The sequence below is a fragment of the Bacillus sp. UNC41MFS5 genome, assembly GCF_000686805.1.
The window spans coordinates 115,344-173,014 of sequence record NZ_JMLP01000012.1; the positions used below are offsets into that span (position 1 = coordinate 115,344).

At 39.0% G+C, this 57,671-nt stretch carries 59 protein-coding genes and 1 riboswitch (2 of these 60 cut by a window edge); of the genes, 14 read left to right on the forward strand and 45 right to left on the reverse strand.

Annotated features, from left to right (window positions below; translation table 11 throughout):
* Window positions 1-299, reverse strand: partial view of a YtxH domain-containing protein gene (locus BR30_RS0107285; RefSeq protein WP_026564440.1) — the 5' portion only. 73 nt of this gene lie to the left of the window's left edge; the window shows 299 of its 372 coding nt (coding positions 1-299); its start codon is at window positions 297-299; its stop codon lies beyond the left edge, outside the window.
* 175 nt (window positions 300-474) lie between these two features.
* On the opposite strand from BR30_RS0107285, the gene BR30_RS0107290 reads away from it, so the two are divergent.
* Window positions 475-699, forward strand: coding sequence for a DUF1128 domain-containing protein (locus tag BR30_RS0107290; RefSeq protein ID WP_026564441.1), 225 nt, complete (start codon window positions 475-477; stop codon window positions 697-699).
* A 39-nt stretch (window positions 700-738) separates the two neighbouring features.
* Here BR30_RS0107290 and map read toward each other — a convergent pair whose 3' ends face one another.
* Window positions 739-1,488 carry a type I methionyl aminopeptidase gene (map, locus tag BR30_RS0107295; protein WP_026564442.1) on the reverse strand — a complete coding sequence of 250 codons (750 nt, stop codon included), beginning with the start codon at window positions 1,486-1,488 and terminating at the stop codon, window positions 739-741.
* A gap of 275 nt (window positions 1,489-1,763) precedes the next feature.
* On the opposite strand from map, the gene BR30_RS0107300 reads away from it, so the two are divergent.
* Complete coding sequence (locus BR30_RS0107300; RefSeq protein ID WP_026564443.1) at window positions 1,764-2,090, forward strand: helix-turn-helix domain-containing protein; 327 nt, start codon at window positions 1,764-1,766, stop codon at window positions 2,088-2,090.
* Between the two features lie 99 nt (window positions 2,091-2,189).
* Here BR30_RS0107300 and BR30_RS35725 read toward each other — a convergent pair whose 3' ends face one another.
* A complete protein-coding gene (locus tag BR30_RS35725) occupies window positions 2,190-2,312 on the reverse strand; it encodes an anti-repressor SinI family protein (RefSeq protein WP_081825381.1) in 123 nt (40 codons plus the stop codon).
* A gap of 30 nt (window positions 2,313-2,342) precedes the next feature.
* Window positions 2,343-2,430, reverse strand: a riboswitch (cyclic di-GMP riboswitch).
* A gap of 636 nt (window positions 2,431-3,066) precedes the next feature.
* Between BR30_RS35725 and BR30_RS0107315 the strand changes: the two genes are divergently transcribed.
* A complete protein-coding gene (locus BR30_RS0107315) occupies window positions 3,067-3,270 on the forward strand; it encodes a hypothetical protein (RefSeq protein ID WP_026564444.1) in 204 nt (67 codons plus the stop codon).
* A 44-nt stretch (window positions 3,271-3,314) separates the two neighbouring features.
* On the opposite strand, the gene hutH is transcribed toward BR30_RS0107315, so the two are convergent.
* A complete protein-coding gene (gene hutH, locus BR30_RS0107320; protein WP_026564445.1) occupies window positions 3,315-4,841 on the reverse strand; it encodes a histidine ammonia-lyase in 1,527 nt (508 codons plus the stop codon).
* Between the two features lie 322 nt (window positions 4,842-5,163).
* On the opposite strand from hutH, the gene BR30_RS0107325 reads away from it, so the two are divergent.
* The 5 genes from BR30_RS0107325 to BR30_RS0107345 all read left to right on the forward strand — a co-directional run bounded on the left by BR30_RS0107325 (window position 5,164) and on the right by BR30_RS0107345 (window position 11,638).
* Window positions 5,164-7,254: a DNA topoisomerase III gene (locus BR30_RS0107325; RefSeq protein ID WP_026564446.1), complete on the forward strand. Its 2,091-nt coding sequence runs from the start codon at window positions 5,164-5,166 to the stop codon at window positions 7,252-7,254.
* 103 nt (window positions 7,255-7,357) lie between these two features.
* Window positions 7,358-8,626 carry an MDR family MFS transporter gene (locus BR30_RS0107330; protein ID WP_026564447.1) on the forward strand — a complete coding sequence of 423 codons (1,269 nt, stop codon included), beginning with the start codon at window positions 7,358-7,360 and terminating at the stop codon, window positions 8,624-8,626.
* Between the two features lie 334 nt (window positions 8,627-8,960).
* Entirely contained in the window at window positions 8,961-10,193 is a 1,233-nt protein-coding gene (locus BR30_RS0107335; RefSeq protein ID WP_026564448.1) for an aminopeptidase, read from the forward strand.
* Between the two features lie 370 nt (window positions 10,194-10,563).
* Complete coding sequence (gene mscL, locus BR30_RS0107340) at window positions 10,564-10,953, forward strand: large-conductance mechanosensitive channel protein MscL (RefSeq protein ID WP_026564449.1); 390 nt, start codon at window positions 10,564-10,566, stop codon at window positions 10,951-10,953.
* A gap of 49 nt (window positions 10,954-11,002) precedes the next feature.
* Window positions 11,003-11,638 (forward strand): Bax inhibitor-1/YccA family protein, encoded by a 636-nt coding sequence (locus tag BR30_RS0107345; RefSeq protein WP_026564450.1) that lies wholly within the window; start codon window positions 11,003-11,005, stop codon window positions 11,636-11,638.
* Window positions 11,639-11,831: 193 nt separating this feature from the next.
* On the opposite strand, the gene BR30_RS0107350 is transcribed toward BR30_RS0107345, so the two are convergent.
* The 12 genes from BR30_RS0107350 to safA all read right to left on the reverse strand — a co-directional run bounded on the left by BR30_RS0107350 (window position 11,832) and on the right by safA (window position 24,067).
* Window positions 11,832-13,574, reverse strand: coding sequence for an aromatic amino acid hydroxylase (locus tag BR30_RS0107350; RefSeq protein ID WP_026564451.1), 1,743 nt, complete (start codon window positions 13,572-13,574; stop codon window positions 11,832-11,834).
* A 38-nt stretch (window positions 13,575-13,612) separates the two neighbouring features.
* Window positions 13,613-14,131, reverse strand: coding sequence for an RNA polymerase sigma factor (locus BR30_RS0107355; RefSeq protein ID WP_026564452.1), 519 nt, complete (start codon window positions 14,129-14,131; stop codon window positions 13,613-13,615).
* Between the two features lie 95 nt (window positions 14,132-14,226).
* Entirely contained in the window at window positions 14,227-15,561 is a 1,335-nt protein-coding gene (locus BR30_RS0107360) for a polysaccharide biosynthesis protein (RefSeq protein ID WP_026564453.1), read from the reverse strand.
* 105 nt (window positions 15,562-15,666) lie between these two features.
* Window positions 15,667-17,421, reverse strand: a complete 1,755-nt coding sequence (locus tag BR30_RS0107365) for an FTR1 family iron permease (RefSeq protein WP_026564454.1) — start codon at window positions 17,419-17,421, stop codon at window positions 15,667-15,669.
* A 30-nt stretch (window positions 17,422-17,451) separates the two neighbouring features.
* A complete protein-coding gene (gene efeB, locus BR30_RS0107370) occupies window positions 17,452-18,744 on the reverse strand; it encodes an iron uptake transporter deferrochelatase/peroxidase subunit (protein WP_051633504.1) in 1,293 nt (430 codons plus the stop codon).
* On the reverse strand, window positions 18,745-19,596 hold the full coding sequence (gene efeO / locus BR30_RS0107375; protein WP_026564456.1) for an iron uptake system protein EfeO: 852 nt from the start codon (window positions 19,594-19,596) through the stop codon (window positions 18,745-18,747).
* Between the two features lie 142 nt (window positions 19,597-19,738).
* A complete protein-coding gene (locus BR30_RS0107380; RefSeq protein ID WP_026564457.1) occupies window positions 19,739-20,371 on the reverse strand; it encodes a response regulator transcription factor in 633 nt (210 codons plus the stop codon).
* Window positions 20,364-21,419 carry a sensor histidine kinase gene (locus BR30_RS0107385; RefSeq protein WP_026564458.1) on the reverse strand — a complete coding sequence of 352 codons (1,056 nt, stop codon included), beginning with the start codon at window positions 21,417-21,419 and terminating at the stop codon, window positions 20,364-20,366. The genes BR30_RS0107380 and BR30_RS0107385 overlap by 8 nt, the downstream gene beginning before the upstream one ends.
* Window positions 21,416-22,150: a cell wall-active antibiotics response protein LiaF gene (liaF, locus tag BR30_RS0107390; protein WP_026564459.1), complete on the reverse strand. Its 735-nt coding sequence runs from the start codon at window positions 22,148-22,150 to the stop codon at window positions 21,416-21,418. The genes BR30_RS0107385 and liaF overlap by 4 nt, the downstream gene beginning before the upstream one ends.
* A gap of 138 nt (window positions 22,151-22,288) precedes the next feature.
* On the reverse strand, window positions 22,289-22,933 hold the full coding sequence (locus BR30_RS0107395) for a PspA/IM30 family protein (RefSeq protein ID WP_026564460.1): 645 nt from the start codon (window positions 22,931-22,933) through the stop codon (window positions 22,289-22,291).
* A 21-nt stretch (window positions 22,934-22,954) separates the two neighbouring features.
* On the reverse strand, window positions 22,955-23,302 hold the full coding sequence (locus BR30_RS0107400) for a lmo0954 family membrane protein (RefSeq protein WP_026564461.1): 348 nt from the start codon (window positions 23,300-23,302) through the stop codon (window positions 22,955-22,957).
* Window positions 23,303-23,452: 150 nt separating this feature from the next.
* Window positions 23,453-24,067 carry a SafA/ExsA family spore coat assembly protein gene (gene safA / locus BR30_RS0107405; protein WP_026564462.1) on the reverse strand — a complete coding sequence of 205 codons (615 nt, stop codon included), beginning with the start codon at window positions 24,065-24,067 and terminating at the stop codon, window positions 23,453-23,455.
* Between the two features lie 118 nt (window positions 24,068-24,185).
* Here safA and BR30_RS0107410 point away from each other — a divergent pair, with 118 nt between their 5' ends.
* The 3 genes from BR30_RS0107410 (at window position 24,186) to BR30_RS0107420 (ending at window position 26,449) form a co-directional block, all read left to right on the forward strand.
* The gene (locus BR30_RS0107410) at window positions 24,186-24,560 is read left to right on the forward strand and encodes a DUF1360 domain-containing protein (RefSeq protein ID WP_026564463.1); all 375 of its coding nucleotides are present in this window, start codon (window positions 24,186-24,188) and stop codon (window positions 24,558-24,560) included.
* 94 nt (window positions 24,561-24,654) lie between these two features.
* Window positions 24,655-24,801, forward strand: a complete 147-nt coding sequence (locus tag BR30_RS37285; protein WP_197032304.1) for a hypothetical protein — start codon at window positions 24,655-24,657, stop codon at window positions 24,799-24,801.
* Window positions 24,802-24,919: 118 nt separating this feature from the next.
* Window positions 24,920-26,449 carry an FAD-dependent oxidoreductase gene (locus tag BR30_RS0107420; RefSeq protein ID WP_026564464.1) on the forward strand — a complete coding sequence of 510 codons (1,530 nt, stop codon included), beginning with the start codon at window positions 24,920-24,922 and terminating at the stop codon, window positions 26,447-26,449.
* A 236-nt stretch (window positions 26,450-26,685) separates the two neighbouring features.
* Here the strand turns inward: BR30_RS0107420 and BR30_RS38375 are convergent, their stop codons facing one another.
* The 5 genes from BR30_RS38375 to BR30_RS0107445 all read right to left on the reverse strand — a co-directional run bounded on the left by BR30_RS38375 (window position 26,686) and on the right by BR30_RS0107445 (window position 30,484).
* On the reverse strand, window positions 26,686-26,820 hold the full coding sequence (locus BR30_RS38375) for a hypothetical protein (RefSeq protein WP_269320601.1): 135 nt from the start codon (window positions 26,818-26,820) through the stop codon (window positions 26,686-26,688).
* A 56-nt stretch (window positions 26,821-26,876) separates the two neighbouring features.
* Window positions 26,877-28,346, reverse strand: coding sequence for an amidase family protein (locus tag BR30_RS0107430; RefSeq protein WP_026564465.1), 1,470 nt, complete (start codon window positions 28,344-28,346; stop codon window positions 26,877-26,879).
* A gap of 104 nt (window positions 28,347-28,450) precedes the next feature.
* Window positions 28,451-29,596 carry a DEAD/DEAH box helicase gene (locus BR30_RS0107435; RefSeq protein ID WP_026564466.1) on the reverse strand — a complete coding sequence of 382 codons (1,146 nt, stop codon included), beginning with the start codon at window positions 29,594-29,596 and terminating at the stop codon, window positions 28,451-28,453.
* Window positions 29,597-29,681: 85 nt separating this feature from the next.
* A complete protein-coding gene (locus BR30_RS0107440; protein ID WP_026564467.1) occupies window positions 29,682-30,002 on the reverse strand; it encodes a DUF5658 family protein in 321 nt (106 codons plus the stop codon).
* 272 nt (window positions 30,003-30,274) lie between these two features.
* Complete coding sequence (locus BR30_RS0107445) at window positions 30,275-30,484, reverse strand: heavy-metal-associated domain-containing protein (RefSeq protein ID WP_026564468.1); 210 nt, start codon at window positions 30,482-30,484, stop codon at window positions 30,275-30,277.
* A 170-nt stretch (window positions 30,485-30,654) separates the two neighbouring features.
* Between BR30_RS0107445 and BR30_RS0107450 the strand changes: the two genes are divergently transcribed.
* Window positions 30,655-31,350 (forward strand): Crp/Fnr family transcriptional regulator, encoded by a 696-nt coding sequence (locus BR30_RS0107450; RefSeq protein ID WP_026564469.1) that lies wholly within the window; start codon window positions 30,655-30,657, stop codon window positions 31,348-31,350.
* Here BR30_RS0107450 and BR30_RS0107455 read toward each other — a convergent pair.
* Window positions 31,343-31,594, reverse strand: coding sequence for a hypothetical protein (locus BR30_RS0107455; RefSeq protein ID WP_026564470.1), 252 nt, complete (start codon window positions 31,592-31,594; stop codon window positions 31,343-31,345). The genes BR30_RS0107450 and BR30_RS0107455 overlap by 8 nt on opposite strands.
* 281 nt (window positions 31,595-31,875) lie before the next feature.
* Between BR30_RS0107455 and BR30_RS0107460 the strand changes: the two genes are divergently transcribed.
* Complete coding sequence (locus BR30_RS0107460) at window positions 31,876-32,226, forward strand: hypothetical protein (RefSeq protein ID WP_026564471.1); 351 nt, start codon at window positions 31,876-31,878, stop codon at window positions 32,224-32,226.
* Window positions 32,227-32,298: 72 nt separating this feature from the next.
* On the opposite strand, the gene kynB is transcribed toward BR30_RS0107460, so the two are convergent.
* The 4 genes from kynB to BR30_RS0107480 all read right to left on the reverse strand — a co-directional run bounded on the left by kynB (window position 32,299) and on the right by BR30_RS0107480 (window position 37,353).
* Window positions 32,299-32,916, reverse strand: a complete 618-nt coding sequence (kynB, locus tag BR30_RS0107465) for an arylformamidase (protein ID WP_026564472.1) — start codon at window positions 32,914-32,916, stop codon at window positions 32,299-32,301.
* 110 nt (window positions 32,917-33,026) lie between these two features.
* Window positions 33,027-35,003, reverse strand: coding sequence for a WG repeat-containing protein (locus BR30_RS0107470; protein ID WP_051633505.1), 1,977 nt, complete (start codon window positions 35,001-35,003; stop codon window positions 33,027-33,029).
* 163 nt (window positions 35,004-35,166) lie between these two features.
* A complete protein-coding gene (locus BR30_RS0107475; RefSeq protein WP_026564474.1) occupies window positions 35,167-36,180 on the reverse strand; it encodes a 4Fe-4S binding protein in 1,014 nt (337 codons plus the stop codon).
* Between the two features lie 186 nt (window positions 36,181-36,366).
* Window positions 36,367-37,353 carry a Gfo/Idh/MocA family protein gene (locus BR30_RS0107480; protein WP_035445197.1) on the reverse strand — a complete coding sequence of 329 codons (987 nt, stop codon included), beginning with the start codon at window positions 37,351-37,353 and terminating at the stop codon, window positions 36,367-36,369.
* Between the two features lie 202 nt (window positions 37,354-37,555).
* Between BR30_RS0107480 and BR30_RS0107485 the strand changes: the two genes are divergently transcribed.
* Entirely contained in the window at window positions 37,556-39,211 is a 1,656-nt protein-coding gene (locus BR30_RS0107485; protein WP_026564476.1) for a glutamine--tRNA ligase/YqeY domain fusion protein, read from the forward strand.
* Window positions 39,212-39,249: 38 nt separating this feature from the next.
* Here BR30_RS0107485 and BR30_RS0107490 read toward each other — a convergent pair whose 3' ends face one another.
* From BR30_RS0107490 to BR30_RS0107575, 19 genes are all read right to left on the reverse strand, one after another.
* Window positions 39,250-40,311, reverse strand: coding sequence for a PAS domain-containing sensor histidine kinase (locus BR30_RS0107490; RefSeq protein ID WP_051633506.1), 1,062 nt, complete (start codon window positions 40,309-40,311; stop codon window positions 39,250-39,252).
* A gap of 19 nt (window positions 40,312-40,330) precedes the next feature.
* Window positions 40,331-40,780 (reverse strand): GAF domain-containing protein, encoded by a 450-nt coding sequence (locus tag BR30_RS0107495; RefSeq protein ID WP_026564478.1) that lies wholly within the window; start codon window positions 40,778-40,780, stop codon window positions 40,331-40,333.
* Between the two features lie 14 nt (window positions 40,781-40,794).
* Complete coding sequence (locus BR30_RS0107500; RefSeq protein ID WP_026564479.1) at window positions 40,795-41,448, reverse strand: response regulator; 654 nt, start codon at window positions 41,446-41,448, stop codon at window positions 40,795-40,797.
* A gap of 13 nt (window positions 41,449-41,461) precedes the next feature.
* Window positions 41,462-42,124: a sensor histidine kinase gene (locus BR30_RS0107505; RefSeq protein ID WP_026564480.1), complete on the reverse strand. Its 663-nt coding sequence runs from the start codon at window positions 42,122-42,124 to the stop codon at window positions 41,462-41,464.
* A gap of 25 nt (window positions 42,125-42,149) precedes the next feature.
* Window positions 42,150-42,338, reverse strand: a complete 189-nt coding sequence (locus tag BR30_RS37710; protein WP_155928472.1) for a hypothetical protein — start codon at window positions 42,336-42,338, stop codon at window positions 42,150-42,152.
* Between the two features lie 27 nt (window positions 42,339-42,365).
* Complete coding sequence (locus tag BR30_RS0107510) at window positions 42,366-42,647, reverse strand: hypothetical protein (RefSeq protein WP_026564481.1); 282 nt, start codon at window positions 42,645-42,647, stop codon at window positions 42,366-42,368.
* Window positions 42,634-42,945 (reverse strand): hypothetical protein, encoded by a 312-nt coding sequence (locus tag BR30_RS0107515; protein ID WP_026564482.1) that lies wholly within the window; start codon window positions 42,943-42,945, stop codon window positions 42,634-42,636. Before BR30_RS0107515 ends, BR30_RS0107510 begins: the two co-directional genes overlap by 14 nt.
* Window positions 42,938-43,129 (reverse strand): hypothetical protein, encoded by a 192-nt coding sequence (locus BR30_RS0107520; protein WP_026564483.1) that lies wholly within the window; start codon window positions 43,127-43,129, stop codon window positions 42,938-42,940. Before BR30_RS0107520 ends, BR30_RS0107515 begins: the two co-directional genes overlap by 8 nt.
* On the reverse strand, window positions 43,119-43,643 hold the full coding sequence (locus tag BR30_RS0107525) for a Rieske 2Fe-2S domain-containing protein (RefSeq protein ID WP_026564484.1): 525 nt from the start codon (window positions 43,641-43,643) through the stop codon (window positions 43,119-43,121). Before BR30_RS0107525 ends, BR30_RS0107520 begins: the two co-directional genes overlap by 11 nt.
* Before the next feature lie 11 nt (window positions 43,644-43,654).
* Window positions 43,655-44,215 carry a 4Fe-4S dicluster domain-containing protein gene (locus tag BR30_RS0107530; RefSeq protein WP_007086371.1) on the reverse strand — a complete coding sequence of 187 codons (561 nt, stop codon included), beginning with the start codon at window positions 44,213-44,215 and terminating at the stop codon, window positions 43,655-43,657.
* The gene (locus BR30_RS0107535; protein ID WP_026564485.1) at window positions 44,216-46,384 is read right to left on the reverse strand and encodes a molybdopterin oxidoreductase family protein; all 2,169 of its coding nucleotides are present in this window, start codon (window positions 46,382-46,384) and stop codon (window positions 44,216-44,218) included.
* The gene (locus BR30_RS0107540) at window positions 46,371-47,453 is read right to left on the reverse strand and encodes a membrane protein (protein ID WP_035445199.1); all 1,083 of its coding nucleotides are present in this window, start codon (window positions 47,451-47,453) and stop codon (window positions 46,371-46,373) included. Before BR30_RS0107540 ends, BR30_RS0107535 begins: the two co-directional genes overlap by 14 nt.
* A gap of 148 nt (window positions 47,454-47,601) precedes the next feature.
* The gene (locus BR30_RS0107545; RefSeq protein ID WP_026564487.1) at window positions 47,602-48,795 is read right to left on the reverse strand and encodes a hypothetical protein; all 1,194 of its coding nucleotides are present in this window, start codon (window positions 48,793-48,795) and stop codon (window positions 47,602-47,604) included.
* A 140-nt stretch (window positions 48,796-48,935) separates the two neighbouring features.
* Window positions 48,936-50,117: an HD-GYP domain-containing protein gene (locus BR30_RS0107550; protein ID WP_035445201.1), complete on the reverse strand. Its 1,182-nt coding sequence runs from the start codon at window positions 50,115-50,117 to the stop codon at window positions 48,936-48,938.
* Window positions 50,118-50,286: 169 nt separating this feature from the next.
* Entirely contained in the window at window positions 50,287-51,528 is a 1,242-nt protein-coding gene (locus tag BR30_RS0107555; protein ID WP_026564489.1) for an ATP-binding protein, read from the reverse strand.
* 181 nt (window positions 51,529-51,709) lie between these two features.
* Window positions 51,710-53,125, reverse strand: coding sequence for a branched-chain amino acid transporter BcaP (locus BR30_RS0107560; RefSeq protein ID WP_026564490.1), 1,416 nt, complete (start codon window positions 53,123-53,125; stop codon window positions 51,710-51,712).
* A gap of 317 nt (window positions 53,126-53,442) precedes the next feature.
* On the reverse strand, window positions 53,443-55,236 hold the full coding sequence (gene cstA / locus BR30_RS0107565) for a carbon starvation protein CstA (RefSeq protein WP_026564491.1): 1,794 nt from the start codon (window positions 55,234-55,236) through the stop codon (window positions 53,443-53,445).
* 138 nt (window positions 55,237-55,374) lie between these two features.
* Window positions 55,375-56,121, reverse strand: coding sequence for a LytR/AlgR family response regulator transcription factor (locus tag BR30_RS0107570; RefSeq protein WP_026564492.1), 747 nt, complete (start codon window positions 56,119-56,121; stop codon window positions 55,375-55,377).
* Window positions 56,122-56,126: 5 nt separating this feature from the next.
* Window positions 56,127-57,671 carry the 3' portion of a sensor histidine kinase gene (locus BR30_RS0107575; protein ID WP_026564493.1) on the reverse strand. Its footprint extends 207 nt past the window's final position, so only the last 1,545 of its 1,752 coding nucleotides appear in the window; the start codon falls outside the window, past its right edge; it ends in the stop codon at window positions 56,127-56,129.

Genomic DNA, 57,671 nt, shown 5'->3' on the forward strand with positions numbered 1-57,671 from the left:
TTTGTTTCTTTTATCATGTCAGTTACCTGAGGTGTTAATTCGCGTAATTCTTCTACCTTATCTGTGATAAAGGAGATATCTTCGTTAACCTGCTTTACGGTTGTCTTTACCTTTTCAGCTGTTTCCTTAACTTTCTCCGCAATTTCACCTGGATTTCTAAAAACATAGGTAACCCTTGATGTGGTTTTTTGTACGTTTCCTTTCATCACTTCACGTGTTTGTTTATCTAAAAGGCTGATGGCCCCGCCAGCAATAGCCCCAAGTATCATTCCGCGCCAAAATTGATTTTTCTGTGTCATGTTAACGTCTCCTTTAATCCTTGTTATTATCAATAGTACCCCATGTAAAAAATACCAAAACCTGCATATTTTTATTTTCCTTGATAGACGTATTCCATGCAAGTCCGATTTTTTTATTGACATATAATTTCTTACATGAAAAGATGAACTTAATAATTCGGAAAGGATGACCGAAATGAATTTATCTGAAAAGTCGATTGAAAATGTCGAATATATGATTGAACAAATAAAGGAAAAGTTAAAAGTCTTGAACCTTGGTGCGATTAAACCTTCACACTTTGATGAAGAAATGTACGAGGAATTGAAAGAGATTTATGATATGGTCCAAAGAAAGAATTCGTTTAGTCCTAATGAAATGCAAGCATTAGTAGAAGAGCTTGGAAGTCTTCGAAAGAAATAAAGTGAAAACCCGTTATGAACATAACGGGTTTGTTTGTTATTAATCTTGTTCAGTTAAGATGACGGTTCCCTCTTTGGTAACGGCAAGGGTATGTTCGTATTGCGCTGAATACTTTCCATCAATAGTTCTTGCCGTCCAGCCATTAAGATCCATTTTTGTTTGGTATCGTCCTACATTAACCATGGGCTCGATTGTAAAGACCATACCCTCCTTGATTCTTGCACCTTTCCCTGGCAGTCCATAATGGGGAACATCCGGTTTCTCATGAATTACTGCGCCAATTCCGTGGCCAATAAAATCACGAACAACGGAAAACCCTTCGCTTTCAACATATTTTTGAATAGCGTGCCCTATGTCTCCGATTCGATTACCGACAACCGCTTGTTCAATCCCTTTGTACAGTGCTTCCTTTGTGACTTTTAATAAACGCTCAGTTTCCTCTGATACGTCCCCAACTGCATATGACCAGGCAGAATCCGCTAGCGCACCGTTGTAATTAACAACCATGTCTACCGTCACAATATCCCCTTCTTTTAAAGGTTCTTTCCTTGGAAAGCCATGGCAAATTTCGTCATTTATACTCGCACATGTCGCATACTCATAGCCTTTATAGCCTTTTTGTTCTGGTGTCGCACCTTTTTTCTTAAGAAATTCTTCCACAAAGACATCAATTTCCCAAGTAGTAATACCTGGCTTAATCAATTTAGCTATTTCTTTATGACAGGCAGCAAGAATTTCCCCTGCTCTTTTCATTGCTTCTATTTCACGTTGAGATTTAAGGACAATCATTATTGTAGGGTCCCCTTCCTTTTTTATTTATTTTTATGTATGCAAATCAAAATCGTTATTCGACTAAAAACATACCATTAAAAAATTATACAACATGCCGTAATAGGCAACACTTTTAATATTAACTCTATCCTGGTATTTTTTCAAAAATACTTTAACTTAATTTTTTACTTAAAGTTCATATTTTTGCCTTATTTCTTTGTTCTTAATATGGTGCTTTTCTATTCTTTTTGATAGAATTAACGTAGAGTGAATAATAATTGGGTGTGAGACTAATGATTGGTGATCGCGTAAAAAAATTTCGCTTAGATAGAAAAATGTCGCTATCCGAACTTGCTGCTCAAGCAGGTGTGGCTAAATCTTATTTAAGTAACCTTGAAAATAATAAACAAGAGAATCCTTCTATAAAGTTCCTAGAAAAAATCGCTGTTGTTTTAAATATCCCTGTGGATCACTTGATACATGAAGAAATTAATAAAGAGGAATTAGATATTGATTGGATGAATCTAGTCAAGGACGCCATGAATTCTGGCGTTTCTAAAGAACAATTTCGAGATTTCCTTGAATTTAACAAATGGCGAATTAATCAAAACGATAAATAGAAATTGGAATAATCTTTTTGAAAAAGAAAAGCATTCTACAAAAAAGTTATTTTTTTGTAGAATGCTTTTTATTTATGTACTTTTATGATTTTCTTATCATCATTTTTCGCTGACCAAGAAATCACGAACTGCTTCTATGGATAACCCTAAGTCCTTTGCTTCTAATATGAGTGCTATCCATTCCTGATCGATTACTTCTACCTTACTTTCGGTAATAACCATTCTCTCCACCCCTAAAATACAAACTGTATTCCAGGTAACCCGGCCATCTTAGCAAGAAAACTGCCTTAGATCCTCGGCTTTGCGTCCCTGCTTTTCAACAGGTTTGCCTTTTTCTGACATTGATAAAACTTAAGTCACTGAATTAGCATTTCTTTTTAGTTTTGATAGGTCGATTTACTTAATCTTTATTGATATTATATCTAGTACTATTTCAGTAGGGTGTTGTAATTTGTCGTATTGATTAAATTTTCACACAACTTTTTCTAACAAATTATCCCATATATCTACAAAAACATCCTAATTTGGACTTACAATCTTCATACCCTCTGTCAAAAAGAGTGAATATTTGGAAAAAATCCCCTGCTGTTTACTCACTTCGTTAACCAAAAACAAAATATTTTCCCAACATATACGTTAAATATTTGTCTAAATTGTGACAATCGGCATATAATGAAAACAACATAAACGTTTTATGAATATTAATAATTTTCTAATATTGGTGGTGATGCAGTCCAATGACTCTTATCCATGTGTTGAACTTTTCCATTCCGATTGCATTTATTGTGTTTGCTGGCTATTTATTAGACCGCATATGCAAGCCAGATTCCACAAAACAAAAAGCTGGTGAAGATTGAATCTTTTTTATTGGATTCCTCTGTCATTCAGCTTTTTCTTTTTTGTGTAGGTAATTAAAAAGTAATTATTTCACTCCGTTTCGGGAATGATACTTGAGTAGACGAAAGGAGTGTTGTAATTGGCGCGCGGAGAACATTTTGAACATAAAAAGAAGGGCCATCCAGGAAACTTCCCGGAAGGCAGTTTAACAGAAAAACATGCGAAAGAAGCAGTTGGTGACGAAGAATTCCTAGTTGTACGTGAAGCGTTTAAAAATCGTGTGGAAAATGAAGAGGAGTATCGAGGAGATACTGCCCGCTTACTCAATGATCAGACAGAATAAAAGGCGTGAGCATCTCACGCCTTTTTCCTATTAAGAAATCATTTTTAGAATTGTCCCTTTTCGATCCTTAAATTTTTAATAAATGGTGAAAATTCGATTGACTTGAGCCACTCAGCAGCTTTTTCAATATCCTTTGAGAATACCCTATCTTGTTTAATGGATGCTACCTGTTCGCGGGCCTTGTCGTAAAACAACCTAGTATTTGTGGCCATTTTATCAATCCCGCGGATTTCCACCGCTTGCATCGCACAAATCAGTTCAATTGCCACAACTCTTCGTGCATTTTGGATAATTTGATAAGCATGCCTTGACGCAATTGTACCCATACTTACATGGTCCTCTTGATTAGCCGATGATGGAATGGAGTCGACACTGGCCGGATGGGCAAGTGTTTTATTTTCTGATACCAGTGCTGCTGCCGCATATTGCATGATCATTGCACCTGATTGTAAACCAGGTTGAGGACTAAGGAATGCCGGTAAATCATTCAACTGCGGATTAACCAATCTTTCAATCCGTCTTTCTGAAATATTTGCCAGTTCAGCCACGGCGATTTTCATAAAATCCATTGCAAAAGCAATCGGCTGTCCATGGAAATTTCCTCCTGAGATTACCTTTTCCCCATTATCAAAAATTAATGGATTATCTGTTGCTGCATTCATTTCAATTTCTAATTTTTCTTTCACATAATCCAGAGCCTGCCACGATGCACCATGAACCTGTGGAATGCAGCGGAGAGAATAAGCATCTTGAACCCGTAACTCGCCCTGCTGTGTAGTTAATAAACTATCACTTAAATAACCACGGATTCTTGCTGCTGTATCAATTTGCTGTTTATAACCTCTAGCTACATGAACTTCTTCCGCAAATGCATCGATAATTCCATTTAACCCTTCCATTGTCATGGCTGCAATTAGCTCACTTTCATGTGCCAGCTGCTCTGCCTCCAAATAGCCGATCACCCCCATAGCTGTCATCGCTTGTGTCCCATTAATAAGGGCTAAACCTTCTTTTGCCTCCAACGTTAACGGTAAAATCCCTTCTTGTTGGAGTGCTGTAAAAGCCTCCATTTGCTTACCTTTGTAAAATACCTCTCCTTCGCCAATTAAAACCAGCGCAAGATGAGAAAGCGGGGCTAAATCACCACTTGCCCCTAGGGAACCTTGTTGTGGAATCACAGGAATGATTTCCTGATTCACTAACTCTAATAACTTTTCAATGACTACAGGCCTGACTCCTGAGAAACCCTTGAGGAGTGCGTTAGCTCGTAACAGTACCATTGCTTTGGAAACTATTTCTGGAAAAGGTTCACCAACCCCGCAGGCATGGGAGCGAATTAAATTAAGCTGGAGGTCTTGAACATGATTTTTATCGATAAGGACGTCGCTGAATTTCCCAAATCCAGTCGTAATTCCATAAACTACTTTTGATTCTGAAACAATTCTTTCAACTGCTTCACGACTCTTCTTGACTGCTTCCATGCTCTCACTTGAGGCCATGACCTTTTGCTTCCGATATAAAACATCTTTCATCTGCTCTAATGTTAAACTTCCACCTGTCAGTATTACCATATCGTCTCTCTCCTCTACCACTGTAGTATAATAAAGAAAGAGGCTGGATTCCGAATCTAATTGATTGGGAGTCCAGCCTCTTTTATGATGAATTGATTGAATATTTTCAGATGCCTCATGGGTATCATTCCATTCTTTATCTACCTTAGTGATAATATTGTATGGTTTGATAAGCTTATTTGTCAATCTAATTTTCTGAATTTTAGAACGATAACGCTTTAGCAGGATAATAAATGAAAGGAAAATACTTAAGTTACAAAATATCTTGAGATTCCGTTATACTATATAAAGGTCAAAATGGATGTACCTGAAAGGAGTAACTATGAAATCTCTTGTACTTGCAGAAAAGCCAAGTGTTGCCCGGGAACTTGCCCGTGTTCTTGGCTGCAATCAAAAACATAAAAGCTATATGGAAGGAAATCAATACATTGTCACATGGGCACTCGGCCACTTAATCGAATTAAAAATGCCAGAGCATTATGATACGAAATATAAAACATGGAATTTAGAGGATTTACCGATTATTCCACAAAAAATGGGCTTGATGGTCATGAAGCAAACCAACCATCAATTCCGTGCAATCGAATCATTAGCAAAACGGAAAGACATTAACGAATGTATCATCGCCACTGATGCTGGTCGTGAAGGTGAATTAGTTGCGCGCTGGATTCTTGAAAAGATTCGGTGGAACAAGCCCTTAAAAAGATTATGGATTTCTTCGCAAACAGATAAAGCCATAAAAGACGGGTTCAAGCAATTAAAGCCAGGTAAACAATTTGAGGATCTCTACCATTCAGCCGTTTGCCGTGCAGAAGCTGATTGGTTAATCGGATTGAATGTAACAAGAGCACTAACAACGAAATATAAAGACCCACTTTCGGCAGGACGGGTTCAGACCCCTACTCTTGCCCTTGTTTTGGAACGAGAACAGCAGATTCAATCCTTTGTTCCAAAGGAATATTGGACGATTCGAGCCGATATTGGCCCACTTTCAACAGATTGGGAACGGGACAATGAAAAGCGCATCTTCGATAAGGCAAAGGCTGAAACCATCCAATCAAAAGTAAATGGTAAAAAGGCGGTGCTAGATAAAATAGACCGCAAGAAAAAATCCGAGCCACAACCGCTGCCTTATGACTTAACCGAACTACAGCGGGATGCAAACAAGCGATTTGGTTTCTCGGCGAAAAAGACATCATCTGTCTTACAGCGTCTTTATGAGCAATACAAATTGGTGACATATCCTAGAACTGATTCACGCTATTTAACCACCGATATGATGAACACAATGACAGACCGCTTGCATGGCATGGCATCCGGGTATAAAGAAGAAGTTCGTCCGCTTCTTGCAAACAAGGGGATTGTGCTCGCCAAACGCGTCTTTAACAATGAAAAGGTAACAGACCATCACGCAATCATCCCAACGGAACAAAGACTTAATCTAAGTGAACTTGATTCAGACGAAAGAAAACTTTATGACATCATTGCTAGACGTTTCTTAGCATTGTTTTTACCTGCTTATGAATTTGAAACCATACAGGCAACATTTAAAGTTGATGGCGAAACCTTTACCGCCAAAGAAACAAATGTAATTGAATTGGGCTTTAAAAAGGTATTAGGAAGAGAAGGATCGGAACAATTGACTACTGGACTGCAAAAATTAACTCAAGGTCAGTCCTTTTCGGTAAAAAATTGCTCAATCAATCAAAAATGGACTGAGCCGCCGCAGCGCTATTCCGAAGCTGATGTTCTGTCACAAATGGAGAAATTCGGACTAGGGACGCCAGCAACCAGAGCAGAAATTATTGAAAGACTCGTGGAAACGGAAGTCGTTGAACGACAGAATGGGCGATTCCACTCAACGAAAAAAGGCAAGCAGCTTATTGATCTTGTTAATGATGAATTAAAGTCACCGGAACTAACGGCCAAATGGGAGCAAGAACTTGAGAAGATTTCCAAAGGAAAGGCAGATCCGAAAGCCTTTTTACAAAAGATCCGCCGCCAAACGGAGCAGCTGGTTTCTGAAATTAAAAAAAGTGAAAAATCCTACCGTGCCCACAATTTAACCGGTTCGAGATGTCCGGAATGTAACGAATTCCTAAAGGAACGGAATACAAAGGAAGGCAAAATTCTCGTTTGCTCAAGTCCAGAGTGTTCCTTCCGAAAACGAAAGGATCCAAAGCTTTCCAACCGTCGTTGTCCGCAATGCCATAAAAAAATGGAGATTCATGATGGAAAAGCAGGCACGTACTTCCAATGCCGCCGCTGTAATGTCGTTGAAAAAGCAGAAGACAAGAAAAAAGCAGTCAATAAAAAGGAAGCACAAAAGCTCGTCCAGAAATATACACAAAAAGAAGATTTCGGAACCAGCTTAGGTGATTTACTAAAACAAGCCTTAAACAATCAGGAATAATTATAAATGGTAAGCACTCAGGATGTGCTTACCATTTATGTTGTAAGTTTTTCGATTCGGCTAGTATTATGGTTGGTCAAAATTTTAGAAACGAGGATAATCTATGAGGATTAGGGATTGGGATCCTAATTTAAAGGTTCGCTTGTTTAGCGAAGCAATGATGAATATCACATTTTGGATGTTTTTTCCGTTCTTAACGATTTACTTCGCAGAAGAGTTCGGTAAAAGTAAAGCAGGATTATTATTAGTTTTTTCACAGGTTTTTTCTGTACTTGCTAACCTTATGGGCGGATACTGTGCTGACCGGTTCGGGCGCAAACGAATGATGGTTCTATCAGCTATCGGTCAAGGCCTTTCGTTTATCGCATTTGGCTTCGCAAGCTCACCCTGGTATGAATCCCCGTGGATGGGCTTTGTGGCTTTTGCAGTAGCCGGTGTATTCGGTTCCTTTTATTGGCCTGCCAGCCAAGCGATGGTAGCCGATGTTGTCGATGAAAAAGACAGAAGCAATGTGTTTGCCATTTTTTACACATCTATTAATATTGCGGTTGTGATTGGCCCGATTTTAGGTGCGATTTTTTATGTTCATTACCGCTTCCAACTATTACTTGTCGCTGGGTTAGTTTGTATTTCCTTAGGACTTATTCTAGCCAAATGGACCCGTGAAACAGTCCCGGTTAATCAAAGCGCTTTTTCGTCTGATGGGAAATGGTATTACTTTTTAAAAAATCAGCTGGAGGATTATTCACTCATTGTTAAAGATAAAACGTTTCTGTTATTTATCCTTGCAGGAGTATTAGCTGGGCAAACATTTATGCAATTGGATTTGTTGATTCCAGTTTATATAAAGGATGTCTTCCAAACTCAAAGTCTATTTTCAATAGGGAATTGGTCGTTTTCAGTCAATGGTGAGCAGGCCTTTGGTTTGGTACTTGCAGAAAATGGCTTCCTCGTCGCTCTTCTGACAGTGATTGTCACAAAGTGGATGAGTACTTATTATGAAAGAAATGTATTTGTTCTCTCGTCAGTTGTGTACGCCATTTCAATGATTCTTTTTAGTCAAACCACGTGGGTTTGGGGTTTAATGATCGCGATGGCGGTTTTCACTTTTGCTGAATTAATGGGGGCTGGGCTCCAGCAAAGCTTTGTATCGCGACTTGCTCCTGAGCATATGCGCGGTCAATATTTCGCCGCTGCAAGCCTTCGGTTTACCATAAGCCGAACCATTGCACCGCTAGCAATTCCAATGACGGTATTGCTTGGCTATAACTGGACCTTTTTCGTGTTAGTTTTTCTTGCCTTGTTAAGTGCTGGGATGTATTGGTTCATGTTTTATTCATTTGAAAAACAAAAGTTTAGAACACAGATATAAAAACCAGTCAATAATTCATCAATATTTGTACTAAATTGTTCACATTTGCCCAATTTGTATTATAATTAACTTATAAAGATAATTAATATAAGGGCGGTGGAAACAATGGAATTATCCCAGTTCATGGCTCCAACATCATTATCAGGTATTATTACATTCTTAGTACTATTTTCCGCAGGTGTTTATTTTAATATAAAAGTATACGGCAGCAAGATGCAGTAAGGATGAAAATCTTTACTGTTTTTTTGCATCCTCTTGTGCAATTGGTAATAGTTTCTTTTTCTAGTTAATAACGCTACAATATAGGGAGATTCAGAAAAAAGGAGACGTACATATGAGTCAATTTAAAAAAACTCTTGAAAAATATGCTGAACTAGCTGTTAAGGTTGGGGTAAATGTTCAGAAAGGTCAAACTCTAGTCGTTAATGCTACATTAGATGCGGCGAATTTTGTTCGTCTAATTGTTAGAAAAGCCTACGAAACTGGTGCTCAAAATGTCATCGTCAACTGGAACGACGATACTGTAACAAGAACAAAATATGACTTAGCTCCAGACGATGCTTTTCTTGAGTATCCTGTTTGGCGTGCCAAAGAAATGGAAGACCTAGCAGCCAAGGGTGCAGCCTTTATGTCAGTTATTTCTACTAGCCCAGATTTATTAAAAGGTGTGAATCCAGAACGGATTTCTAACTTTAATAAAGCTGCCGGAACAGCATTGGCCAATTATCGGAAGGCCGTACAATCTGATAAGGTGAGTTGGACGGTTATCGCCGCTGCTTCACCTGCATGGGCTGCAAAAGTATTCCCTGATGAGCCTGCTGAAAACCAAGTCAATAAGCTTTGGGATGCGATTTTTAAAGCAGTACGTGCAGACGTTGAAAATCCAGTAGAAGCTTGGAAGAAACATGATGAAACCCTTCATGAAAAAGTTCATTATTTAAATGAAAAACGATACCAAAAGCTTCATTACACAGCGCCTGGTACAGACTTAACGATTGAACTTCCTGAAAAACACATCTGGGTGGGCGCAGGCAGTGTCAATGAAAATGGCTTCGAGTTTATGGCAAACATGCCGACCGAAGAAGTGTTCACTGTCCCATATCGAACCGGTGTGAATGGTACAGTTGCCAGTACAAAACCTTTAAGCTATGGTGGAAATATTATTGACCGCTTTTCAATTACATTTGAAAATGGAAAAATTGTTGGCGTGAAAGCAGAAGAAGGCGAAGAAATTCTAAAGCGTCTTGTTGATACGGATGAAGGCTCCCATTATCTTGGTGAAGTTGCACTTGTACCATATAATTCACCAATTTCCCTATCAAATGTCCTATTCTTTAATACATTATTTGATGAGAATGCCTCAAACCATTTAGCGATCGGCAGTGCCTATGCTTTCTGTATCGAAGGCGGAAAGAAAATGTCTTCTGAAGAATTGAAAGAGCACGGTCTAAACGAAAGTATCACCCACGTAGATTTCATGATTGGTTCCACTGAGATGGACATCGATGGAATCACCGCTGATGGCAAAACAGAACCCGTGTTTAGAGGCGGAAACTGGGCTTTTTAATAAAGCGTAAGCGCCCTGTTCAGCGGCGTATGGCCTCCTCGAAAGAGCTCACGCTCTTTCTTCGTGCGATGCTTATGCTACCGAAGCCTTCCTTGTGGAGCGCTCCAACTGAGATAAAGGAAACACGAAGAGCCGGAGGCGCATTCGTGCTTGACTTATCGTAGGGCGGAGAGCGAAGGACACTAGCCGCTAGGGCACTGGAGCTAGACAGTAATCTAAGTTCAGAAACTTAAAGAGCAGGATCACCTGCTCTTTTTTATATTATCCGATTGCCTAAAGTATTCGGACATGTCGAACTCGAAATTGCCATTATAGATGATTAAGAGGTAGAATAGATAATTAACAAAAAAGCTGGTAGGAGGACGTTCTTATGTGGAATGAATTTAAACAGTTTGCCATGAAAGGCAATGTTATTGATTTAGCTGTCGGTGTTATTATCGGTGGGGCGTTTGGAAAAATTGTCTCTTCTCTCGTCGCCGATATTATCATGCCATTAGTTGGATTAATCATCGGAGTAGTTGATTTTTCTGCACTTGCCTATGGAGACTTAGCGTATGGAAAATTTATTCAAACAGTGGTCGATTTCTTAATTATTTCTTTTTCAATTTTCCTATTTGTGAAGTTTATTAATCGTTTTAAAAAGAAGGAAGAACCTGCTGAGGTGGTTGTAAAAGTAGACCGAACAGAAGAGCTGTTAGCAGAAATCCGCGATTTATTAAAAGAAGATAAAGATTTTTTTAGAAAAAATGAAACATCTTGACCAATTAATCGTATATCTTAAGTAACAAATAATTTTTGAGGTGAAAAAATTGTATACACAAACATCTATTGAATTTTTGCCCTCTGTTATACGAACGTTTGCCCTTTCCCTGGCAATTGCTTTCGTGGGTACAATGGCAGGTGTATTTGTACCAGATAGTTTATTTATGCCGCTAGCGATTCTAGAATTTGTCATGCTCATGATTGCATTCTTTTTCAGACGCAAAAAGGCCATTTCGTATTCATTTCTATATCTCTTTACGTTTATCTCGGGAATTACGCTTTACCCAATCGTAGCCTATTACACAGCTGCTGCAGGAGCAAACGTTGTTGTCATGGCATTTGCTAGTACAACCGTAGTTTTTACTGGTGTTGCTATTTACGCAACAAAATCAAAACAAAACTTTTCCTTCTTAGGTGGATTCCTGCTCGCTGCTTTGCTTGCCTTAGTGGTTATTTCTATTTATAATATTTTCTTTCCATTAGGCTCAACAGCAATGCTTGCTTTCTCCATTATCGGAGTAATCGTATTTAGCGGGTATGTTCTCTTTGACTTCAGCCGCATGAAGCATTACGGGGTCAGATCGGAAGAAGTACCATTGATGGCATTAAACTTATACTTGAACTTTATAAACCTATTTGTAAGCATCCTGCGAATATTTGGGATAATTTCTAGCAAGGACTAAACAGAAAAGCGCAAGCGCCCTGTTCAGCGGTGTATGGCCTGGAGCGCTCCAACTGAGATAAAGGAAACACGAAGAGCCGGAGGCGCATTCGTGCTTGACTTATCGTAGGGCGGAGCGCGAAGGACACTAGCCGCTAGGGCGCTGGAGCTGGACAGCACGAGAAAGGAGCTTGGATCCCCAAGCTCCTTTTCCTTTAACTATTATTGATTAACGTGAATCCTCGTTGAATCACCTGATTAACTGATTTTCCCCAATTTTTGTTTCGTAATAGTTCTGAAATAATTTTTACGTTGGGATGGCTCCTATTTTGCAACTTGTAGATTTCTAGTATTTCTAGTCTCAATAGCCACTCATTTGGATATTTCTGATTTAGAGTCGCTATTACCTTCTCCAATCTAGGCCAACTCTGTTCATTCCAATCTGCTCCCTCACGCAGGCTGCGGATTTCTGCATAAAGCCTTTGTAATTCATTTAGTTGCTGAACTTCTGCTTCCTCCAAACTATCATTTTCATTTTTTGGCCATTCAAAGAATTCATCTGGATCTGCTGCACCTGCATACACAGATGTAATTGCTGCCCCAACTGCCATATCATATGTCCCCCATGATGGCTCAAAAAGGACTTGCCCCTGATAGGTTACTTGGCAATCCTGAAAAGAGATTAAGACAGGTTTTCCTGCTGACATCAAAATTGACTTCACAATGCCTTTTACAATGACACCGCTTTCAAATTTTAACACGGCTTCGCTTCCCTCAATGATACCTAAATCCTTTAATTGAGACAGCGAGCAATTCTCTAATGCTAACTTTCCTTCAAGACTTCCTATTGGTGTTCCAAAGCCTTTATGATGCGTATCCTTGCCATGATTCACTATTTGCTGCTGTTCCAGAGATAGTGCCGTCGGTCCTTTTGTTCTGATATAAATAGCTTCTCCCTTATCATCCTTCCAGATTGTTGCCAAGGTACCGGTCACTTGCAACCCAGACGAGAAGACAAATGTTGCAAGATTATCAGATTGCAAGGCTTTTTCAAGACTTTCCGTGCCGCCTTTCTTAAAGGCCATCGTCGAAGCAAATCTTTCAATGGCCATTGCTAATTCATCAAAATCTTTACAAACAAATAATTGCGGCTGCGGCTTCGTGACATCATATGGTGTCTTAATACATTCTTCAACTGAAAATGGGATCTTCTTCACATCGTCGGCTAGACAGCTTTGACTCTCACCTACAGATGAAAGCAAACCAGCTCCGTAGATTTTCGGTTTGCTCAGGTCACCTACCAAGCCATATTCCACCGTCCACCAGAAAAGCCTTGAAACCATATCTGATTCAGATAAACCCTTCACCTTTTTTCTAGCTTCTGCCACAAGCCTTTCTGCCTCTTTCACCTGTTCAGGGGTTGAATTAGGATCTTCCGCAACAATGGTTAAATGGCGGACGGCCATAAATACTTCTAATTTTTCTTTACTTGCAAGTGCTTTTGCCCCCATCTCGCCGATTTTCCTTACAAATTCCCGATAAGATTTATCTAATAAAATGGGCGCATGTCCAGCTGCCTCATGAATCATGTCTGGTGCAGGGGTATAGGCAATGTTTTGGATGTTTCTTATTTCTGTCGCAATCGGTAAAAGGCCATTTGCGAGAAAGCCATAAAAGACGGAACCAGGAATTAATCCATCAATCGTTACAGCCCCCCAGCCGACTTTGGCTAGGCTCTTATTCATATCATCCACCTTTGGAATGGATTCAGTTTTAATCCCTGAATCTCGCAGGCCATTTACATATGCGGGATGGGCAATATCCTTTAAAAAGTAATGATTTTGCTTCATGACAAAGCGCCACACTGCATGATCAATGGGTGTATAGCGATGGTAATACTGTTTTGAAATGTATGGCTGCAAGTGCGCCTGGCCTCTTTTTGCTCCTTTTCCAGTCATAATGAACATTCTCCTTCTCAAAGAATATTTTACTGGTATCATGCCAGTGACTGCATTTTTGGTCGGAGTCTTTCCTTCGCCCTTCTCATCCTTGTTTTAACCGTAGACATGGGAAGGTTACTTTTCTTCGCAATTTCGACGAGAGAAAAATCTTGATAGTAATATAGATAAATAGGATATCTATAGATTTCCGGTAATAGGTTAACCTTTTCAGCCATTTGTGCTGCAGAAAATTTATGTAACACTTCCTCTTCTGGGATGACGGTTGGTTCGAGTGAGGCTGAATACGAATAAACTTCTTCCCTCCAAAATTGCTTTGATTTATTTTCTTTCCGCCAATAGTCACGGCATTTATTGATGGCAATCGTAAATAACCATCCTTTAAATTTGGATTGCTCCTTTATTGAAGGATATGCTAAATAAGCAGAGAGTAATACCTCCTGATAGATGTCCTCAGCAAGTTCTTTATGCTTCACCAATGATAAAATATATTTATAAATGGCTCTTCCGTATTCCATGACCACTTTTTCAAATGATGGGGTACGTTCATTTTTCATTTTCCTAAACCTCCATGTCGAAAAAATAACTTTTCATATTAATAGACGGAGTGGAAAGTGTAACCCCTACAGTTCTGAAGTAATTTTCTCTAAATTTATCTTTCAGTGGGATTTTGAATGAGCCTCTGCATAAATAAACTTATCCCAATTTTTTTGCAAATGGTTATATAATGCATAAGCGCTAACAAAACAGCGCCTGTATTCATGCCAATAATAACCCCGTTCATTCTCCATTCTGGCATTGCTGCAAGCAGGAGAATGAGTGCAAAGGAGATGATGGTCGACCAAATGATATGAATAAAGGTCTCTTTAAGTAGATTAAGTCCAAACAAAAAGGCCTGCATCGGCATGATAAAGAAGTGAAATAAGAAAAATGGCCAGAGTAATTGTAAAAATAGGGCTGGTGTTTCTGATTTAAAAAATAGCGAAGTTAACTCCGGTGCAAAAAAGTAGAAAATAGCAACAGCTGCGACCCCATATACAAAGGTGAGCTTCATCACCTGTTGAAGCATTTTTTGGAGCCTTTTATAGTCACCCTGTGAGTAAGTCTTGGATACAGCTGGAATTAGAACGACCATAAGAGAATGGGCAATAAATGCTGGGAAAAAGCCAATTGACATGGCGACTCCCATCAGCAGCCCAAATTGCTCGGTCGCTACTGTTTCGCTCATTCCAGAACGAACCAACGCTGCCTTAATGATAAAAGGCTGTATTGCACCAGTGAATGCTGAAAACAACCGAAGACCCGTGGTTGGAATCGATACTGCCATTAAATTCTTCTGGACTACCTTGCGTTTCATATTAGAAAATGGCTGGCGTTTCAATTGTTGAAACTGGATAATGAACATGTAGAATAAATATAGGAACACAACAATCTCGCTTCCAATAAATGTACCAATTGCGATTAGCAATGACTCGGATGTGTCAAAGGCAAACAAACGAAAGAGGAGAAACAACCCAGCGAGTTGAATGGTTTTCCTTAAAAAATTAGAGACTGCTATTTTCCCCATTTGTTGCTTGCCCATAAAATATCCCCTCGCGACGGACGTAAAGGAGATGATTGGGATTAAGATTAAAACAAGCCATCTTACATATGGATGATATTTATCAAACACAGGAATAAACGGAATGATCACAGTAGCTGCTAAAAAAAGGACAGCCGAGAATACAATCGTAATCGTAATGGCATGATGAAGGATATTACGGTGATAACGTTCTTCCCTTTCTGCAATAAATTTTGAAATTGATACAGGCAACTCGAAGCTTGCAAGTAAAACAATGAGGAATATCGATGGCAAAATGGACATATACAGTCCTAACCCGTGTGGTCCTAACTCTCGAGCAAGAATCATATTAACTAAAACTTCAATACCTTCCCCCAAAAAAGCAGCAGCAGCTAAAAAGAATATTCCCTTATAATAAATCCCCAATTTTTTCTCCTCCATACTAATCTCACTTATATAAACTTATGAGACAAGTTCTTTGATTAGTAGGAGAAAATTTTTAAAGTAACGAAAAAAGGACCTAAGGCCCTTTTAAATGTTAGTAATGACTGTTCTTTTTTTAATCATCCAAGTTAATCCCACAATGATGATGACTAATAATAACTGGGTAATTGTTGTTTCCAATGTTGGATAGAAACCAATCCAATCAATAAACGGAAGCTGATGTACAGTGCTTGTCGACAACACATCCGAAATCTGCAACGCATGGATACTAATCCCGAGAATTTTAAAGGCTAAAATATAAATTAGAATTGTTGCCGCTTTAAAGAAAAAGCGAATCGGTATTTTGACGCTATAGTAAATAATGGCGAACCCAACAATGGCAAGGATTCCCACTGCCAGGATTACACCCAAAACCAATTGCTGCATACTAATGTAAGGGGTGATTCCTGTATAGAATATGATGGTTTCTGCTCCTTCACGGAACACAGACAGAAAACTAATAAAAGCAAATGAAATTAAACTTCCTCTGGCAATTGCTTGTTCCATTTGTTGATTGATGTATTTATTCCAGTTCCCAATACTGGATTTATTATGGAGCCATGCTCCAACTGTTAACATCATAACCACAGCAACAACTCCAGTAATACCCTCAATATATTCTCGGCTGGAAGCTGCAACGATACGAGAAAATACAATATTAATAATAATAGCTAATACAGCACTTGCTAGGATACCTGCGCCAACACCCGCCCAGATCCATTTCTGTTTTGCTCCCTGACCCATTTTCTTCAAAAAGGCAAGCAATGTAGCGACGATTAATAACCCTTCTAACCCTTCACGCAGCAAAATTAATGCCGCATCCCATAATGAATAATCAGTTTTACTAATTAACGGTGCAAGACGTGAATTTATATCTTTTACAATCTCCTCTGCCTTTGGACCATCGACTTTAGCAGAACTTAAGAGACTAATAGCTGTAGGTATTTTGGTTTCAAGATCACTATACAGTTTACTATCCCTCGTCTGAACATCTCCCTCGACCATTGGCCAAACGTTTAGGACTACATTTAACTGGTTCTCGGCACTTTTATAGTTTTCTTGTGAGATCTGTGATTCTGCCTTACTCAATAATGTAGTAAGATCCGACAGTGAATAATCACCTTTAACCTGTTTAGAAACCTTCCCTGCTAAGAAATTTTCCACTTCACTTGATAGCATCTCGATATTTGTTTTCGCCTTATCTAAATCGACCGGATTCTGGGTAATCGCGATTCGAATTAAAGCCATGTATTTTTCGATACTGCCGTAGGTCGCAATGCTCTCATCATGGACAATTTTTTCCGAAGCATTCCATTTATTTAGCAAGGTTTGATATTGAGTTTTCAATACTGCTTGATTTCCGTCCTCAATCGATTTCTTAAATGTGGCGATGAGCGGTGTCATCTGCTTTACTTGTTCTTTTCCCTTTTTTTTATCTTGTGGATTTTGTTCTTGGTCATAAAGAACCACCGCACTTGACAGGGACGAAAGACTTTTTGACAGCACGTCTTTTTCTATTTTCCCTTCAGTTAGTAAACTTTGAACCTCTTGAAGCGCTTGTTCGACCTTTTTAGCCTGTTCACTATCCGTGTTCTTAATTGCTTTCCATTCGTTTGCAAACTGTTCCATATTGGTCGAAACGGTTGATTGGTCTCCATCCTTGGCTTTCATTAAACTATCACCAATTAGAACGAAAAGTTCATCATGATTCACTTCCGCTTTCGCTGGATGAACGGTTTGGAAAAAAACGAAAAACATCATTAGAATTAATATAGATTTACTTTTTGTTTTAAATCGTAACATGTGTCTCTCTCCTCTATAATAGGAAAAACTCTAGTTAAAAAGTGTTTCTCCTATAAAGCCACCTGGTTTCGTTCCCGGTAAACAAGCAAAGATGGCACTTCCTCTATGAGAAATATATTCATTTAATTTATCCATCGTGGCCAATCTATTTTGTATCGGAATAAATTGTTTACTAGGAACACGTTGGAAACATAGGAACAACAGGCCTGCATCAAAACTGCCAGTCTTCGGGTCCATTCCATCTGAATAGGAATAGGCCCTGCGCAGAATTTGCTGTGAACCGTCCCCATGGGATAAACGTGTATGCGAGTCCGCAGGGATGCTATATTTGCCTTTTTCATTTTTTTGCTTCAAATCAAGTTTTTCAAATTCACTTTTTTGCCCTATTGGTGCACCGTTTTCACGATAACGGCCAAAGGTATTTTCTTGATCTTTTAATGTGGTACGATCCCATACTTCAATAAACATTTGAATTCTTCGAACGACAAGATAACTTCCATTCGCTAACCAATTAGGGCCATCTCCAGGCTGAACCCAAACCTGTTTGTTCATTTGTTCTTCATTGTTTACATCAGGATTGGCTGTGCCATCTTTAAAGCCAAACAAGTTCCTTGGTGTTTCATTTTTTGGATCTGCTTGTTTCGTGCGCTGAAACCCTGTTTGCGCCCAACGTAAAATCGCCTTCCCTCTAGCAATTCGAATCAAATTCCTCACCGCGTGAAAGGCTACTTGCAAATCATCCGCACAGGCTTGAATACACAGGTCCCCACCGGTCCATTCGTCTTCCAACGCATCAAGCGGAAATTTAGGTAGATCCACTAATTCTTTTGGCTGCTTATGTTTAAGGCCGAATCTGTCTTGATTGTCTTTTACAAATAAACTAGGACCAACTCCGAATGTAACCGTTAAATTAGAAGCAGATAACCCAGCGGCCTCCCCAGTATCTTTTGGTGGGAGAAACTCATTACTCGATAGATCTCCGACTGCTTTCCCTTCAGATAATAAGGCGGCGGCCTTTGTCCAATCCTTGAGTAATTGAACCAGGTCTTCTTTTTTCGAGGTGGTTACATCCAAGGAAACAAAATACACGTGGTTTTGCGTTTTTGTGGTAATCCCACTTTGCTGTTTGCCATAAAAGGGAACGATGTCGTGGGCTTCTTTAGTGGTAGCTTTGCTTTCCGAAATAGAAAGCAATCCTCCTAATCCCGAAGCACCAAGAATCACTCCGACACCACCAACACCGGCCGTTTTAAGGATATCTCTTCGCGAAATCTTTTTTCCGATTACTGAAGATTCATCGATGATGTTTGGATTCTTTACCAATTAAGACGCCTCCGTTACAAGTCCTATTTGTGAGAGTGGTTCTGCTAGCGCATCAATCGCCTGACTTAATTCTTTTACTTGTGCTTCAGTTAATTCAGTATAGAGTTTGTAGCTATCTCCCTTTTTGTGCTGGTTCAATAAATTGTACACATCATCAAAACGGGCTTGAATTTCCTTTGACACGGCCTCATCTTTTTTCGTTAATGCCGGATTAAGCAATTGATAAATCTTTTCTGCCCCTTCCACATTGGCAGCAAAATCATATAAATCAGTATGGGAATAGCGGTCCTCTTCGCCTGTCACTTTTGAAGTGGATACCTCATTTAAAAGGTCAACGGCGCCAGTTATCAATAATTCTGGTGTCACTTCAACGGTATCTACCTTGGCACGCAGTAGATTAACATCTTTCATTAACTGCTCCGCGTACTGCTCATATCCCTTTGTGGTTTTTTCGATCCAGAGACCTTTTTCAATTCGATGGTACCCGCCCCATTCGGCCTCAGGAACATCGCCTTCACGTGCATCAATCTTCGGATCTAGGTCACCGAACACTTCCGCAATTGGTTCGGCACGCTCATAGTGCATCCGTGCTGGTCCATAAAGGGCTTTGGCTTGTTCGATTTCTCCCTTTTTAACAGCGGCTGTAAAGGCCTCTGTAGCCTTTACAAATTCTTCAATTTCTCCTAAGGCATATGCCCTGTAATCATCTGTGACCCCATTGAGCGAAGCCTGACTCGCAACTGCTTTGTCCTCTACCTTTTCTTTTGATGATGAATCCTTCGAATTATTTGAACAACCAAATAGTAGACTGCTAGATAAAATTAGGGTGCCTGACACTTTTAATAGTTTCATGTATGTAATCCTCCGGTATCAATAATAATGATAATCATTTTCATTTGCATTTATATCATACCAGTAAATGAGAAACCTTTTCAATTATATTTTTGAAATTTTATAAAAAAAAAGACCTTCCATTTTGGAAAGCCTTCGGGAGTTATTTAATTAATGAATGCTTAAATGCATAAATGACTGCTTGCGTTCGGTCTTGTACGTTGAGTTTGCTTAAAATATTGCTGACATGGGTTTTGACGGTTTTGAGAGCAATAAACAACTCATCCGCAATATCTTGATTGGTTTTACCCTCAGCCATTAATAATAATATTTCGATCTCACGTGAGGTAAGGTCTTCGTGTGGCAGATGGGTATTTTTTTGACGCATTTTCACCATCATTTTTCCGGTTACTTCCGGTTCAAGGACCGACTGTCCATGGTATGTAGCGCGGACTGCATTGGCTATTTCACCAGCTTTTGATGTTTTTAGCATATAGCTTGTGGCTCCTGCCTCAAGTGCAGGATATACTTTTTCATCGTCCAAGAAACTGGTTACAATGATGATTTTTGCTTCAGGCCATTGCTCAACGATTCGCCTTGTGGCTTCAATCCCGTCCATTTCCTTCATAACTAAATCCATTAAAATAATATCAGGGCGAAGTTCGAGGGCAAGTTCCACCCCTTTTTTTCCATCGTCTGCTTCCCCGACTACCTCAATATCTGGCTGTGCAGATAAATAAGAAGAAACCCCGATTCTGACCATTTCATGGTCATCAACAAATACCACTCTAATCATTGGCACCATCCCCATTAATCATCACCGGAACTTTTACTTCCAGCCTTGTTCCTTGATTTTTTACGCTTACTACTTTTAACGTACCGCCGACTTCAACCGCACGCTCATGCATATTTTGCATTCCATAGGATCCTGCCTTCATTTCGTTTACATCAAAGCCAATTCCATCATCAACAATCCTTAAGATGACCAGGTCGTCTCGTTTAACCATCAGAACTTCGAGCGAGCCTGCTTTCGAATGTCTTAAAGTATTCGATATAGATTCTTGCAGAATTCGAAAAAGATGATCTTCCACACCTTTATCTAAGGGAAAAGCCTCTGTTTTCCATTTAATATCCATTTCAACCTTTTGAGATAATTCGATTAACAGCTCTTCAATTCCTTCTTGGAGTGTTTTATTTTTCAAGGCAACCGGCCGCAAATGTAAAAGAAGGGCACGCATTTCTAACTGTGATTGGTGAATCATTTCTTCGACAATTTTCAATTGCTTTGCTTCGCGGTCATTTTCTAGTGGTGATTGCTGCTTTGTTTCGTTAATGGCTGACATCATCATCGAAGCAGCAAATAATTGCTGACTGACAGAGTCGTGAAGCTCACGGGCCAGACGGTTCCGTTCTTGTTCAATTATTTCTTGAATTCTTCCTTCTAAGTCCTCTACCTTCTCGGTGGCTAATCGCTGAGAAAGTTTAGCTTGCTCAGACATCTGTTTGCCGATTTTGTCAATTCGGTTGGCAATTAGTTGCATTTCCGAAATCACCGGTTTCTCCTTCACTTCTATCTGTTTCCCTTCCTCTAATAAATGCAAGGAATGTTCAACCAAGAGAAACTGTCTTCTCCAATACATCCCAGAGAACGCACCTAAAAGTATTCCGACCGCAATACTAAAGGCCGGGATAAAGATAACAAAGGGAATACTCATGAACTGTTTACTCCACAATTCGGCCCAACTGCCCAGTGGGAAAACGAAGATAAAAATGGCACAGATAATGATCGCAATAAAAAAGGAAAAGCCGACACTCCAGAAAATTTGGCGCTGGGTTGTGCTCATATCCGGCTCACCTCTAAATTTCCGACAACGAGCGAAGTAAATATTTTGACTTTGTGCTCGGCTGCCTCATATCCAGGTGTCTTTACGTGTAAGACCCGATTGAAAAGTTTCGAGTCATGATGCTCGAAAACACTTGTTGAACCTACTATGCAGGAGTGCTGGATACTTACTTCTATATCATAAGGAACAAGGATTTGAATATTCCCGACGAGATTTCGTATAAAGATAACGGTTTCCCCTTTTGGAAGCATCGTAAAACTAAGATCAATGATGGTATCGCCAATTCCTGCCTGGATGTTTACATCATTCCATTTATAAGGACCCGCAGGGGTCTTTTGTTGACCAAGAACAATGTTTTCAAATAATGGTTCTGTTCTAATCAGTGTTTCCTGTTCAGCGTTTTCTTCCGCTTGGATGATTTCCGGTGAAATCTTCTTAGGATGCTTTTTTGAATGAATAAACTGAATTAAAAAGTGCAGTAAAATAGCGAGCAAAAAGAACCTAAACGTCATCATGTGGAAGATACTAATTACAAAGAAGATAATTCCGCCGATAAAAAGAAACTTCCCCCTCTTTTTCCCCGCACGCTTGCGGCCGAGAAAAATCATGCCGCCAGATATGATAAGGGAAAAAATAAGCCCACTGTTGAAAAATAATATTTCCATGACTAGAATAATCGCACCAATGATGAACATCCAGCCTAAATAATCATTTTTGGTATTTTTAAACATGGCCCACCCTCCCTTATAAATGTCTGGCTCATCACTTATTTTAATATATGGACAAAAGGCGCAGAAAGACTACGCCTTTTATGCTTGCGCCCATGTGCGAGGCGCCTTCGCTTTTCTTTTAGCATACCATATTTGTAATTAAATGGACTTGCTTTCTTCTAATTTCATTTCTTTTTCTAACTGTGCTATTCGAGCATCGATGGTATTACGATAAAACGAACTATTCACTTGATGCTCTAAACGGTCAAGATAGTTTTCAATCTCTTTAAACTTTGAGTAGGATTTATCTGAATAAGTATTCGCATCAAGCACTTGGTTGATTTGATGGTTTGCACGTGTCACATTTTCACGCCCCATTAACTCCATCCTTCTTAGATGCATATCCTTGATTTTGTGCTTCATTTCTTCATATTTTCTTTCTAAGTCTGCTAGTTGACCTTTTACTTGTTCAAGTGATGCACTTAAGCGGGTTGCACGGTCCGCATATTGCTCAAACTCTGAAGAGGCAAACTGATAAAGCTCTGTTTCGCCAGCCTTAGATGCAACATCAGCCTGGTATTTTCTTTTCTCAGCTAACTGAGCTGCCTGCTGGTATTCCCTCGTAAATTCATCCTTCAATGTATATTGACGTTCTAACAACTTTCTAACTTTCTCTGTTTCTTGTTCACATTGACGCAGGTATTGATTCAATAAGGCAATCGGATTTTTTTTATCTTTTTGATCAAGTGCCTCGTGTAAATCTGCTGTAATCGTATTTTTAATTCTTGTAAATATGTTTGTCATTTGTATTCTCTCCTTTTAATCTTAATAATTTTTCATTTCATTCCATTGTTTTTCAAAATTAACAAAAGGGTCAGATTCTTCCTTCACTACAGTGTCCTTATTCTGGTTCCATTTTTTATAAACAAGGTATAACACATAGGCAGCAGCCACTCCTATGATGGCTGGGGCGTTATGAATGGAGGCCATCAGGACGATGAATCCGATAATCCCAAGCCCCACTTTTCCTCCTGTAGATTTCGCTTTTAAGAACTGTTTGAATATGAAGTATAGGAGTACCAAGCTAACCAGTAACCCCAGCATTGGACCAATAGTTGAAAGCAAGATCACAGAAGCAATTCCACCAACTAACAATAAACCGAATTTTTTCATTTTGTTTTTCTCCTTTCTATATCTTGATATCATCTTACCTCTTTTCTATGTTTGTCATAATTGCGCTTTAGCTTGATTTTAATATCGGTCTTAAGACGTAGAAAAGGTCAGTCCCTAAGCAAAATGCTTAAGTTACTGACCTTTTTTGGCTTATTTAGAGATAAACATTTGAACCCAATAGTGTCTTGATGAGCCGCCTTGAGCGTAGCCAACCCCAATATAAGTAGAACTCGTGCTTAAAATGTTTGCTCTGTGGCCAGAGCTATTCATCCATGCTTGGACCACTGATGCTGGTGTTGTTTGCCCTGCTGCAATGTTTTCAGCAGCCGATCGATAGGAAATCCCAAAGTTTTTCATCATATCAAATGGACTGCCATACGTTGGACTCGTATGACTAAAATAGTTCTTATCTCTCATATCATTGGCTTTGTAACGAGCCACCCTTGACAGTTCCCAATCTGGTGTTAATGCTTTCAATCCATTTTTCGCACGTTCCTGATTGGTTAACTGAATGACCTGACTCTCAATGCTCTTGACTGTATCGAAACTTGGAATGGTAACCTTTTGACCTGGATAGATCAAATTTGGATTTGTAAATTGCCGGTTTGCTGAAATAATCTCGGAAATTCCAACCTGATACCTAACAGCGATTTTCCAAAGTGTGTCTCCCGGCTGAACGGTGTATATTTGCTGGGCAAAAGACACGCTTGGAATACAAAAGAGTGATAATAAAAACAGAAAACTAAACCAAAAAGATTTTTTCATTTTTTCGCCTCCTCCGAATATATAATCTTGATTTCAGGCTCAAAATATACAATGGATTAAAAAATTTTATTAACTCTGATTTATTTAAAATTCGGTCTACATTATGGAGGATTGAAAAGTGAATGAAATTTCATGGATGACATATATAATGTTAATTTTAGCGAGTTATCGTTTAACCCATTTAATTGTTTTTGATAAAATTACTGAATTTATCCGTAAACCTTTTGTTAAAAAAATTAAGGTGGAAACAGAAGCTGGCGTAGCAACAAAGGAAGTTCCGACATCGATGTTCGGTTATTTATTGAAATGTTATTGGTGTGCAGGTGTTTGGAGCGCCATTTTACTTGGGGGAGCCTATTTACTCTTTCCACGCATTACCTTTGTGGTCATCTTAATTTTATCGATTGCCGGCGGCCAGACGATTATTGAAACCTTTGTCGGTGTAAATATCAAAAAAGTGGACTATTATGCCTCACTTAAGAAAAAAGACTAATAGAAATTCGTTGGAAAAATCCTCCCCCCTTTTGCATATATTTTTAGAAAAGCTTAAGACATTCGTCTCTTAAGCTTTACAAAGGGGGAATACAATGGCTGCAATTTGGTGGGTCACAACGATTGGTTTATTTATATTTCTTGGTTGTATAGGAGGAACATTCTTCTACTTCCTTAGAAGTTCCTTAAACACCGAAGACTCAACCCGAATTGATCCATTGGAAATTAACAAAGAGGAGTAGGAACCTTGCATACGCTGGGTTCTTTTTACGTTAAGAAAATCTTTCCTTAATTACATTTATTTTAACTCCTTTGGGAAAATTAATTATGATGTCATTTTTTTAGGCTGGAGGAGTATATATGAGTTCATCTGAAAAAATTCCACAATTTCCAAAAACGTATTGGCGTGAAATAGAATTACCAACTTTTAAGGAATTAACTGAAGATATATCTGTCGATGTTGCCATTGTTGGAGCGGGGATTACAGGGATTACAGCTGCCTATTTACTTGCAAAGGAAGGCGTCAAGGTCGCTTTATTGGAGGCAGGCAGTGTTTTGAATGGTACAACTGGTCATACGACCGCCAAAATTACCGCACAACATGGTTTAATTTATGACGAATTTATAAACCATTTTGGAGAGGACAAGGCTAGGCTTTATTTCGAATCACATATGAATGCCATACAATTTGTGGAAAGTAAAGTGAACGAAAAAGGTATCGATTGTGATTTTAGCAAACAAGATGCTTATATTTATGCGGTCACCGATGAATATAAAGAAAAGCTGATAACGGAGTGGGAAGCCTATAAACAACTTGATATAGATGGTGCATTAAAGGATACCATACCATTCGATATTGAAGTGAAGGCTGCCTTGATGATGCGCAATCAGGCCCAGTTTCATCCCCTTAAATATCTAAAAGTTCTCTTGGATGAAGCAGTGAAAGCCGGCTGTATGGTGTTTGAAAATACAACCGCTACCGACATTGAAGATAATGACCAACAGTCAAGGGTTGTTACAAAATCTGGTTTCAAGGTAAATTGTATTAAAGTGATTATTGCCTCTCATTTTCCATTTTACGATTTGCCAGGTCTTTATTTTGCACGTATGTATGCGGACCGTTCCTACGCTATTGGAATTAAAACCGACAAAGAATACCCTGGCGGCATGTATATAAGCGCGGACAGCCCATCCCGTTCGATTCGTTATACACCAATTAATGGAGAAAACCTCATTATTATTGGCGGTGAAAACCATAAAACTGGTCAAGGTATTGATACTATTGCGCATTTTGAAAATCTTGAAGCATTTGCGGAAGAAGTTTTTGGGATTAAGGAATATGATTACCGCTGGTCTGCACAGGATTTAGTTACATTGGACAAGCTTCCATATATTGGTCCGATAACTTCTGAGCGTGAGCATATTTTAGTGGCTACTGGTTTTAAAAAATGGGGGATGACAACAGGAACCATGGCTGGTCGTTTATTAGCTGATTATGTGTTGAATATCGAGAATCCTTACAAAGAGCTTTATTCACCGTCCCGATTCCATGCCGACCCGGATTTAAAAAGTATTGCTAGCACCAATATCGACGTTGCCAAACATCTAATTAAGGGCAAGCTTGAAATCGTTCCAGGAGATCCGGACGATCTGTCGGACGGCGAAGGATCTGTTGTGATGTATAACGGAAAAAGAGCGGGTGCCTATAAGGACGAAAAAGGGAAACTTCATATTGTTGATACCACTTGCACCCATCTTGGCTGTGAATGCGAATGGAACCATGCGGAAAAAACATGGGATTGTCCTTGTCACGGTTCACGGTATGCTTATTCCGGCGATGTAATCGAGGGACCTGCAAAGAAAGCACTAAAATTACTTGCTGAAGAGTGAGTTTATCTAGAAAGCGCAAGCGCCCTGTTCAGCGGCGTATGGCCTGGAGCTCTCCAACTGAGATAAAGGAAACACGAAGAGCCGGAGGCGCATTCGTGCTTGACTTATCGTAGGGCGGAGAGCGAAGGACACTAGCCGCTAGGGCGCTGGAGCTAGACAGTAATCTAAGTTCAAAAACTTATACTTTCTTATCAAACAAAAAAGCGCCTCTCTTCTCACGAAGGAGGCGCGCTTTATTATTTACTATTTGGTCGATTGTGTTTTATCGCTTCACCAGTGGTGAATTCAACCAGTTCTTCACTATCTCTCATTGGCTTTTTGCTATTATTATTTCGCTGAGCATTTTGATTTCCTAGCTTCTGTCTTCCCATACCTACCAGCTCCTTTTTGAGAAATACATTGATAGTATGAGTGAAACTAATTAGTCTTATTCTTTTTCAAGAATCGGTGCTTTTCTAAATTTAGTCATTTGCTCAAATGCATAAGCGACTTCGATTAAAAAAGGCTCACTGTATGCCGTTCCTGCAAAAGTAATCCCTACTGGCTCCCCTTCTGCCGTATAACCAGCTGGGACAGCAATGGATGGATAACCAGCTTTCGCACTGATATGAGAGCCTTCTTCACTTGGGAAAACAATCACATCCAGTTTGTATCTTTCTAGAGCAAAATCAATTCCCTGCTTTTTCGAATGATAAAGGTCGAACTCAAATGCTTCAACATAAGCAGCTTCTGTTAACGATCCGCTTGTTTCATCAGACTTGATTAGGACTGACTGACCGTACTTGAGCAATTTCTCTTCATTGTTCATGTTAAACTCAATCAGGTCTGTTAAATTTCTAATAGGTATCGATGGATGGAGGCTATTTAAATACGCATTAAGGTCTGGTTTAAATTCATAAGTTAAAACATCATACTTCCAACTTGCCTTGGCAGATGGAATTTCTATACTATCGATTACGATAGCCCCTGAAGTTTTTAATTTGTCAAACGCAGCAAGTATCACCTTTTGTTTCTCTTCACTTAACAATTCGAAAAAACCTTTTAAGGCCAAGCCAATTCGTTTTCCGTCAAGCCCCTGTTTCAAAAGATGCTCGGAAAAGTCCATCTGCTCAAAAGGATTGGTTTTGGTGATGGGATCTTTATCGTCGCTTCCACATAGTGCCGTTAGAAGAATTGTTGCATCTTCCACGGTTCTAGCCATTGGACCTGCTGTGTCCTGGGAGTGTGCGATTGGGATAATCCCTCGTCTGCTGATAAGACCAACTGTCGGCTTGATTCCCACCAAGGAATTTTGACAAGCAGGATTTAAGATGGATCCAGATGTTTCCGTTCCGACTGCCACTGTGGCGAAGTTAGCTGCAACGGCTGCTCCTGAACCTGAGCTAGAGCCACCCACATCAAACTTCTCTGGGCCATATGGATTTAATACCTGCCCGCCTCGTGAACTATAACCGCTTTTCATCCCAATTGCCATGAAATTGGCCCACTCTGTCATATTGGTTTTGCCAAGAATGACTGCCCCTGATGAACGTAATTGTTCTGCCACAAAGGAATCATGGAGGGCAATCGAATCTTTTAAAGCAAGAGATCCAGCGCTTGTATGCATTTTATCGTGAGTATCGATGTTATCCTTTAGTAAGATGGGAATTCCATGCAATCGACTGCGCGGTCCTTTTTCTTTTCGTTCGGCATCAAGCGCTTCTGCAATCTGGATAGCATCTGGATTTACTTCAAGGATGGAATGATAGTGCTTATCATACTTAGCGATTCTATGTAGGTACATTAATACAAGCTCTTTCGCTGTAAGCTCCCCGTGCGCAAATTTTTCTTGAATCTGTGTGATAGTAGCTTCTTCAAGCCACTCTTCAGTCATTTTTTTCAATTTCTGGTCTTCCATGTTTGTTCTCCTCCTTTTCTTCTTAACTATTCAAGCAATAGAAATGAAAGTCCTTTCGTATTAAAAAAAGACAGTGGATTTTCCTCCACTGTCTTTGCTACCCATCATCTTCTTAGTTTTTGGTCTCTTTGTCCTTCTTCAGCGATAAGTCCTTTGTAAAATACTCTCTTATTAACTGGGACCTTTAATTCACGGCAATACTGTTTCAATTCTCGCTCTTCTCGCTCGGTAACTAACGAGATGACAATCCCATTGGCACCCATTCTTCCTGTTCTTCCAGCTCTGTGCACATACTGTGAGATATCCTTCGGTGAATCGATATTGATCACATGGGTTACCCCTTGGATATCAAGTCCTCTCGCCGCCACATCTGTCGCAATAAGCATGCTCATTTTTCCATCACGGAAAGACTTTAAGGCAGCCTGCCGTTCGAGTTTTTTCATGTCGCTATGCAAGATTCCGATTGATAGCTCTTTGAAATGTAATTTTTCCTTAAATACTTCAATTTCGCCGATATCATTAATAAATGCAAGTGATTTACTATTTTCTAAGCGTGTGATTTTTTCAAGGAGCTTGATTTTATCTCTTGGCTCACAGGAAAAATAAATATGCTCCACTTCTCCAGAAGAAGCAAGTTCATCCTTTTCGATGCGAAGAACTTCCGGTTCCTTCGTCATTTCATTGGCTAATTTCTCTGTTGCCGGTTTCATTGTAGCAGAAAACAAAACCACTTGGCGGTCGCTCATGGTTGATTTGACAATATTTTGGACGGTACTAAGATGTTCGTGAATGAGTAATTGATCTCCCTCATCGAGAACCACAAGTTTTACTTCATGCATTTTCACTTTTTTCTGTTTGATTAGTTCAAGTAAACGGCCGGGTGTAGCAAATATTACATGCGGGCGTTTCTTTAATTTCTCGAGTTGCCGTTTCATATTGGCTCCGCCAATAATGGAAGTGCCTCTAATTCCGCTGCCCTCAGACCACTTTTGAAATTCTTGATAGACCTGCATCACCAGCTCTTGCGAAGAAGCTAATACAATAGCTTGGAGGGATTGTAAACTAGGGTCCATTTTATCTAACAGTGGAAGTAGATAAGCTAGCGTTTTACCAGTACCTGTCGGTGACTCGGCAATTATATCCTTCCCTTCAAGGATCATTGGAATTGCAGCTGCTTGAATGGAAGTTGGCTGTTGAAACCCTGACTTTTCCCAAGATGCCTGCAAGTACGGTTTTAAAGTATTTAACATAGAGAACTCCTTTATATAAAAATCATTTTTCTTATTATTTGTCTTTCCATATCGTATTGATACTATCGTAATAACCTCGGAGTGTCTAGTTAGGAATAGTGAATAGTCCTGCTGCAGACTTAAAATAGAGGGCAATCCAAACCATATGATAAATCAGGACAGAAAAGTAAAGAACGCAAGTGGAAACCAAGAGCGTCCGAATCCAGCCTTTTAATGGGCGTAAGTAAAACAACCCAAGCAAGGTTAGGGGCAAAAAGATTTTAATAATGTAGAAATAAGACCAGCTTTTTTCAATGACAAGTTTCATCATCGGATTCCCTTCAGAAACGATACCTGAAGCAATCCCAACATGCGTCAGAACAGCATCCAATAGTCCAGCAATTAGCAGGAATATACAGAGTCTCATCATTACCACCTCATTAAATTGTTCGATTAGTTTCCATTTTTTCTAGTAGTACCTATGCTAATACCTATGAATTCTTTCGTTAGTTCTCAAAAACGAACATACCATTCATATAAAAGAGCTGCATGCGTCGGCAGCTCATGTTTTTTCAGGATATTTAATTCACATATTTCCCACTCCTGGGCCGCCCAATCTCTCCAAAAATATTATAACGAACTTTTTGTTCTTAATAAAGATATGATATTCAAAAAAAACTGCCCACTATGAGCAGCCATTTAATCAAATGTTCGCAATGCCATTTTATAAAGGTTCCGATTTATTTCCACGGAGTGAATAAGGCTTTCATTAAAGTTTATTTGAATCTTCCCACTACCTGTTAGGATTTTAACTTTTTCAATCCCATGGGTTCTCTGCATTTCTCTTTTAATTTTTCCGATACATCCTGAGCAGGCAACTTCATTTAATGATAATTCCATTATACTCATTTAAAGAAACCCCCTTATTAAGTTCACCTCTTATTTTCTTTTATTGTAATGGGAATGGTTCTCATTAACATTGATCTATATCAAGAAAAGCAGAATTGATGTAAATCACTACATAGATAAAACAAAACAGATACTATGAAGTTATTAGAAAGTTGGAGGAGTGATTTAGAATGTGCTGCTGCTCTCATGAATCATTATGTATTACATCCGTACCAGTTTTTAAAGGGATGAATGAAGAGGATCTTCAACAGCTGCAAAAGGTAACCAGAAGCAAATCTTTTAGTAAGGGAGAATATATTTTTCGAGATGGCGAACGTTCGGAGACATTATTCGTGGTGAATGAAGGACTGATCAAGTTAACAAAAATGTCCCCAGAGGGGAAGGAACAAATTGTCAGATTGCTGTTCCCGGGGGATTTCTTCGGCTTATTTTCATTATTAAGAAATGAAAATCATTATTTGAATGCAGAAACCGTGGGGACCTCAACGGTTATTTGTTATATTGAGAAAAAGGACTTTCTTACCACGATGGAAAGGAACGCAGGGTTGTCCTACCGGTTCTTACTAACTGTCAATGACCGTCTATATGAATCTGATGAGTCAGTTGGTTTTCTTGGTTTTATGGAAGTTGAACAACGCCTGGCAAGAGCACTCATTCTATTCCATGATAAAATGAATGCAAAAAATGGTATTTTTACCCTACCAATTACTAAAAAGGATTTAGCTAGCTATATTGGAACAACCCCAGAATCGGTAAGCCGGAAGCTGGTTTCGTTCATGTCGAAGAAACTGATTAGTATGGACGGGCGCCGTCAAATACAGATTCTAGAGTTGGATCAACTAAAACAAGTATCAGGTATTAATTAATCTCATCAAGCTTGATGGCCATTAGTCTAAAATGCATAGGCTCTACTTCATTAACAATTACATTCATGCCTAACGATTGTAAACTGGCAATTAGCGGTTCCCCTCGATGTGGCAAGTGAATTTCAAAAATGGTACCGATTGGTGCTTCTCTAACAAAATTCAATATTTCGCGGCGTGGATGTTCGCCCTTTGCAATACGTTCCCGAATATCCATTACTGCTTTTTTATCAACGATTTCAAACATAATTCTCGCTCCCCTTTGTTAAGAGTTTAAGTTTATGCTTCAGTTTATCACCATTCTCTTCATTTGAAATTGATTTATATCAAGTTTGGATTTGGGAGATTTCCGATGAATAATAGCCCCCAATGCACTGAGGTTCCTATGTTTTGGATGACTTTTGGTTAATTTTAAGAGGAGTTAATTTTCGAAAGCTTTGTGAACTTTGCTGCTAAAGTAATATTTCTTGCTACAAACGATGATAGAATGAACAACAGGAAGATTACAATATAGCGGAGTTGAATATGATGTTAAATAAGATTGCTCTTATCACATCACTGTTGTTTTTTCTAGTAGGAACGATTGTCTATGCGGATTCTCGAATAGTAGTTTCTTCTCCTCAAAATAATCCAGTAGTTAGCCAAACAGCTCAAAAAGATACTTTAACATCAGATAATAATAAAATCGTATCAACAAATAAAAAAACCGGAACAGAAAATGAACTGGCCTCATTGCCTACCAAGCAAGTGGAGAATGCCCAGCCAACATTTAAAAATTATGTAGTTCCCGGTTTGGTGGGTTTATTTATTATCATTGGCTTTGGAGGTTATTGGTTAATTTACCGCAAAAAATATACCGTTCAGACAAAGGAACAGTGACTTTCTCGGTGGGATAGAAAAAAGCGTGAGCCCAATGGATTCACGCTTTTTTGGTGCCTGACACCCATTCTTCTACTTTCTCAGGACTGCGCGAACCGGACTCCCGTCTCCTTCAGCTAGTGGTAATGGAAGGGCAATCAGTTCGTAATCTCCAGGTTCGATTTCATCAAGCAAAAGTGACTCTAGGATGTGAATACCATGCTCATTCAAGCTATGATGGGCAGGCAGCTCTTTACTGTCAATCGGATCGACAGATGGGATATCCAAGCCGATCAGTTGAACTCCCTTACTTCCTAAAAAAGGAGCTAAGTTTGGCTCAATATGAGGAATCTTTTCAGGGAAAACATCAGGGTTTTCCCAGGCAAGAGTTCGAAATAACACCCGTTTGCACCCATCAAGATTAATCTTATCTAAATCAGCGGCACCAATGCTTTCCTTACCAAGCATATTAATAACTCTCGCAGGACCGATGTATAGGTCAAGGTTTAACTCGATGATGCGTTTTCCTTTGTTATCAAAATGGAAAGGAGCGTCCACATGTGTTCCTGTATGGGTACTCAATTCAAGCTTGCCCACATTAACGGAGCCGCTTTCCTCCATTGGCCACGAAATCTCATATTGAAAAGCCGTATCGCCTGGCCAAACAGGCATCCCATTGATTAATTTTCTAGAAATATCATAAATTTTCATACCCATGCACTCCTTCGATAATAATCTTACATTACCACCATTATTTCATATTTCCGCAGGTTTTTTCATTAGTTTACATCAAAAAAAGACAGGAGTGATTCCTGCCTTCCTCATTGAAACGATTTCCAAAATTCGCTGTTCCTATTAATGAGCTCTTTTAGGTCATCAAACGGGATAGTAAAGGTAGGGAAACCGGCAGCATATGCAGCGATTTCATATGGTTGAAAGTAGATATTCAGCCCAGCCTCACTAATAAAAAATGGTTGATTTGCCTTTATGCCATGGTACTCATCAGGAAATAGGTAAGACGAATATTTGTTATTACTTTTTATTTGATCAAGAACCAAAGCACTAATTACTTTTACATAAGAACTGCCAGACTTAAAAAGGTCCTTTAATTGATACATTGAGCCTGTTTTTAGGTTAATATGAGCATATTTTTGCACCGGCATTCCATGGGCCGCACAAAACGGGTAGTCGTAGCCCACAATCTTGATGACCAGCAAATTTTTCTTAAAATAAGGAATTTCATAATTACCCGTATAGTTCGATTCCAATTGAGTGTGTGCGGGTACGGGTTTTATGCCCGCCATCTCCTTTAAAGCGCGATTTACACTTTCTGGATTTTCCATCCCTTCAATTTGTGGAAAATACACTAAATAGTCTTTGTTTGGTTTGTATTTATACTCAATCACCGAATATTGGTTATTGAGAGGAAGAATAGTGGCTTGTTTCCATACTAACTCTCCCGTTTGATTAAAATAGATGAGATGGTCATCAATATGCCCCTTTATAAGTGTTTTCTCAAAACTAAGCCAGCCTGAGCCACTGACCATTGGCAGATGTTCTTTTCGCTTTCCATGTTTGTCGATAAAATAAGTATGCTGATCATCAGTGACAGACGCAAGGCCTTCCTCAAACTTCGTAATTACAGTAAAATGAAATCCTGTGAGGATACGACCATCTAAATCGGCTAAGGCATATATGGATCTCATACAAGGCTGTTTCGGGTCAATTTCCTTTCCTACGGCAAAACGCCCTTCACCTAAATCTAAGATTTGATTATAGTTTGGTTTTATCACAAAATGTCCTTGCCGATTAATGACTCCATAGTTATCTCTATTATTCTCTGACAAACTGACAATAGCCCGATCCTCAATAAATGACTCTGCATTCGAAAATTGAGGTTCGATTACCGTTTTCCCAAGTTCATCGATATAACCCAGCTTCCCATCGTTACTTTTCTTAAATGCAAGCAATCCTTGACCGTAATTAGAGACGTAAGCATAAGGATATGTTTGTAATACCTTACCGGTAAGGTCAATAAGTTGAAACCTGCCTTCTTTTGTTTTCACAATTGCTTTCCCCTGTTCAAAATCACTTGCCGTTTTATAAATTAATGGAATTACTTCTTTCCCTCGTTTATTGAGATACCCATATAAATACTCCCCGTTCGCATCTATTTCCACTGCACGAATTCGTCCCTCTTTATACTCTCCAACAATGATAGAATACGCCTTTTCCGTGATTTCTTTGCCATTCTCATTAATTACCTTGAATCCATGGGCATCATTGACAACGGCCCGGCCTTCAGAAAACGGGTTAATCGTGTCATATTTAGGCTGCACGATAAAATAACCACTAGAATTAATAACCCCTGATTTGTCCATTAATCCAACAATAGCCAAATCATTCTCCTGGAAATCCTCGGCATGATCGTAGTTTGCCGGAAGAACCCAATTTCCTTTTGCATCCATATAGCCCCACTTGTTACCGCCAATTTCCTTCCGTACAACAGGAAAAAGGTAAACGGCCCTTGATTCTAGGGAAGGTGATAGCAAACGGATAACCTCTTTCTTTACCTCAGGAGGAAGCGGATAATAATATATCAATTGGCCCATGTAATGTTTAAGAACAAATAAATAGGGTTTGCTGTTAAGCCGGAACATCCCAAAAATTTCATGAGTCCCATCGCCATCGATATCCATATGTCTAAGGATTGCTTGTCGATCTCGGTATTCCATTTCTGCTCCAATTGGGAGATATGGTATTATCCAAGTTAGTAGTTCCCTGTCATTTCCAAACATCATAACCCACCCATTTTAGTTTTTTATATTTATATGATGAAAAGTGGGCTATGTGTTTGACACTCAAAACGAAAAAACACCGCTATTTGGGATGACCAGAATAGCAGTGTTTTTATTTTATATATTCCAACTGTTCTAACTCAAGTGAGCTGCTATTAAACCATTATTTTATGTTTTCTACTTCCGGGATTAGCTGTTTCCATTCCTCATAGGAAATGATGGTATCCCAGTGCCCGGTTATTTTTGCAATCGTAATTACCAAGAAGAACAGCACGAAGAAGGTAACTGGAACAAACCATTTATTTACCTTTTTCCGGGCTACCGTCATGTTTAGCGTGTCTTTCACGGGACATGCCTCTACACAAGACATACAGGCTGAACAATTAAGGGAATTTACTGTCTCAACCTTGTGTACCTTTAATCTTTGTGGACAAACCTTTGTACACATTTCGCAGTTTGTACACGTATCTTCATTTCTCTCAATCTTTGTAATTCTAAAGATACTGCCTAGTCCAATCAGTGCACCGTATGGACACAAGAAGCGGCACCAAAAATTCCTAAAGAATAAGGACAGGATGAAGATGACAATGATAAACTTCAAGGCAAACCCGCCAAGATTGATAAATAAAAGGAGCATTTTTACATCAGATACCTTATTATACGGTTCCTCGAGAAAACTTTTCGCCGTAAACACGGGCATTTGTACAACCATAAGAACAAAAAATAACATCAATAAGTATTTTATTGGTGTTAAAATCCAGGTCACCCAACGCGTAATTTCAAAATTCCTCTTAAAAATTTTCCTGCCCAGCCACCCAATCAACTCACCAACTGTTCCAACAGGACAAATCCAACTGCAGAATGATTTACGCAAAATAATTCCTGCACCTACAAAAAATGCAAGTAAAACGAGGCCGGCTGGATGAATGACATCAAATTCGCCACTCGTAAGCCAAACTTTTAAAGCGACCAAACCGCTGATTGGCAAGAACCCTTCAACCGCTGAGGGCCGATCAACAAAAGGGGATTTTCCGAGTGTTTCAAAATGCAAATAAAATTGATAAAACTGCAGACCAACATATAGTAAAAACAACAGAAACACGCCCTGAACGGTATATCTAGTAATCTGGACAGGTTTACGTTTCAACTGTTTCTGATACCAAGCTTTTGATTTCATAAGGTTTCCTCCAATCTCACTACCTCAACTATAATGAACTTACAAAACATGGCATGTGATAAAAGTCATTGAGAATATTGAATTCATAAAGAGTTCACATTACCATTCAAAAAATGTTAAATAAGCTTTTGGGGGCGGATAACCTCATAAAACAAGGCCAGGGGAAAGTATCCACCTGGCCTTGTTTTATTTTTCTGATGCAAATAAGATATTATTTTGTTTCCTAGCCTCTTCGGTAATTTGAAGTACGATTTCACTCCAACTTTTTAACCGCAAATATTCTTTATCATTTTTCGTCTCAATAATCTTAGCAATGTTTTCACATTCATATACCATATTTTGTTCTTCTTGGGTGACACTAATGGTTTCTCTCTCTTTTCCTCGGTTGTCCACGAAGGTAATAGTTGAAATCGGGGCTGCATCTGCAAGGAAAAAAGTTCCCCTTTCCCCGTGAATTTCACACGGTAATTCGGAATGAGAAATTTTTGAACAAAGGATCGTACAAATAAAATCATCATACGTTAACACCAAAGTTCCACTTCCATCCACACCGCTCCGAAGAACAAATGGATGATAGTTGACCTGCTTAGGTGCACCAAACAATCCGACTGCTAAATAAAGCGGATAGACACCTAAATCAACAAGCGCGCCGCCAGAATATTGAGCCGAGAAAATATTGGGCTCCTCCCCTTGTAAAAATAAATCATAGCGAGAGGAATATTGGATATAAGGCAATATAGTACTACGAAGCTTCCCAGCCCGTTGGAGGTTGTCTTTCAATATTTTGAAATTTGGGGTATGGATATTACGAATCGCTTCAAATAGATAAACACCGTTTTCCTCTGCCGTCTGATAGGCCGCATGTAACTCTGCACTCGTTGAAAAAATCGGTTTTTCACAGATAACATGTTTTTTATTTTTCAAAAATGTAAGTGTTTGTTCAAAATGGACCGAATTCGGTGAAGCAATATATACCGCTTGTATTTCTGGACTCTTCGCCATCTCCTCTATGTCTGTGTAAAAATAAGGAGCATTATATGTATCGGCTAATTGTTTCGCTTTATCCTCTGTTCTGGAATAGACACTTGTTAATTGCAATTGACCACTGAGCTCTGCTGCTTTGATAAAGGATTCTGTAATCCATCCTGTTCCGACTGTTCCAAAGTTAATCATTTGTAGTTCCCCTTCCTTTATATATCTTCAAGAAACTATTGTAGTCTTTTTCAAACACACTTGCCAATTCCAGAATTCTTAATAAATAAACAAATTTTCCATTTCACGAGTGTTTTATACATGAATTGTTGGGAACAATGGAAAAATATCCGTATTTATGTTATTTATAATGTAGAGTTAAGAATGAAAGAGGTTGAAAAGGGTGGACAATAACACATCTAATTTTATTAAAGATTTTATGATTAAAGATCTTGAATCTGGAAAGCACCATAAAATCATCACGCGGTTCCCGCCAGAGCCAAACGGTTATTTACATATTGGACATGCAAAATCAATTGTTATCAACTTTGGCTTAGCCGACGAGTTTAATGGGTTGACCAATTTGCGCTTTGACGATACCAATCCGTTAAAAGAAGATATCGAATATGTAAACTCAATCAAAGAAGATGTAAAGTGGTTAGGTTTTGAATGGGATAACTTATTATTTGCTTCCAATTATTTTGAAGAAATGTATAAACGTGCGGTTTTATTGATCAAAAAAGGATTAGCCTATGTTGATGACTTATCAGCTGACGAAATTCGCCAGTACCGTGGGACACTAACGGAACCTGGGAAGGATAGCCCTTACCGGACCCGTTCGATTGAGGAGAACCTTGATTTATTTGAAAAGATGCGGGAAGGTGTCTTTGAAAATGGCCAAAAGGTCCTTCGAGCGAAAATTGATATGTCATCACCGAATATAAACTTACGTGACCCTGTTATCTACCGGATTGCCCATGCAACCCATCATAATACCGGTGACAAATGGTGCATTTATCCGATGTATGCTTTTGCTCATCCACTTGAGGATGCAATTGAAGGAGTAACCCATTCCATTTGTACGATAGAATTTGAAGACCAACGTCCCCTCTATAATTGGGTTGTCGAACAATGTGAAATGGAGAGCACTCCACAGCAAATAGAATTTGGCCGCTTAAATGTAACGAATACGGTCATGAGTAAACGGAAGCTGAAGCAATTAGTAGACGAAGGATTTGTGGATGGCTGGGATGATCCGCGTATGCCAACCATTTCGGGGATGAGAAGAAAAGGATTCACGCCAGAATCGATTGTTTCGTTTGTCCGAGAAACTGGCATTCACAAAGGTTCTGGAGCAGTTGATTCACAAATGCTCGAACACTTCGTCCGTGAGGATTTAAAATTAAAAGCACCACGAACAATGGGTGTCATCGATCCCTTAAAGGTTGTTATTACGAATTATCCAGAAGGACAAATTGAATTGCTAGATGCTGAAATCAATCCAGAGAATCCAGAAATGGGCACGAGAAAAATTCCATTCTCGCGGGAAATTTATATTGAACAAGACGACTTTATGGAAGAGCCGCCTAAAAAGTATTTCCGTTTGTTCCCCGGTAATGAGGTCCGTCTAAAAAATGCCTATTTCATTAAATGTGAAGAAGTGGTTAAGGATTCAAATGGTAAAGTAGTCGAACTGCGCTGTACTTACGACCCAGAGACAAAAAGTGGCACAGGGTTTACGGGTAGAAAGGTGAAGGGAACCATTCATTGGGTGGAAGCAGCCCATGCCGTTCCTGCTGAATTCCGTCTCTACGAACCACTGATTTTGGACGAAACAGACGATAACAACAGTCCAGAAAAAACATTCTTAGACAATGTTAATCCAAATTCAATTCAGGTGTTACAAGGCTTTGTTGAGCCTAACATGAAGGAAAGCAGACCGCAAGAGAAATTCCAATTCTTTAGACATGGCTACTTTAACGTAGACCCTAAACATACAACAGTCGATAAGCTCGTATTTAACCGCATTGTATCATTAAAGAGTTCATTTAAAATTTAAACGAAAGAACCAGGCGCATAACACCGCCTGGTTCTTTCCTATTCCACAATAGAACTCGGTACTTCTAAGATCAGTTTAGTTCCCTTCCTAGGTGAAGAGCTGATTAATAACTCTCCGCCTACCGAACGTGCTCGCTCATCCATACTAAACAAACCAACACCAAAGGTTTGATTCTTCACATCAAATCCCTTTCCTTTATCCTCAATCATAACTCGGATGACATCCTCTATTTCTCTAACAGAGACCGTCGCTTCATTAACTTCTGCATATTTCCGAATATTCGTGAGTGCTTCCTGAATAATCCTGTAAATCGTTAGTTCAATGCTGATGTCCAAGCGCCGATTTAACACGCATTCAAAATACACATCAATATTGTAATGGTCAGAATAACGGGTTAAAAACGACCGAATAGCTGGCACTAATCCTAAATCATCAAGTACGGAGGGCCGAAGTTCCCATGAGATCTCACGGATTTCTTCGATCAATTCGGTTGCTTCGGTTTGCATCTGTTCCAGTAGAGGATGGTCCATTTCGGCTAAGAGACGATTAATCGTAATCAAATGACTATACAGATTTTGTCCAATCCCATCGTGTAAATTACGTGACAAGCGTTTTCGTTCCTCTTCTTGAACATTAATGATAGTAGTCATCATTTTTTGAAGCTCTCGTTCGACTCGCTTTCGCTCGGTAATTTCATAACGAATCGCTAAGTATTGGTACGGCTTTCCCTTTTCATTTAAAAAAGGAACAATCGTTGTATCCATCCAATATAAGGTACCATCTTTTGCCCTATTGCAGATTTCACCTTTCCAAACTTCACCGGAACCGATTGTTTTCCACATTTTTCTGAAAAATTCTTTTGAATGGTACTGGGAATTAATAATTCGATGATCTTGCCCTAGGAGTTCTTCTCTGGAGTATTTCGAGATATGGCAAAATTGATCATTCACATATGTAATCATGCCCCGAGAATCGGTGATGGCTACAATCGAAGATTCATCAAGCGCAAACTTTATATCTACTAATTCCTGCATTGACTTTTTTAATTCTAACTCAAGATATGCGAAATTATTTGCAGGCTGGTCCATTTCCTTGTCCATTAGCTCCTCCCTGCATCTATCAAAGTATCTGTTCCGTCAATATTTTTTCTAAGTCTTGAGCAGCTTCCTTTACATACTGCTGATCAGTTTCAGTATACGTTTTCATTTTCCGATTACCAATAAGTAATACCCCTTTAGGTGCACTATGAAAAAACAATGGAACGGCATAAGTCGAAACAAGTTTTTCAGCAAGCATAATTGGGTGGTCCGTAATTTTTCCGATAATTCCCTTAGGAAAATCTGTAAGCATCATTGGACTTCCGCTTGAGATTATTTTTCCTGCGATGCCTTTTCCAAAACGGACAGTTATTCTTTTGTATTTTTCATTTAAATTGCCAGCAGCATAATGCCACTTAACATCTGGGCCCACTTCATTTTGCAGCGCCAGGGCAACAAATTCGCAATCAACTAAAGTCAACAGACTGTCGCAAACCTTCATTACTGCCGGACATCCCTCAATCTCTTTCATTCAAGAATTTCTCCTTAAATACCATAACCCAATAACCCTTTTCTTACGGCATATTCCACCAACTCAGGTCTGGTTTTCATCTGTAGTTTTTCCATCAACTTACCTTTGTGGGTTTCAACAGTTTTAACACTAAGCACCAGTTGTTCTGCGATTTCCTTATTGGAATATCCTTTCGCAATAAGAGTTAGCACTTCTTTCTCTCGATCGGATAAAAGATTGTACGTATCATTCCCATCTTGTTTTACGCTGCTCAAATATTCTTCCATCAACCTCTTCTGTGCAGAGGGATGCAAATAGGCATCTCCAACAGCAACTGATTCAATGGCTGACATTAATTCAGCATGTGGTGCACTTTTTAAGATACAGCCAGATGCTCCCCCTTGAATGGCACGAAAAAGGTACTCCTCATCATCATGCATTGTTAATATTAAAATATTCACTTGAGGCATTAACTTTTTCAATTCCATTGTCGCTGATAATCCGTCTTTTCCATGCGGCATGCTTAGATCCATGACCACAACATCAGGTTGTAACTTTAGCGCTTGTTTAATTCCTTCATTTCCTTCCGATGCTTCACCAATTACCTCCATTTCTGGATTCGTGTTTAACAGCATCTTAAGCCCCATTCTAACCACTGCATGGTCATCAACCAAAAGGATTTTTATCACTCTTAACTCTCCTTTAATCCCAGTTTAACGGAAGAGATATTTCTATGGACGTTCCTTCCCCTATTTTAGAGGAAATGTTGCACTGACCGCCAGTCAGAAGCATTCGCTCTTTCATTGCGGCAAGTCCAGATAATGGATTAAGGTACTTGTATTCCTCCGGTTGAAATCCTTTGCCAAAGTCATAAATGGTAATGGTCAATTCTTCCTCCGTCCAAATAAAATGAATGGTTATGTTGGAAGTATCTGCATACTTGGCAATATTGGCAAGTGCCTCCTGGCAGACTCGAAACACGGTAATACTATTTTTTTCAGATATCCATTTTTCTTCACCCGTTGTATCTAAGTCTACTAGGATTCCAAACGTTGATGTATATAACTTAAGATAACTCCTCATGGCTGGAAGTAAACCCAGGGTTGTCAGTGTCGGTGGATGTAATTCAACAGATAGGAGCCTAATTTCTTGAATGGTCTTTTCAATCAACTCCGACATTTCGCGGACATAATGTTTCATGTGTGGTTCTTTGGCACCTGATTTAATAAACTGTAAGCCTGTTAAGATACTATATAGATTTTGTCCGACACCTTCATGAAGTTCTAGGGCAATCCGTTTGATTTCTTCTTCTTGGGAATGAATTATATAAGAGCTAATCTGCTGTTTTGAACTTAAATCATCCATTTTGCCCCTCCAGTATTTTATTAAATTATATAAAGGCTCTGTTAAACTTGCCTGTTGATTTCCGCTCCAGGCGCTTCGCTTTCCGCGGGCGGTCCGGGGAGCCTCCTCGTCGCTGTGCTCCTGCGGGGTCTCCCCTGCCCCGTCCTCCCGCAGGAGTCTTCGCGCCTTCCACTCCAATCAACAGGGTGCCAAAATCAACAATAAGCTTCAACATAGCCTAAATAAAAAAGGCAGGTTCTTCTTAGAAAACCTGGACCTTTTTTATAGTATATGTTAAGCCGCTTTCTGAATCAAAAGCCTTCCATTGCCCTTCTGACTCTTTTACTTGTGAAGAAATCGGAACGGCAAGAAAATAAAAATCATCAAAATAAAAGCGGATATGAGTTCTATCTGGACAATACTGTATCTTTTTCACTAATTTCCTCACTGCGGGCGCTTGGTCTCCCCCCGAAGCATCTTGAATGGCTACCTCTACTGGCACACCAACAAACCGGTTCACTTCTTCTAGCTTAATGAGTTCCACAGCTGTTACATCCTCTCTTCACTGGATAGATGAACATCTTATACCCTTGCAGATACTCCCAAAACTTCTCATCGGCATTATCCTCGATGAATCGAATGGTTTCCTCTTCAGAACTCCAGTCACTCATACCTTTTATTTCTGCGATAACCATCTCAGCCCCATCAAGGTTTTTTTCCTCGAGAAACCAATTCAGGCGCTTTTTAGCAAAAGTAGTCTTTAATAACTCATCAATTTCAGCAGTAAAACCCCCTTCTTCTGGACGGACAAAACAAAAATCTATATAAGTCTCACTAGTCATTGACATTCACACCTTTTTTATAAATAAGGAATGCAACCGGAAATAAAATAACGTTGATGACCGCGGCTATAATCGTATTGGTATAATTTTCGTAGAAATATTGATGGACCATGTATTGAGTAAAGATAATGTTTAACATCAAAACTGCTAAAAGAAGGGCGACAGGCAAGTAACTACGCTTCATAACGTTTCACCCCCACGGCATAAACTACACCGTTTTCAACTTTTACATAAATTTCAGGAAGCGGACGGCGCGGTGGACCTGCGATTGGCGCACCCGTTTCCACATCAAATTTTCCGTGATGGCAAGGGCAAAGCATTTCTCCTTCATCCTTTTTCCAAAATACAGGGCATCTTAAGTGGGTACACGCATTTTGGTAGGCTACATATTTATTTTCAGATAATCGAATTAAGATTGCACTGTCATGTTCACCAGGAAAGGCAAAGTCAACTGCATCTCCTACAGGCAAAGAATTAACATTAGTAATTTTTTGCTTTGGATATTTTTTATCTCCTAATCCGGTTAATTCTTTTGCAGCTAATGCTCCCCAAGGAAGAGAGGAAACAGCAAATACTCCTGCTGCTCCAACTAATGTTTTCATAAAGCCTCGGCGGTCTAGTTTTCTTTCATTATTGCGGTTTATATTATGGGTATAATTATCTTCATTGAATGGGATTTTATTATTTTTTTCTATCATGTTCATCCCTCCTAAAACAGTTTCGTAACGCCTTGCAGAATACCAGGCAGGTTCACTTTTACATTTGTTTCGCCCTCTAAATAAGGCATACTTGTAACCCATTTTCCGTTATCTAGGTTAAATTGTTTTTGTTTCGCTTCTATCTCTTCATCTGTCAGCCATTGTAATGTATTCGATGGGCATACGCTCGCACACATTGGCGGAATGCCGTCCTTTGTCCGGTCGATACAAAGATCACACTTGTACATTAAATTTTGCTCTGTATCAAACTTTGGTATTCCATATGGACACGCAATGGTACAGTTTTGGCAGCCAATACACTTTTCCACTAGAGCCGAAAGCACGGCACCTGTTTCATGGATTTGAATGGCTTGGGCTGGACAACTTCTAGCACAAGCCGGATTTACGCAGTGCAGGCACATAAGAGGCATGGTTTGACGGTTAACAAGCGGGTTCACATCGTAAACATAGTTACGGTTACGTTCTTCATGACCGCCACACTGTGTACAAGCCGCCAAACATGAGCGGCACCCTATACAGTTTTCAAGTTCAAGATATAGCCTCTTTTTCATTTACTGCACCTTCTTCATTTCTAGTTTTTCAATCTGAGCGGCACACGCTTTAAATTCCGGCATCCGTGACATAGGGTCAAGCGCTGGAATAGTTAATAGATTAATAGATTTCTCGTGGCCAAAATGGTACGGAACAAATACGGTATCTTTTCGAATCGCTTCAGTGATTTTCACTTTATATTCAGCCTCACCTCTACGTGTAAAGAGGCGTACAAATTCTTCATGTTCAATATTATATTTTGCAGCTGTTTCTGGATGTACTTCTACATATGGCTCTGGGCACATATCCCGTAAAAACTGAATGCGGCGAGTTTGATTCCCAGAAAGATAATGGTAGACAACACGTCCGGTTGTTAAGCGTAACGGGTATTCCGCGCACGGCTCTTCAGCTGGCGGACGGTATGGTAAGGCACAGATTTTTGCTTTTCCATCTGGATGGTAGAATTTTTTATCTAAGAACATGTGTGGTGTTCCTGGATCGTTTTCATCTTTACATGGCCAGAACACACCATCTTGCTTGTCGATTTTATCCCATGTTGCTCCGTAATAGTCAGCATAACCGCCCTTAGACGCTAGACGGAATTCATCAGCGACATCCTTCGCCGTTTTCAAGTGGGAGAAATACTTGCCTCTGCCTAGGTACTCTGCTAACTCTGCTTGAATCTGCCAATCTGGCTTTGATTCACCAACTGGTTCTTGTGCTTTATTGATTTTAATAATCCGGCCTTCTAAATTGGTTACCGTTCCTTCATCCTCTGACCATGTAACGGTTGGAAGGATGACATCCGCAAATTCAGCTGATTCTGAAAGATAGAAGTCTGCACAAACCATAAAATCTAAGCCTTTTAACGCTTTGCGGACAAAGTTTAAGTTTGGTGCGGATACTGCTGGATTGGAGCAAAGCAAATACAAACCTCTGATTGTTTTTTCCTCCATAAGTTCGAACATTTCATAGGCAGAAACACCAGGCTGCGGCATTTCTTCAGGTGTAATTCCCCAAACCTTACATACTTCTTCCACATGCTTCGGATTGGTAATTTTTCGATACCCTGGAAGCAAATCGGATTTTTGACCATGCTCACGTCCGCCTTGACCGTTTCCTTGCCCAGTAAATGTTGCCACTCCTGCTTTAGGACGGCCAATTTTTCCTGTAACTAAAGCCATGTTCGTGTATGCAGAAACGTTATCCACACCTTTATGCTGCTGTTCAATCCCACGTGCAAACATGACAATAGCATTCGGTGCTTTTCCGTAAATTTCTGCGGCTCGGATGATTTTTTCTGGAGCCACTCCGGTCAGTTCACTTGTATATTCTGGTGTAAATTCTTTCACCAATTCTTTTGTTTCTTCAAAGCCATTCGTATGATTATTAACGAATTCTTCATCCGCATAGCCGTTTTGAATAAGTAAGTTTAGAATACCATTAGCTAATGCAAGGTCTGTTCCAGGACGTAAATCCAAGTGAACATCCGCTCTTCTTGCAATTGGGGTTTCACGTGGGTCAGCTACAATTAAGTAACCTCCTCTTTCCTGGACAGCCCATATTCTGAACATCGAAGTTGGGTGACACTCAGCAGTATTGCTTCCAGCGATGAACAAGCAATCTGTTTCATGGAGATCTGTCCATGGTAGAGTTGAACCACGGTCAACGCCAAAAGAGCGAAGGAACCCGCCTGCTGCACTTGACATACAGAAGCGTCCGTTATAATCAATGTAGCGTGTTTGCAATCCAACCCTGGCAAACTTCCCTGTCAAATAACATTTTTCATTTGTCATCGATACACCACTGAATACTGACAATGTATCTTTTCCGTAATTATTTTGAAGGTCGGCAAACTTTTTAGCAATTAAGCTGTAGGCCTCATCCCAGCTTGCTTCACGAAATCCTTCTTTTGTACCCTTAAGTGATGCATCATCGCGGATTAATGGTTTTAGGATCCGATCATCATGGTTTGTTTGCTGGTATGCAGTAACCCCTTTAGGGCACATTTTTCCAACGTTTACGGGCCAATCATACCTTGGTTCCACCCCGATGATTTTATTTGTTTTTGTATTAACACGCAGGTTCATTCCACATTGCATTCCACAATAACTACAATGAGTTTTTACGAGCGTTTCATTTGGATGACGAAGATTTTCTATTTCTTTAAAAAATTTATCCCTTTGCATTCTGGTTTGCCTCCTTGACCTTAACTTGATGTGTTGCGAAGCCTGAGAATCTTGAGATTCTATATTTTCTGCGACATGGCAGACATAGTTCTGCAAGATTAAAACCATCCTGCATGTTAAATTCCATTTCATTGACACCTAAAACTTGAATAACATCATTCGATTGTTCCACTGATACAAAATGGTCTCCGCATACTTTACATTCCTTCATATGTTGTTCTCCATAATGTTCACGGTAATTTCTTGCAAATACACTCATTGGACGGAAAGGAATATGAGCAAGCTTTCCGAATGGCAGGTAAATGAGTGTAACAATAACTGAAAATTGATGAATCAGTGACATTTGCGACTGCATCCAGCCATGTAGGAATACGTTTTGAACTGTTAATAAAAGTCCAGTAACGGAAATAAACAATAATAGATAAAGCGGTAAGAAATCGTACATAAACTTCTGTTCGGCTCTGGCTTGCATGTTTTTTAAGCGGCGGTTTAGAGCCATACATACTCCTGATGTAACCATGATTGCAGCAATATTAAGTGCGTTATAGGATAACCAAGCGATGATTCCATCCGCTTTCACGTTCATTACATTCATTCCAAATAACACGATGGTATAGTAGCCATTCTCTTCCATCGTAAAATACATCCAGCTGAACACTAGCGGGAAGGTTACCAAGCACGCAAGGACACAGCCCCAACCGATTAAAATGTGCTGCACCCAGCGGTACATGCCACGATTCCGGATGAAATCATAAATGGCTAAATGATTTACAGCCGTTTTAGGTGTGCTTTTCCGAAACAATAGCTTTAAGCCTTTTTTGATAAAAATTTTGGTAGGCGGTCTTTCTCCCCAAGCAATAAAGCGGTAAAAAAATCCTCCAATAAATACAATGGTACCTACCATATATCCGTATAGATTTAAGTCAACATGTGTAAACATTCTTGTACCGATAAACGTTAAAATGGCAAGTCCGACAACTGTCAGAAACATCGATTTAGCAAAATGAGATGCAAACGCACCATTGACCGAGCGCTCTTGTTTTTTAGTTATTGTAATATTAGCTTCCATTGGAGTTCCTCCTAAATAAAAATAACACTACCGTTTTTTCATACTCTCATTGTAAGAAAAACGGCAGTGTTATAAATATCAGGGAGTTCCCCCATTATGGGGGAAAAAAACCCCTAGAAACGTTATTTTAGACAAATGTCTGTCACATTTAGTTTTGGAGCATATTTTGAGTGTATTTTTTTCTCCAAGAATATAGTAGCAGTAATAAACCGATAAGTATTTGCAAAGTAAACAGGACGGAATCCCAGAATAGAAAAGAAGTCGGACCTTCAGAAAACCCGGGAAAAACTTTTTGCCATACAAAGAATACCTGCGGGATATAAAAGAATGTATAAATTAATACTGTCAGTATGACTCCGACTAAATAAAAGCTTGAATATAAAAAAATAGTCTTTCTTTCTCCCTCAAAAACAACCTCATTCATTGATGGCGATTTTAAGAATGGCAGTTTCTCTCTTATCAATCCCTGTGCATTTTCCATTAAGTTGTAGCAGCCAGTTACATTTTCAAGAACGAAATATAAATCCGTCTTCATATAAATAAAGCATTGATAAACCATGCGAATGAATACGTCGAAAACCACAACGTTCATTATACGCAGAAAAATCTCTGATCGACTGGAAAAAACTAATTGACTAAGCAATGCAATTGAAAGGATAAATGTATCAAAGCAAAGACCTGCGAGGAATAAAACATTCCGATTTTTCGAGGAAAGTTTCCAAACCAATGACATATCTGTTTCAAGGACAACTAGAATTAACCGGTGCCCCACTTCCAATTTCGTAGGGAGATTTTGAGCTCTCATCGCTAAAATATGACCAAACTCATGTATGAGGACAAGTATCATGGTTACCCCTATCCAAATTGGAATATTCAACACCATCAAATCAAAGATAAATATATCTTTATACTGTGGAATGAATGATGGTTTAATGATGAAAAGGAGCACATTGACGAGGAATGAAGTTGAATAAATATAGAAGGCAGCTTTATTAAAAAAGAATTTCCCCAGTTTTGGTGAAATCCATAAAAAGCCCAGGTCTTTCTTTTTCTTTTCCTTCATGTCAACTTTTACACCATCAACTTCATCTATCAAGTTCATGATTAGTAATTGATTGGCAAAATCGAGGATATCTACTTCCTCATTAGGGTATTTATCCCTAAGAATCAGTTCAATTTCCTCTAACGACCCTCCGTTGTTTATTAAATGGATTGCATCAATACAAACCTTCGGCATCTCATAAAACTCACCTAATGCATAATCTTCAACGATAAAATGTTTTTTATCCATGCTAATATTAATTGGGACCAACAAAAGACGTGAATGAAGTGTAAGTTTCATGTTAACACCCTTTAGCTTGTTTTTTATCATTAAGAAAGGATGCTTAGCTTTTCGCTAGCATCCTTTTTTTCAACCTTTCCAACCAGGGACAAATTGACACCACCAGCAAGTTGTTCTTACCTTTTTTAGCTTACGGATTTTCATAAATCCACCTCCCTAGGTAATTCACTTTCTTTCAACCATGGATATTTTTCGTGGAACTTAATCCATGCTGGAAATACCTTCTTAAATTCTTCCACTAAGGTTGGGTCAAATTGCGTACCATTCCCTTCAAGGATACGCTGATATGCTACTTCTACCGGCATTGCAGATCGATATGATCTTGAAGATGTCATCGCATCAAACGCATCCGCTACAGCGGTAACCCTTGCAAGTAATGGGATTTCCTCTCCCACTAAGTGGTCCGGATACCCTTTTCCATCCCAGCGCTCGTGATGTGAACGGATTACACAAATACTATCCCTTATTCCCTCCACATCCTTAACTGCTTCAGCACCTACAGTAGGATGAGTTTTAATAATTTCAAATTCTTCTTTTGTGAGTTTCCCAGGTTTCATTAAAATTGAATCATGGATATGGATTTTACCAATATCATGTAATAAGCATGCATAATAAAAAGATTTTTGTTCCTTTAATGAAAAGATACCGATTTGTTTTGCTAATAATATTGCATAGCTTGCTACACGTTCACTATGTCCTCTTGTGTATGGGTCCTTCAATTCAAGCGTAGCAATTACACCTTTTACGATACCTTCTAATTGTTTGTCGTATGAATTACTTATTGCTTTTACGTATCCCTGAAAACGAACTAATAAAAAAAATGCCATGATTGACAGTACAGCTATCAAAATAATTGGGATGATAACATAAGAAGTTTTTAGGATTATACCAACAAATAAATACCTTGCCGTAACACCCAAACTTACTAGCCAAAAATAACGTCGATTAAGGAAAAGAGGAAGTGATAAAAGTAAAAACACCTCTATTAAATTCCCACTTTTGTAGGACTCTCCCCTTCCGTAGAAGGATAAAATATCCACAATAAAAGTAACCGATATGTAACTTATAAAAAATACGTATTTTATTGAAGCTTGCTTATTACGCTTATTTAAATAATAAGCTACAGGAATTAATATCGTTAAAAGGATATAGGTTAAATAAAAAAATTTACTAGGCGGGCCCACTGCTTCATGTTCAATGAAGGCTGGAAAAAGATAGTAATAAAAAAAATCATAGGATATAAGAATTATATAAAAAAATAGTAGGAACCATTTAACAGTTCTTATTTCTTCCTTAGGTAACATAAAGTCCTCCACGTACATATCACATAGTACTTAACAAAAAGTACATTAGAAATGGAAATATAATATATTATTTAATCGATGAAAGGAAAAGACAAAATCTATTAACTTTCAATATTCCTCTACATTATATATCATTCATAATACCCTTGTAACATGTTATTTTGAGGAATTTTGTATAATTGTAGAACTATATATCTATTTGTTTGATTGGTAAAGATACAATTACCCGTGTACCTTTGTTAATCCTGCTTTCTATTTTCAGCTCACCTTTATGATCCTTAATGATTTGATTCGTAACCATTAAACCTAAACCTGTTCCATCTGTTTTTGTCGTAAAAAATGGTTCACCAAGATTTAGAATGTTCTCTTCTGTAATTCCATCCCCTTCATCTTGAATAGAAACAACCATTTTCTGTTTCTCTACTACTTGAACACGTATTTCTATCCTGCCGCCCTCAGGCATGGATTCGATTGCATTCTTAATCAAATTGATAAACACTTGCTTTAGTTGTTTTTCATCACAATCAACAGGAGGTAATGGCCCTGCCATTATTGTCTCTACCGTAACTCCTTGTCTCTCCGCTTGTTGTTGTGTAATCGATAAAGTATATGCAACCACTTCTTCAATACTAGCTTTTTCGAATTTAATGACTCTGGGTTTACCTAGATACATCAAATCATGTACGATTGTATTAATCCGATCAATTTCCTGAATCATAATTGGATAAAAATCGTTTGTGTTTGGGTATCGTTCTTGCTGCAATTGTGTAAAGCCTCGTAATGAAGATAAAGGGTTTCGGATTTCATGTCCAATAGCCGCAGCCATTTGACCAATGACAGCAAGCTTTTCTTTTTGACGAAGCTCATCGTAAACCGTTGTTAAGGAATTAATATAAGAATAAAAACGGATTAATAAAATATACGCTAATACTGAAATAGTTAGATAGATAAGGACTGGTATTAAAACATTAAGGTCTTCTAATATCAATCCTAATAGTAAATCCTTACCAATTAGACCTATGGACACTGTCCAAAAGTACCTTTTATTCACAAAAATCGGAGTATAGAGAATTAATAAAACTTCGACTATATTTCCTGTTGCAAAATGTTCTGTAGTCCCAATATACCTCACTAGATTGTCTATAATATCAATAATTAGAAAACTAGAAATGTATAAATATTTTACAATATAGATGTTACCTACTTTTATATAATAAATAGCTAGAATTAAAACTCCTACTAATATTAGGTACATCCATAATCCTAGCCCACCTCTTATTTCCCTATGTGATGCTCCATTGAAATATAGACGAAAATAATAATAGAAAATATCCCAAGAAAAAAATATGAAATTAAATAACCAGATAAATAGTATGATTGCCTTCCGTTCTTCAAAAATAAGCTTTGGATTCTTGATGCCTTCTTTCATGATGTAGTTTCTCCCCTAATCTAATCTTCAAAAAGTAAGTAATAAAAATCCTGCTTCTATTTTATCATCTTTCTTTCACTTAATTGACATCAATTTTGTAAAATCGATGAATTTCGACACATTTCGATACAATCCACAAAAAAAAGGACTTACTCGTGGTAAGCCCTTCTACTTTTATCTCTTAGCTAACTTTTTTCATTTGTTCAACAGTATTATTTAAGGTTGAATGTTTGCGGCCATATCCAAAATAGACGCATAATCCAATCACAAGCCACACTCCAAAACTAATCCATGTTGTTTTTGGTAACTGAAGCGCTAAGTATCCACAGAATACAAAAGCTAGAATCGGAATATATGGTACAAATGGAACACGGAATCCAGTCTTTGGTGCTTGCTTGTTTTTACGGAGAAATAGAATTCCTACTGCCACCGTCATAAAGGCAAATAACGTTCCGATGTTTGTTAACTCTGCCAGTTTATTCAACGGAATGAATCCAGCAAAAATCGAAACTAGTAAACAAGTAATCCATGAATTCGCCATTGGTGTCTGCTTCTTCTTATCAACCTTAGAAAATACTTTTGGTAAGAGGCCATCACGGCTGATTGCATAGAATAAACGAGATTGTCCATAAAGCATAACCAATAATACAGTGGTGATACCTGCAATCGCACCTAATGAAATAAAACCTGCTACCCAATCCTGATGAATATAATTAAGTGCAAATGCAACAGGATTTTTCACACCTAATTCTTGATAAGGAACAATACCAGTTAAAATTCCAGAAACAATGATATATAGCACGGTACAAACTAGTAAGGATGCAATAATACCAATTGGCATATTCTTTTGCGGATTTTTTACTTCTTCAGCTGCAGTAGCTACAGCATCAAAACCAATATAAGCAAAAAATACGGTTGCTGCACCAGCTGTAACACCTGAGAAACCAAATGGCATAAATGGTGTCCAGTTTGCAGGCTTTACATACCAAGCACCTACACCAATAAACAATAACACTACTGCCAGTTTAATAATTACCATAATCGTATTAAATCGAGCGGATTTCTTAACACCCTGTGTAAGTAGTAATGTAAGAATTAGTACGATTAGGATGGCCGGGACATCAATAAATGTCCCGTTTGCTGGATCATACGCACTAGTTAATGCTTTAGGAAAATGAATACCAAACCCTTCGAGCAATCCTTGTAAATAGCCGGACCATCCACTTGCAACCGCAGAGCAAGCTAATCCATATTCTAAGATTAAATCCCATCCCAATATCCAGGCAATGAGCTCACCAAATGTTGCGTAACTATAGGTATATGCACTTCCCGATACTGGAACCGCAGAAGCAAATTCCGCATAACAAAGGGCGGCAAAGACACAAGCTAGTCCAGATAGGATAAAAGATAAAATAAGTGCTGGCCCTGCATGTTCTGCGGCAGCAACCCCTGTTAGTACAAATATTCCTGTTCCTATACTAGCCCCAATTCCAAGCATGGATAATTCAAATGCCCCTAAATCTTTCTTTAAGACTACATCTTTTTGTCCAGCTTCTTGAATGAGGTCCTGAATTGATTTTTTTCTAAATAAATTCATTAGCTAAACCTCCATTATTTATGTCGGAATGTTCTGAAAAAATACCCCGCATAAAATTGTATAAAGAAATTAAAAAATTATATATCGAAATAATATAATTAATTTCGTAAAAAAGCAATATTTTTTGAAAAATATAATTATTTGAAAATAATACCATGGAAAATACAGTGATTTCTTTCCGCTTTATATACCAAGGTTAAAAGTTTCTACTATATGAGTATAATAAATTAAATTTTGAGTTTCAGACCGTTCTGTTTTATTTCCACAAAAAAACCGATGACTTCGTAATATTACGAAATCATCGGTTTCATTATTGTTTAAGCAATCTTACTTTCCAGCTTTACCCGAGGTGAATTCCACATACTAATCCATTTCTTAATAGCTGTAATCATTATAATCATACCTAATAATAACATAATGATAGACAATACCCCATTCAAGACACTATAACCCGCAGCTGCCTGATTGAGATAAACGTTTTTCACCATCCAATATCCTGCATAGTTTACAGTAACAAAGAGATAAGCTAGCGGTATCAAGCAGGTCAGCATGTAACGGCGTTTGTCTGCAATACTCAGAATCACTGTCGCACCGACAATTAGGCCAATCGATGCCATTAGTTGATTGGAAACACCAAACAATGCCCAAACAGAACCAATATCCCCAGAGAAGAGCAGGTATCCCCACATAAAACATGCTAATGCACTTGCAAAAATAGATCCTGGAAGCCAATCTGTCTTCTTCAGCGGCTTATAGAATTCCCCGAAAAAGTCTTGGATTAAATAACGAGCAACACGAGTTCCTGAGTCGATGGCAGTTAGAATAAATACCGCTTCGAACATAATAACAAACTGGAAGAAGTATGATGATAGTTTTGCAAACCACGGAATGCCAGTGAAGATATAGGTCATACCTACCGCTAATGTTACGGCACCGCCTGTTCTGCCTTCAAGATTAATCCCAATTTCATCAGCAAGTTTTGGCAGTTCCTGTACCTGCATACCAAGTGTCTTAAATACTTCAGGTGTCGAGTTAATGGCAAAGTAATCTGCCGGCTGAAGGGCTGTTGCCGCAATCAATGCCATAATACCAACCACACACTCTACTAGCATCGCGCCAAAACCAACAACCTTAATATCAGACCAACGATCAAGCATTTTTGGTGTAGTTCCCGAGCCTACGAAAGCATGGAAACCAGAGATCGCGCCACAAGCAATTGTGATTGAGATAAACGGCCAAACAGGTCCGCCCAGAACTGGGCCGCCGCCTGATGTAAATTTTGTGAAAGCAGGCATCTCAATTGCGGGATTAATAATAAATACCCCGATGATGAGCGCAATAAATACACCAATTTTCATAAAGCTGCTTAAGTAATCACGTGGTGCTAGTAATAGCCATACTGGTAACGCCGCTGCAAAAAACGCATAAATCGGTAGAATAATAGCTAATGTTTTTGTATCTAATGTCAGCCAATCACCTAATACCGTACCTTGAATGGACGGACCAGCAAATACGCCAACCATTACGAGAATAAATCCGACGGTGGATGTTAATTTTAAGTTGCCAGTTTTTTTATAAGCAATTCCTACCAACATCGCAATTGGAATTGTGATTCCCACTGAGAAAGTACCCCATGGATTGTGTTCAAGTGCATGAAGAACAACCATGGAAAGTCCTGCCATTGTGATGGTAATAATGAATAGCATCGCTAGACCTGTACAAAAACCCGCAACAGGCCCCAACTCGTCTTTGGCGACTTCTGATAAGGATTTTCCTTTTTTCCGCATTGATGCAAATAGGACAACTGCATCATGGACTGCTCCGCCAATAACTGCCCCAATTAAGAGCCATAATAAACCAGGCAAGTATCCAAATTGTGCTGCAAGGATGGGACCGACAAGTGGTCCTGCTGCAGCGATGGCTGCAAAGTGATGACCAAATGTTACCCATTTATTGGTTGGAACATAGTCCTTTCCATCGTTTAATTCATGTGCCGGTGTCTGCTTTGAATCATCTAATTTTAATACCTTTGCTGCCATGAATGTTCCGTATAAACGATAAGCAATCATTAATATACAGATTGAGCCGATAACAATTGAAACCGCATTCATCCTACTCTTACCTCCTACATTTTTTCTCTTGTCTCTAGCATACCGAAAGAAAACGCTAACATAAGGTTTTCATTCTAAAATGCAAGTTTTAGAGGATGAAAAACAAGAATAATAGAATGAAATGCAAAAAACAGCTTCTTAAAAACCAAGAAGCTGCTTTAACTCTTTTGTATAGGTTCTGCTTACTGGAACCTTTTCTCCATCCTTCATAATTATGTTGTAGGTAGAATTAAACCATGGTTCGATCTCGACAATGGCATCAACATTAACTAAATAGGCTCGGTGGACACGAATGATGGATGAATGCTGCAATTTTCTTTCGAAAGTGACCAGCGAATCACTGACAGAGTACTTTGTATTCTCTATGGCAATGACTGTTCTCCCCTCATTTGTACCAATATAGAGTATGTCACTAATGTTTACGATTACAATTTTTTCATCAATTGTGATCGCGAGCTTTTCTGACCTTTCATTTCCAAGATTATGTTTCTGACTAGAAAAAGGAATTGCTTGTTTCTGATTTTCTATTAGCTTATATAACTTATCAATCGTTTGTAAGACTCTCTTTTCTTCAAAAGGTTTTAAGATATAGTCAATAGCATTTAATTCAAAAGCCTGGAGAGCATATTCATCAAATGCCGTCGCAAAGACAATGAATGGAGGATGATTAAGTCTATTTATATGTGCAGCAATTTCGATACCACTTTCATCAGCCAGCTGGATATCTAAAAAAATCACATCCAGGTCGAGGTTACTTATTTTTTCTATCGCGCTTTCAACACAATCCGATTCCCCTACGATCTCAATCTGTTTGCTTCGTTTGAGAAGATAGGCCAATTCATCTCTTGCTAATGGTTCATCATCCACAACAAAGGCCTTTAACAACATCCTCACCCCACTTTTTGTTGTTGTGTTAACGGTAGTGTAATTGATACTTTCGTTCCTTTATTCAAGTTGCTTTCTATTTGGAATGAAGCAGTTTGACCATAAATTTCTTCGATTCGCTTTTTGATATTCCAGAGTGCTGTTCCTGTTCCACCAGAAGAATCTACTGTTTGGTTACCCAGAGTACCAAGCAGCTCAGTTGAGATCCCCTTTCCATCATCTTTTGTTAGAAGGACCATGTTCTCCCCTTCCTGATAAGCGCGAACCAAAACTGTCCCACTTTTAGCTTTTGGAAAAGCATATCGAATCGCGTTTTCAACCAGCGGCTGCAACGTAAATGGCGGAACCAGTACTCTTTCTAACGCTGGATCAATATCTAATTCAACATGATAACGGTCTGGAAAGCGTGCTTGCTCAATGGTTAGGTAAGCTTCAATATGTTCAAGTTCTTTTTCAAGCGGTATGAGCATTTGCCTTGCCCCTTGAAGATTACTTCGGAAGAAGGTACTAAGTTTGATTAATAGACTCCTAGCTTTATCAGCATCTGTACGAATCAGGCTTGAAATGGTATTTATGGCATTAAATAAGAAATGTGGATGGACTTGTGCCTGCAACGCCTTAATCTCCGCATCTTTTAATAATCTTCTTTGTATTTCCAGTTCAGCCATTTCCAATTGGACTGAAAATAGGTTGCTCAATCCTTCTGCCAATTCTTGCTCAACACGGTCAAGTTTACTAGAATCAGTGAAATACAACTTTAGTGTCCCTACGGTTTTAGTATGAATCCTTAATGGCAAGACGATGGCTGCCTGCAAAGGGCAGTTTGGATTAAAGCATTGAATTTCGTGTGCAGTCTTTGCAATCGTGATTCTTCCTTGTTCCAGCACCGTCTTCGTTAATTCGGTTGCCATATTTCCTGAGGGAATATGATGGTCTGAGCCTGTACCCACATGAGCAAGAACATGGGTCTGATCTGTAATCGAAATGGCATCCGCATTGGTCCAATTAAGAATTATTTCGGCTGCTTTTGTACATGAATCCACATTTAAACCCTGTCTGAAGAACGGCAGTGTTTGATTGGCAATATACAACGCTTTATGTGTTTGAAGCGCCTTCATTCGTTCTTGCTCTTGAAGAATCTCCTGTATAATTAACACAAATAGAAGGGTCCCGAAACCATTAATCACAATCATTGGGAGGGCAATCACCTCAACCAGATTCACGGCCTCGTTATATGGTCTGGCTATTAAAAGAATAATCCCCATCTGAACGCATTCCATGAATATTCCCATGATTACGGCTTTCCAGGGTGAATTTCCTTCTTGGATCTTAAACCGTTTGCTTAAGAAACCTGTAACAACCCCAGCCATAATCGTTGATAGGGCACAAGCCTCAGCAGTAAAACCGCCTAAAGTCAGGCGGTGGATTCCAGCAATTAACCCGACCCCAATACCAACTATAGGTCCGCCAAGTAAACCACCAATTGTTACTCCCATAATCCTAGTATTAGCAATGGCACTTTCATTGTCCATATTTGTCAGCCAGTCCTG

What these genes read in the sequence shown, in the direction of transcription:
- BR30_RS0107290 (WP_026564441.1), top strand. Translation starts at nt 475, where the DNA reads ATGAATTTATCTGAAAAGTCGATTGAAAATGTCGAATATATGATTGAA.
- map (WP_026564442.1), bottom strand. Translation starts at nt 1,488, where the DNA reads ATGATTGTCCTTAAATCTCAACGTGAAATAGAAGCAATGAAAAGAGCA.
- BR30_RS0107300 (WP_026564443.1), top strand. Translation starts at nt 1,764, where the DNA reads ATGATTGGTGATCGCGTAAAAAAATTTCGCTTAGATAGAAAAATGTCG.
- BR30_RS35725 (WP_081825381.1), bottom strand. Translation starts at nt 2,312, where the DNA reads ATGGTTATTACCGAAAGTAAGGTAGAAGTAATCGATCAGGAATGGATA.
- hutH (WP_026564445.1), bottom strand. Translation starts at nt 4,841, where the DNA reads ATGGTAATACTGACAGGTGGAAGTTTAACATTAGAGCAGATGAAAGAT.
- BR30_RS0107325 (WP_026564446.1), top strand. Translation starts at nt 5,164, where the DNA reads ATGAAATCTCTTGTACTTGCAGAAAAGCCAAGTGTTGCCCGGGAACTT.
- BR30_RS0107330 (WP_026564447.1), top strand. Translation starts at nt 7,358, where the DNA reads ATGAGGATTAGGGATTGGGATCCTAATTTAAAGGTTCGCTTGTTTAGC.
- BR30_RS0107335 (WP_026564448.1), top strand. Translation starts at nt 8,961, where the DNA reads ATGAGTCAATTTAAAAAAACTCTTGAAAAATATGCTGAACTAGCTGTT.
- mscL (WP_026564449.1), top strand. Translation starts at nt 10,564, where the DNA reads ATGTGGAATGAATTTAAACAGTTTGCCATGAAAGGCAATGTTATTGAT.
- BR30_RS0107350 (WP_026564451.1), bottom strand. Translation starts at nt 13,574, where the DNA reads ATGACTGGAAAAGGAGCAAAAAGAGGCCAGGCGCACTTGCAGCCATAC.
- BR30_RS0107355 (WP_026564452.1), bottom strand. Translation starts at nt 14,131, where the DNA reads ATGAAAAATGAACGTACCCCATCATTTGAAAAAGTGGTCATGGAATAC.
- BR30_RS0107365 (WP_026564454.1), bottom strand. Translation starts at nt 17,421, where the DNA reads ATGTTACGATTTAAAACAAAAAGTAAATCTATATTAATTCTAATGATG.
- efeO (WP_026564456.1), bottom strand. Translation starts at nt 19,596, where the DNA reads ATGAAACTATTAAAAGTGTCAGGCACCCTAATTTTATCTAGCAGTCTA.
- BR30_RS0107380 (WP_026564457.1), bottom strand. Translation starts at nt 20,371, where the DNA reads ATGATTAGAGTGGTATTTGTTGATGACCATGAAATGGTCAGAATCGGG.
- BR30_RS0107385 (WP_026564458.1), bottom strand. Translation starts at nt 21,419, where the DNA reads ATGAGCACAACCCAGCGCCAAATTTTCTGGAGTGTCGGCTTTTCCTTT.
- liaF (WP_026564459.1), bottom strand. Translation starts at nt 22,150, where the DNA reads ATGTTTAAAAATACCAAAAATGATTATTTAGGCTGGATGTTCATCATT.
- BR30_RS0107395 (WP_026564460.1), bottom strand. Translation starts at nt 22,933, where the DNA reads ATGACAAACATATTTACAAGAATTAAAAATACGATTACAGCAGATTTA.
- BR30_RS0107400 (WP_026564461.1), bottom strand. Translation starts at nt 23,302, where the DNA reads ATGAAAAAATTCGGTTTATTGTTAGTTGGTGGAATTGCTTCTGTGATC.
- safA (WP_026564462.1), bottom strand. Translation starts at nt 24,067, where the DNA reads ATGAAAAAATCTTTTTGGTTTAGTTTTCTGTTTTTATTATCACTCTTT.
- BR30_RS37285 (WP_197032304.1), top strand. Translation starts at nt 24,655, where the DNA reads ATGGCTGCAATTTGGTGGGTCACAACGATTGGTTTATTTATATTTCTT.
- BR30_RS0107420 (WP_026564464.1), top strand. Translation starts at nt 24,920, where the DNA reads ATGAGTTCATCTGAAAAAATTCCACAATTTCCAAAAACGTATTGGCGT.
- BR30_RS38375 (WP_269320601.1), bottom strand. Translation starts at nt 26,820, where the DNA reads ATGGGAAGACAGAAGCTAGGAAATCAAAATGCTCAGCGAAATAATAAT.
- BR30_RS0107430 (WP_026564465.1), bottom strand. Translation starts at nt 28,346, where the DNA reads ATGGAAGACCAGAAATTGAAAAAAATGACTGAAGAGTGGCTTGAAGAA.
- BR30_RS0107435 (WP_026564466.1), bottom strand. Translation starts at nt 29,596, where the DNA reads ATGTTAAATACTTTAAAACCGTACTTGCAGGCATCTTGGGAAAAGTCA.
- BR30_RS0107440 (WP_026564467.1), bottom strand. Translation starts at nt 30,002, where the DNA reads ATGAGACTCTGTATATTCCTGCTAATTGCTGGACTATTGGATGCTGTT.
- BR30_RS0107445 (WP_026564468.1), bottom strand. Translation starts at nt 30,484, where the DNA reads ATGAGTATAATGGAATTATCATTAAATGAAGTTGCCTGCTCAGGATGT.
- BR30_RS0107450 (WP_026564469.1), top strand. Translation starts at nt 30,655, where the DNA reads ATGTGCTGCTGCTCTCATGAATCATTATGTATTACATCCGTACCAGTT.
- BR30_RS0107455 (WP_026564470.1), bottom strand. Translation starts at nt 31,594, where the DNA reads ATGTTTGAAATCGTTGATAAAAAAGCAGTAATGGATATTCGGGAACGT.
- BR30_RS0107460 (WP_026564471.1), top strand. Translation starts at nt 31,876, where the DNA reads ATGTTAAATAAGATTGCTCTTATCACATCACTGTTGTTTTTTCTAGTA.
- kynB (WP_026564472.1), bottom strand. Translation starts at nt 32,916, where the DNA reads ATGAAAATTTATGATATTTCTAGAAAATTAATCAATGGGATGCCTGTT.
- BR30_RS0107470 (WP_051633505.1), bottom strand. Translation starts at nt 35,003, where the DNA reads ATGTTTGGAAATGACAGGGAACTACTAACTTGGATAATACCATATCTC.
- BR30_RS0107475 (WP_026564474.1), bottom strand. Translation starts at nt 36,180, where the DNA reads ATGAAATCAAAAGCTTGGTATCAGAAACAGTTGAAACGTAAACCTGTC.
- BR30_RS0107480 (WP_035445197.1), bottom strand. Translation starts at nt 37,353, where the DNA reads ATGATTAACTTTGGAACAGTCGGAACAGGATGGATTACAGAATCCTTT.
- BR30_RS0107490 (WP_051633506.1), bottom strand. Translation starts at nt 40,311, where the DNA reads ATGGACAAGGAAATGGACCAGCCTGCAAATAATTTCGCATATCTTGAG.
- BR30_RS0107495 (WP_026564478.1), bottom strand. Translation starts at nt 40,780, where the DNA reads ATGAAAGAGATTGAGGGATGTCCGGCAGTAATGAAGGTTTGCGACAGT.
- BR30_RS0107505 (WP_026564480.1), bottom strand. Translation starts at nt 42,124, where the DNA reads ATGGATGATTTAAGTTCAAAACAGCAGATTAGCTCTTATATAATTCAT.
- BR30_RS37710 (WP_155928472.1), bottom strand. Translation starts at nt 42,338, where the DNA reads ATGTTGAAGCTTATTGTTGATTTTGGCACCCTGTTGATTGGAGTGGAA.
- BR30_RS0107515 (WP_026564482.1), bottom strand. Translation starts at nt 42,945, where the DNA reads ATGACTAGTGAGACTTATATAGATTTTTGTTTTGTCCGTCCAGAAGAA.
- BR30_RS0107520 (WP_026564483.1), bottom strand. Translation starts at nt 43,129, where the DNA reads ATGAAGCGTAGTTACTTGCCTGTCGCCCTTCTTTTAGCAGTTTTGATG.
- BR30_RS0107525 (WP_026564484.1), bottom strand. Translation starts at nt 43,643, where the DNA reads ATGATAGAAAAAAATAATAAAATCCCATTCAATGAAGATAATTATACC.
- BR30_RS0107530 (WP_007086371.1), bottom strand. Translation starts at nt 44,215, where the DNA reads ATGAAAAAGAGGCTATATCTTGAACTTGAAAACTGTATAGGGTGCCGC.
- BR30_RS0107535 (WP_026564485.1), bottom strand. Translation starts at nt 46,384, where the DNA reads ATGCAAAGGGATAAATTTTTTAAAGAAATAGAAAATCTTCGTCATCCA.
- BR30_RS0107540 (WP_035445199.1), bottom strand. Translation starts at nt 47,453, where the DNA reads ATGGAAGCTAATATTACAATAACTAAAAAACAAGAGCGCTCGGTCAAT.
- BR30_RS0107545 (WP_026564487.1), bottom strand. Translation starts at nt 48,795, where the DNA reads ATGAAACTTACACTTCATTCACGTCTTTTGTTGGTCCCAATTAATATT.
- BR30_RS0107550 (WP_035445201.1), bottom strand. Translation starts at nt 50,117, where the DNA reads ATGTACGTGGAGGACTTTATGTTACCTAAGGAAGAAATAAGAACTGTT.
- BR30_RS0107555 (WP_026564489.1), bottom strand. Translation starts at nt 51,528, where the DNA reads ATGAAAGAAGGCATCAAGAATCCAAAGCTTATTTTTGAAGAACGGAAG.
- BR30_RS0107560 (WP_026564490.1), bottom strand. Translation starts at nt 53,125, where the DNA reads ATGAATTTATTTAGAAAAAAATCAATTCAGGACCTCATTCAAGAAGCT.
- cstA (WP_026564491.1), bottom strand. Translation starts at nt 55,236, where the DNA reads ATGAATGCGGTTTCAATTGTTATCGGCTCAATCTGTATATTAATGATT.